Raw genomic sequence first — 50,892 nt, forward strand, 5'->3', positions numbered from 1 at the left:
TAGTAATTGTGGAAGCGCCGGAAACAATTCGTTTCGCGTGGATGGCTTCTTTGCTGGCGCGGATAATAGCTTTCATATCCAACGCCCCATGATGGTAAAAGCTGCCATCTTCGGCGGCTAAAATCGCATGGATAAACTGGGGCGAAACCTGATTTAGTGGTACTACTGATGTATGCTCTTGGTCGCGGGTGAGCAATGTTCCTAATGGTAAACCATTGCGATCGCTAAATTGCATTGCCAACTGATTTTGAGCAATATCTGCGGCCCGAATGGGCGCAAAATAAGGAAGTAAGCGTACCACCAGACAGATTAGCAGCACAGCCAGGATAACTTTACTGCTGTGCTTAAGTTTGAGTAGCGATCGTAAAATTAGTTTCATCAGGGAATCCCCTGTCCAAGAAAACCTACCTTAATTTTGACGCAGCGATTACATCTATATCAGTCAATATGTCAAATCCTTAATAATTTATTTGAAATCACTTAGCAGATGTAAATTAATATTTGCAGAAGTTAAATACTTATTAATTAGTTAAGAATTGTAGTGATTTTTTGGAACAATTACACTAGATTGGTTATCTATGTAAATAAACATAGTTAAATCCAAAGTCTGAGTAAAAAATAGTCGTCTGCATCCTTTATTAATCTTGCCATTACCAAGTAAATCAGGTAATGCAAGCTTTTGCTTGCTATAATTTGCGAATTTTTTATTTTGAATTACTAAAAAATATGATTATCAAATTTTTACTCAGTTCTTATCGTAAAATTCTCTATCTCTTTCTTAACGTCCTTAGCGGTTTGTTAAAAAAAATTAGTCATTTTTCACACCAGAAGAGAAAAATACAATTTATTCTTCTCTTCACATTCATGCTAGCGATGACAGGATGTAATTTCTTTAGTATCAATTCAAGTAAAGAACAACTACCAGCAGTATCCTCACTTACACCACCAAAATTACCAGACTGGATTGAACAAATAAGTCCCATTGGAGATGCAAAACCCCTCAACCAAATCCGCATCCGTTTTCAAGAAGCTTTAATCCCAGTTGAAAGTCTTGATAGTCCAGAACAGCAAAAAATATTACAAAAATTTACCCTTTGGCCGCCTTTACCCGGTCAATTTCGCTTTTTAACACCACGCATGGTGGGATTCCAAGCTGAAAAAGCATTACCAATAGCGACAAGGTTTCAAGTTACTCTGAAAGCAGGTTTAGCCGATTTAAAAAATCATCGCCTAGACAAAGATTTACCTTGGACTTTCAACACTGAATCAATTAAATTAACTAATTTACCCGGTGTCAATCCCATAGAGAAAGCTGATATCGAACCAATTGATTTACAACAGAAGTTACAGTTTACTTCTAATGTAGAATTGGATTTAGCTTCTGTACAAGAACATTTACAGCTAATTCCCGAAGGTAAAAGTAAAGGTACAGGTTTTAAAGTTGAATTAAACAAAGAAGAAAAACCATTAAAAAATGAAGAAGATCCTTTAGAAAAATTTGACCCTTCAGCACGTAATTGGATTTATAATCTCATCCCACAGCAAAATCTAGAAAAAGCAACCAGTTATCGCCTGGTATTTTCTCCCGGAATACGTCCTGCTTATGGCAATCTAGCGACGGAGAAAGAATTTGCTAGTAAATTAGCAACTTATTCCCCTTTGGCTTTTCAGAAAATTAACTATTACGGACAGCCGGATTCAGGCGGAACATTTGGACGATTTGTTAAAGGCAGCCCGCAGCTAGAATTTAATAACATTTTATTAGCAGATTCAGCTAAAGAAAATATTACTATTAATCCCGCACCAAAAGAAATTTCGAGAATTTTGGAAGTTAATGATGAAGATAAAATTGTCGGGATTAATCCTTATGCGCTAGAACCTGCCAAGACTTATACAATTACTATCGGCGAAAATCTCAAAGATAAGTTTGGGCAAACTTTGGGTAAACCTGTCACCCTGAAATATGATACTGGAGATTTAGCTGGGGATATTTGGGTACCATCAGATTTGAATATTTTCCCTACAAGTAAAGATTTACAGCTAAATATTAGTACGGGAAATTTGCCAGAATCTAAATATAAAGCAGCTTATCGAGTAGTCCAACCGACAGATTTAGTTTATTTTAATAATAGTAGTGATTTATTACCACAACCTGCTGAATGGCAAAGCTTTAAGGTATCGGGTAAGAAAAATCAATCAGTTGATATTGCTGTTCCTCTGCGGGAAAAAATAAATTCTACTACCGGCATGTTAGCTTATGGAGTCCAAGCCCGCACGAATAAATATCAAGAGAATGGGAAGGAACTGTGGCGCGAACCTACGACTTATGGCATGGTTGAATTGACAAATTTGGGCGTATTTACTCAATGGTTTCCTGAGTCAGGGTTAATTCGTGTCAATCATCTTACAGATGGTTCGCCAGTTCAAGCGGCTGCTGTTGAAATTTATCAATCAAAATTACAAGCAAAATCTCGTCCAGAACCAGTACCTTGTGCAACAGGTAAAACTGATGACAATGGAATTTTTAGAATTGTTCGTGAAGGATTACAAAAATGTTATTCTGGCAATGAAAGCTCTAGTAAATCACCACAGTTATTAGTAATTGCCCGTGAGAATCAAGATTGGGCATTTGCTAGAACTGAAGAATATAGCGGTGTTTATGGCTACGGGATTGATGCGGGTTGGCAAGATAAGAAGCCAGAATCACGCGGGATAATTTTCTCAGATAGACAGTTATATCAACCAGGCGAAAAGGCTTGGTTGACTGGTTTTGCAGACTATCTACAAAATGGTGTAATTCAGCAAGATAAAAATGCTGCTTACCAATTAACTTTGGTAAATCCCGATGGGCAAAAAACTAGCTTAGGTACGCAAACCACAAATGAATTTGGCAGTTTTTCTCTGGAGTTGCCAATCAAAACTACTCAGCGTTTAGGCTACTATACAATCCAGGCGAAAGGTAAAAATGGACAAGAAATTTCTGGAGAATTTCGGGTAGCTGAGTTTAAGCCACCCAACTTTAAAGTCGAACTTAACTTAGATAAAGAATTTGCATACATTGACGAGAAAGTTAATATTAATGCTACAAGCAATTATTTATTTGGCGCACCTGTAGAAGGGGGAGAAGCAAAATATTTTATTACTCGCCAGCAGGCTGATTTTGTTCCTAAAGGTTGGGAAGAATTTACTTTTGGTAGGCAATGGTTATGGCCGGAGGAAACCCCTACTATATCTACTGATGTATTGCAAACTAATGCCCAACTAGATGCTAATGGTAAAAGTAGTCAAATTGTAAATGTGGCTAATGATTTACCATATCCGATGACTTACCAAGTAGATGTGCAAGTTGCAGATGTTTCTAATCTGTCAGTAGCGAATTCCAAAACATTTACAGCTTTACCGAGTAATCGCCTTATTGGATTAAAAAGTAATTTCATCGCTGATGCTGGTAAGGCTTTCCCTATTGAAGTGATTGTTACTGACCCTACAGGAAAACCAATCGCAGGTCAACGAGTGCACCTGGAATTACAACAGATTAAATACAGCAGCGTTACGCAGTTGGTGGAAGGTAGTCAAACTCCAAAAAATCAAGTTGAATATAAAACGGTAGGACAAGGTGAAATTACATCTGCTAGCAATCCGCAATCGGTAAGTTTAACAGCACCGGAATCTGGTTCATACAGGATTAGAGTTAATTTTAGTGATGCAAAAGGTGAATTAAGTGCCACAGATTTACAAATTTGGGCAACTGGAGAAAATCCAGTATTTTGGGGTTCTAAAGAAAAAGATGTCTTAGAAATTAAATTAGATAAAAAAGAGTTTAAACCTGGTGAAACTGCTACTGCAATAATTCAATCTCCTTATCCAGATGCAGAATTGTACTTTGCTGTAATTAAAGATAAACCCCTTTATCAGCAGATTACCAAAGTTCAGGGAGGCACACCAAAAGTCAAGTTTCAAGTTACACAAGAAATGCTGCCAAATGCAGCCATTGAAGCTGTATTAGTCAGACAAGGTAAACCCATAAACCAAGTGGAAGCGGGAAGTTTAGATAACTTGGTGAAGATTGGTTTCACACCTTTTAAAGTCAATTTAGAAGATAAGTATTTAAAACTGCAAGTTAAGCCAGTGCAAGCATCATTAGAACCTGGTGCAGAAGAAACGGTACAGCTAGAACTGAAGGACAATCAAGGCAATCCCGCCAAAGGACAGTTTACAGTCATGGTGGTAAATGAAGCGGTGTTACAACTTTCTGGTTATCGTCCGCCAGATTTGGTAGATACAGTTTATGCAGAACAGGTAATACCTACCCGCTTTAACGATAATCGCGCGGATGTTATATTACAAGCACAAGATGTAACTAAACCGAAAGGTTGGGGTTATGGCGGTGGTTTCTCAACTGGTGCAGCAAATACTCGCACTCGCACCGATTTTCAAGCCTTAGCTTACTACAACGGTTCTGTGCTTACCGATGCAAATGGGAATGCACAGATAACCTTTAAACTCCCGGATGACTTAACTACATGGCGAGTGATGGCTGTGGCCACTGATGGAAATCTGCGTTTCGGGAATGGGGAGGCGACGTTTATCAGCACCAAACCACTGCTAACTAATGCCATCTTGCCACAGTTTGCCCGTCCAGGCGATCGCATTCTCGCTGGCTTATCTGTAACTAACAACACTGGGAATACAGGGAATCTCTCAATTAATGGCGAACTTAGCGGTAATGTGAAGTTTGCTGAGAAAAACCCCACAGCGACTTCTTTGCAAACCAAAGCTGAATCCGCAACTCATGCTTATCGCTTCCCCATGCTGGCAGATAGTGTGGGAACTGGTAAAGTTCGCTTTACAACTCAGCTAAATGGTACAGCCGCAGATGCTTTTGAAGTACCCTTGGAAATTAAGCCAATTGAAATTACAGAACAAGTCGTTGAATCTGGTGTTACTGAAAAACAGGTAAAGATTCCCCTGAATGTCGATAAAAATACCTTCCCTGATGCGGGAGGTTTAGATATTCAGTTGGCGAGTACTTTGATTCCAGAAATTAAAGCGCCAGCAAAGCAGGTTTTAGAAGATGATGATTTACCATTTACAGAACCGGCGGCGAGTCAATTAATAATTGCTGCTAATTTGCAAATTATTGCACAGAAATATGGTCAGACATTTACAGAATTTAATCCTAGCCAACAGGCAAGTCAAGCAATTGAAAAATTACAAAAACTCCAAATAGCTGATGGTGGTTTTGCTGCTTTCCCCGGACAAGAAAAATCCGACCCTTGGGTTTCTTCCTATACGGGTGAATCTTTGGCTAAAACAAGTCAGGTGTTCCCTAATTTAGTTGATTCTGCAATGGTGTCTCGCCTGAAAGCTTATTTACAAAAAGTTCTAGCAAACCCCGGAGAATACGACTTTTGCAAACAACTACTCTGTAAAAGGCAACTGCAACTTAATGCTTTAATCTCATTAGCAGAATTGGGAGATAAACGCAATACTTTCCTCGCAGATATTTATGAACAGCGCAATAATTTTGATGTAGCAACTCAAATTAAACTAGCGCGATACTCATCTCAATTCCCAGAATGGCAAGATGAATCTCAACAATTAGCGAACAAACTGCAACAGAATGTTTATGAAACTGGTCGCACAGCAGTTGTGAGTTTACCCAGCAGTTGGGGATGGATGAGTTCATCTACTACGACGCAAGCGCAAGCTTTACGCTTATTTATTGCCAAACAAAGTAAACCCGAAGTTATAGATAAATTATTCGAAAGTCTTCTGGCATTGCGACGGAATGGTACGTGGCAAACCAACTATAATAATGCCCAAGCTTTAACAGCTTTGGTAGATTATAGTCAACTGCAACCCACACCACCTAATTTTGTTGCCACAGTGGAATTAGCTGGTAATAAGTTAGGAGAAAATCAGTTTAATGGCTATCAAAATCCCAGCTTACAGCTAAATGTGCCGATGAATAAATTACCTCGTGGGCGTAATGATTTAACCCTGCAAAAATCAGGTAATGGCACTTTACACTATCTGGTTGCTTATAATTATCGCTTGCAAGGTAATCAACCAGGCAGGTTTAACGGACTACGCATAACACGAGAAATTAGTCAAGTAAATAAAGAGAAAGTTTTGCAAAAAACAGGTCTTTATGCTTTCGATAAACCCTTGACTTTAGCCTCTGGACAAGTGTTTGATATTGGTTTAGAAATCATCGCCGATCGTCCTGTGGATCATTTGGTGATAAAAGATCCCCTACCATCAGGTTTTGAGGCGGTGGATGCGAGTTTTCAAACTGCTACAGCTGCATTACAAGCAAAAGCCGATAGCTGGGAACTTGGTTTTAAGAATGTGTACCGCGATCGCATTATCGCCTACGCCGACCACCTGGAACCAGGAGTTTATAGTCTGCATTACTTAGTCCGTTCAGTGACACCTGGGACATTTTCTTGGCCTGGTGCAGAAGTTCACCTGCAATATGCGCCAGAAGAATTTGGGCGTACTGCTGAGTCTACATTAATACTGGAGGATGGGAAGTAATTATTTATGCCATCTTTGGCTACAACAAATCTAAAAATCTTTCCAAGTCTATACGGGCCTGCTTTAAAATCTTAGCTAGGGTGGAACGCTTAACTGGGCGGTGAGCTGGAACAGTTAATTTTAAGACTTCATCCGGTATGCTTTTTTCCAATCTAATGTGACTACCTCGCTGGCGTACAACTATCCATCCATCCCGTTCTAAAGCAGCGATAATCTGAGTGTAAGGTAAATTGGGAACTTTGCTCACAGTACCAATTCCCTGACTATTACGCCTTCTTGAGTAATCCATTCATCTTCCAATGGCTCAAGGTAAAGTTCTATTGCTTCTTGGATATTCTCTAATGCTTCTTCTAATGTTTCTCCTTCACTGATACAACCAGGAAGTGAGGGAACATGGACGGTGTATCCGCCTTCGTCACTGGGTTCTAATACAACTCTGAGTTTCATAACTTGACAATAAAGTTACTTTTTTATTTTCAATGATTTATGGCGATCGCACTACCATTACTGAGAGAAGAGTAGGCGATCGCATTATCGCCTACGCCGACCACCTGGAACCAGGAGTTTATAGTCTGCATTACTTAGTCCGTTCAGTGACACCTGGGACATTTTCTTGGCCTGGTGCAGAAGTTCACCTGCAATATGCGCCAGAAGAATTTGGGCGTACTGCTGAGTCTACATTAATATTGGAGGATGGGAAGTAATAATTGTACTTAATTACATTTCTGCAACTGCAATTAAAGTACAATAAAACAAATCACAATAAGATTCAGTCTGTTTAGCTTGGATAAACCCCAAGAGTTAGTATTAACTAAATTAGGAGAAGGACTACCCGCTATAACTCCATCTTTTGGAGCAGCTTTAGCAGAAGCTTGTGCGGTGTGTTTGGAGGATCGAGGTCATTTACAGGGTGTAGAACTTACAGTTAATGGAGACTTTACTACCACCTTCAGACTATATTGGCAAACCGTTACACAGCAAATGCTCCGCTGCTGGAATGATGAAGAGTTCACCACAGAACAAGCAGCCTATGGTATTGCCTTTATGCTCATCAGACAATTGACTCAGTTTACAGTGATTGAGCGATCGCGCAAAGGCACTGGATTTGATTATTGGTTAGGTAGCGAAGATGAAGCAGGTGAACTTCCATTTCAAAATCAAGTAAGACTGGAAGTTTCAGGTATACGTAAAGCAGATGATAACAGAATTAGAGCTAGAGTCAAACACAAAATCGAGCAAACTAATCCTTCCGATGGCGAATTTCCTGCCTACGTTATTATTGTTGAATTTAGCAGACCCCTATCTTTTATTGTGGAAAAATGAGTCAGATTCAGGAGTTGCATAAACAAGCGATGGATTTAGCCGAAGCAGCTTTTACTGCTAAACTCAGAGGAGACTTAAAGCAAGCTAGTCAAGTTTCTCGACAAGCTTTTGAAAAAGAATCTCAAGCTGCTGCACTGATTGCCAATCAACTTGATGCCGAACCGACTCGTTCAGTATTGCATCGTAGTGCTGCAACTCTTGCAATAGACTGTGGTGAATTTCAAGCAGCAGAACATTTAATTGCGATCGCATTATCAGGAAATCCACCCCAAGAAATTGCCCAAGAACTAAAAGATTTATTCATTCAAATAAATTTGCGCCCATATTTAGAACGTCATGGGCTTACTTTTGATGAAGAAAAGTTGAGGAATCTGACGGTAGATCAATAGTCAAACTTAGCCAAAGAATTATTGCGTAGTATTCATGAAGATGGTACTGAATACTTTACTATCAAAACTATATAAGCTTTTGTAAAAAGAGCGATCGCACTACCATTACTGAGAGAAGAGTAGGCGATCGCTTTTTTCTTGTGCATTTTTGCAAGATATCGCATTATCGCCTACGCTGACCACTTCAAACCTGGAGTTTATAGCTTGCATTACTTAGTTTGTTCTATGACACCTGGGACATTTTCTTGGCCTGGTGCAGAAGTTCACCTGCAATATGCGCCAAAAGAATTTGGGCGTACTGCTGAGTCTACATTAATACTTGAGAATGTAAAGTAATTATTTATACTACTTTTAGCTACAACAAGTCTAAAAATATTTCCAAGTATATACTCAAATTTTAGCTAAGGTAGAAGGCCTAACCAGCCGATTTGGTTTTTATGAGCGCAGGAAACGCTCATATAAGACCCTTTCTTAACAAGCGTACTTAAGTAAAGGCTACGTTTATTACATAGATATGTTGAAGTTAAAGTAAAAACAATAACAGTAAATTACCTGGTTACAATTTAGCGTTAGCCTCAATACGATATAACACAATACACCTAAAACCCTGATGTAGAGGTGAGATTTATCGCGTGTGTTCAAAGGCCAATTATCTACACACTCTTAACTAAACCTGCAATATCCAAATTAGACATTATTTGCTATTCAAATAGTGGGTTTTGAGCTAATGATTATCAAAAAAGTTTTGAGAATTTAACAATCAAAGTTTGAGCAGATTACCTTCCTACAACAAAATGGGTAAGTTACTTCTGCTTGAATATTAAACATTGAAAATCAGCACAATTAAAAATGCAACAAGTACTAGCATTGATTGAACAAAAAAAACAAGAATTTGCTCAAGTGCCATTGTTTAATTTTATGCAAGATAAAAGTATAAATCCCAGACAAAGGTTAGCTTGGGCACCATGTGCTGCTCATTTTATTATGAATTTTGGAGAACTGAATAAGTATTTTTTGCGAGTAGAACCAACAACCGATCCAATTCAGACATTAATTAACAAACATACTTATGAAGATGACCATCATTGGCTGTGGTTTCTGGAAGATTTGAAGAATCTAGAATTTGACAAAACCTTGCAATTTAGTGATGCATTGAAATTTCTTTGGAGTGAAGAAACTCAGAATGCTCGCTGGTTGAGCTATCAACTCTATCGATATACTTTGCAAGCTACTCCTATTCAAAAACTAATCCTCATTGAAGTTACCGAAGCAACAGGTAATATAATGTTTTCTATAGCAGCAGAGATTGGCAAAGAAATTAAAGCAATTACTCAAAAATCATGCCGATATTTTGCAGATTTCCATTTGGATGTTGAAACTGGTCACATCACAGGTTCATCTGGAATAGAGCAATTGTTACAAGATATTCAACTATCAGAAGCAGCGCAACAAGAAGCTTTTGAACTAGTTGAAAACTTATTTACAGTTTTTACCCAATTTACAAACGGTCTTTTGGTATATGCCAAAAACCATAAAATTGAGCAACTATTGAAAACTGCATAAATTAATCAGCAAATTTATTGAAATTGAAAATTAATACCTAATTCAAGCCGGAAGGAGAAATTTTACTATGTCACAGCACGTACAAAATGTTGTAATTGTCGGTGGTGGTTCAGCAGGTTGGATGACGGCAGCTTATTTGAGTAAAGCCTTGAAAAAAAATGTTCAGATTACCTTGGTAGAGTCTTCTAATATTACAAAAATTGGAGTTGGCGAAGCAACTTTTAGTAGCATCAAGTCATTTTTTGATTTTCTGGGATTACAAGAGTATGAATGGATGCCAAAATGCAATGCTACTTATAAAATGGGGATTAAATTTGTTGATTGGAATTCCGATCGCAGACACTTTTACCACCCTTTTGAAAGATTTGATTTTATTGATGGATTCAGTATCTCTGAATGGTGGTTAAAACTTAAGAGTGCCAATGAGGCATTTGATTATTCCTGCTTCATGGCACCGACGCTGTGCGATCGCCAAAGGTCTCCGAGATATCTTAATGGCAAAATCTTTGATGACAGAGTAGAACATTTATTCTCAGAGAAACATTTTTCTGAAAAAAATCTCATCACACTTGCTGATGCTGAAGGGCAATATCCTTACGCCTACCATTTTGATGCAAATCTAATTGCTAGATTCTTGAAAGATTATTCAATACAGAGGGGCGTGAAACAAATTGTTGATGATGTGGTAGATGTAAATTTAACCGAAGATGGAAGCATAGATAGTCTCAACACTAACGAGCATGGGATTATCAGTGGAGACCTTTTCATTGACTGTACTGGTTTCCGTGGTCTTTTGATTAACAAAGCTCTTGGTGAGCCATTCATTTCTTATTCAGAGTCGCTACTGTGCGATCGCGCGATCGCCATACAGATACCAAGCGATATTCAGAAAAATGGCATCAACCCTTACACAACTGCAACTGCTCTCTCATCAGGTTGGGTCTGGAATATACCTTTGTATGGCAGAGATGGTACAGGATATGTTTATTCTAGCGCCTTCATCTCTGCACAGGAAGCAGAACAAGAATTTCTTCAGCATTTAGGAAATGTCGCTGATAATTGCAAAGCCTCTCATATCCAAATGAGGATTGGACGTAACAGAAACTCATGGGTGAAAAACTGTGTAGCAATAGGGCTTTCCAGTGGATTTGTTGAACCATTAGAATCTACTGGCATATTTTTTATTCAGCATGGAATCGAAGAGTTAGTCAATCACTTTCCAGGGAAGTCGTTCAATGAAGAATTGATCCGCAACTATAATAGAGCGATCGCTAACTGTCTAGATGGTGTTCGGGACTTTTTGGTACTCCATTACCGTGCCAGCGATCGAGCAGATACAAAGTTTTGGCAAGCAACTAAGCAAGAAATTAAAGTTCCTACGGAACTGCAAGAAAAGTTAAAGTTGTGGAAAAGCAGATTACCAAATAAAAAGAATATCAATCCATATTTTCATGGCTTCGAGACATACTCTTATTCGGTAATGTTACTTGGACTCAATCATAAGCCTGAAGGTAGTTTACCTCTCTTGGAGCATCTTGACGACGAAAAGGCGCTAGCTAAATTTCAGGCAATTAAGGAAAAAGCCAATTACCTGAGTACAAATCTACCCTCTCAATATGAATACTTAACTTATGTAATTAAGTCTCAAGAACAGTCAGAATACCTCAGCGACAATCATTTACCTACTTCATCAGTGAACGAGAGCGCATATCAAATTCCTGTGCCAATTTAATATATGACTTACGCAAACAATAGTCAAAGCTTTGATTTTCTTCTTAGGACAATTCATGAATTGCCCCTACTCCGTGTACTTTTCCGTAAGTCCGATAATAATTGAGGAGAACCCAAAATGACAGCGAAACAAATATGCGTGATTGGGGCAGGCGTGAGCGGATTAGTCTCAGCCAAAACATTTCTTGAAGAAGGTTACGAGGTTACATTGTTCGAGAAACGGCAGGAACTTGGCGGTGTGTGGGAAAGGTCGAGGGCTTACCCAGGACTCTCGCTCCAAAATCCCAGAGACACCTATGCTTTCTCAGACTATCCTATGCCTGCGTCCTATCCAGAATGGCCTTCAGGAGAGCAAATATGCGCTTACCTTGAATCCTATGCCCAACACTTTGGTGTCACAGAAAAAATTCAGTTCGGTGCAAAAGTAACTAAAGTGGAGCGCAAATCAGGAAATACTCCTGGATGGATGGTTAGTGTTAGCTTTCAAAAAGATGGTAAGGAGATCGGAAAACAAAATTACAACTTCGACTTTGTGATTGTATGCAATGGCACTTATGATATTCCCTACATTCCTAACTTGCCGGGAATGGAAGAGTTCATTGCCGCCGGAGGTCAGATAATACATACTAATAACTTTAATGACGGCTCTGTAATTGAGGGCAAGCGAGTGGTTGTTGTCGGTTTTGGCAAGTCAGCCACCGATCTAGCGAATTTCGCAGCTAGCAAGGCTAAGGAATGTACCCTTGTGTTCCGTCAAGCGTTGTGGAAATTTCCCAACTTCTTTCTCGGTTTGTTCAACATCAAGTATATTTTCTTAACTCGGTTTGCAGAAACTTGGATGCCCTATCATAAACTTCAAGGATGGGAAAAATGGCTGCATAGTTTTGGCAAGCCACTAGTGTGGGCATTCTGGCGGCTAAATGAGACTATCATGCGTTTACAGTTTCCTCTTGATGCTTGTGGGATGGTGCCCAAACAACCGATGAACAAATTGATTGGTTGTAGTGTCGGCTTGGTGCCTAAAGGCTTTTTTGAGCATATACGCGCAGGCAAAATTCGTGCTGTGAAGACAAAAATCGACAAGTTTTTTGCTACTGGCGTCGAATTGGATAACGGCGAGCAAATACAGGCAGATATTGTTGTCTTTGGCACGGGCTTTCTTCAGGATATCCCCTTTTTAGAAGAGAAGTACCGCAGACACGTATTTGATGAGGAAGGCACTATCCATCTTTACCGCCATCTCATTCACCCTCATGTTCCCCAGATGGGTTTTGTTGGTTATAACTATACTTTCTGTGCCCAGTTATCAGCAGAAATTAGTGCTAGGTGGTTATCAGAGTATGTCAAAGGAAATATATCTTTACCATCCCCGCAACAGATGTTAGAGGATGTAACAGCAGAGTTGGAATGGAGGAAGAAAGATAGACCTTATTCTTTCGTCAGTGGAGCATGTGTAACTCCTTTTACATTCCATTACATTGATGAATTGCTTCAGGATATGGGTCTTAGCACCCGCCGCAAACCAGGAAACCTGCTTGCAGAGTTGATGATGCCAGCAGACCCATCTGCCTATAAGAATCTCCGACAGGAATTACAGGCAAAACAACAGCCATCTCTTAATGATTCTGCGATCGCCAAATTACAAAAGCGATGTCTGCGACAAGACGAAACGTCTACGCACTCATACATTAACCATTAAATTTTTCAGGCTTCACTACTACCCATTGCGTCACAGCCGCCATTGCTCGCCAACTTAAAAATTTACCAATAGGTTCCGCCCGTTGGATGGCAATACGAGTTAAATTGCCACCGACTCGTTCATGCCATTGAAATAAAGTCTGCTCGCCCTCAACTGTGACAACATTGGCCACTAAGCGTCCACCCGGCCGCAGTGCTTCCCAGCAAACATCAAAAAGTCCTGTTGCTGTCACCCCACCACCAATAAAAATGGCATTTGGTGCCGGCAAATCTTTCAGGGCATGGGGCGCTTTGCCTTCAATGATTTGCAGATTTGGAGTTCCGAGAGTGGCGGCATTATCGGCAATATACAGTAGTCTAGAGGAGTTTTGTTCGATCGCGATCGCTCGACATTGCGCATTACTCCGCATCCATTCAATTGAAATTGAGCCGCAACCCGCACCCACATCCCACAATAACTCTCCTGGTGTGGGTGCTAAAGCTGTTAGGGTGATTGCCCTAACTTCACGCTTCGTTAACTGTCCATCGTGGTGGTAGGCGTTATCTGGCAATCCTGGTAATCTTGGTAATGAAATAACCCCAGTATCAGCAATACAATTAACTGCGATCGCATTCAAAGCCGCAACTTCGGTTTCACTCCAGGATGCAGCCGTACCTTCTACAATTCTTTCATGAGCGCCGCCCATACGCTCCAATACAGCGATCTTACTGCCACCATAGCCGCGATTTGTCAAAATTTGAGCAACCAGCGCTGGGGTGTCTTTACCCTCACTCAAAATCAACAGTCGCGCTCCCGGATAAATGTAAGACTGGAGTAGGGAGGATGGACGACCATTCAAACTCAAGGTTTCTACCTCAGTCAAAGACCATCCCACCCTGGCACAGGCGAGGCTGAAGGCTGAAGGTGCGGGGATAATCGTCATTTCAGAGACGGGAATTCGCCGCGCTAAGGTGACACCAATGCCGTAACACATCGGATCGCCGCTTGCGAGTACGCAGATTGACTGACCCTGGCGCTGAATGATTTCCTCTACTGAAGCACTAATGGGAGATGTCCAGACTAGTTTCTCACGTCGATCGTCTGTAGGAAGCATTGCTAAATGGCGATCGCCTCCCACAATTACTTTAGCTCGATCGATTAAAGAACGAGCGATCGCGCTTAACCCCTGCAATCCATCTTCCCCAATGCCAACAATAGAAAGCCATTTTTGTATCATGCTAATTCATGATTAATTACTTCATAACGTTATTGGCAGGAACTTTTAACTGATAATTCCGAGATTGTTGTAGATTTCGATCAGATTGCCATCGGGATCGCGCAAATGAGCTGTGCGGATTCCCCAGCTTGGGCGATCTTGTGGTTGAGTCACAACGAGCGCATTTTGAGCCTTTACTTGCTCATAGACCTCATCCACGTTATCCACTGCCAAAATCAAGACTATTTTATCTCGATTGACAACGTATGAAGGTTGTTCAATTCTTGGGACTACCTCAGCCATTAATTCTTGTTTGAGCAAACCCAGCTTGAGATATCCGGTATTAAACTCAGCATATCCGCTATTTTCATCGCCCCAATCGACATCAAATTTCAGCAGATCCCGGTAGAACAGAAAAGAATCTTTGTAGTTGGAGACAAGCAGTCTCAGGTGTGTTAGCTGAAGCTTCATATCTGTTGGGTTAGTCTACTAACTGTGAATTCTAGGTTCTGGGTGCAAAGTCGCCAGCAACTCGCTTTCGACAATTGCTAATTCATCAAGTCGCTGCATAACAATTTCTTTGTCGAAATAAGTAGCAGCTAAAACCCAATATATACCGTAGTGACGCGCTTCGGATGCCATTAGCCCACGATAAAATTTTGCTAACTCTGGCTCTGGACAGTGAGCAGCTAATAGTCCCAGGCGTTCGTGAGAGCGAGCTTCAATTAAACCAGTGACTAGTAAGGAATCCAAAAATCGCTCAGGTTCTTTGGGGCGTACTTGAGCTTTTAAACCCGCGCCATAAGGAGGCGGTGGTAAGGGAGCTAGGGGAATATTCCGGCGTTCTAACCATTGGTTGACTAGCTCAAAATGTTCTAGTTCTTCGCGGGCGATCGCAGTTAACTCCCGAACCATTTTAGTATTGGAAGGGTAGCGAAACATCATGTTTAAGGCTACACCTGCTGCTTTGCGTTCGCAGTGGGAGTGGTCGAGTAAGATGATATCTAAATTAGCGATCGCTTGTTCTAACCAAGCAGAACTAGTAGGCTGTTTCAGGGCGTTGATAGTGGATAACTGAGTAAGCACAGAGTTAATCAATTTTGGATTTTGGATTTTGGTGAGGTAGCCCCCGTCTTGGCGGTTCCCGTCGATGGGGGACTACCGAACCCGAAGGGATTTTGGATTTTTCAATAGTTTAAACTATTAGTCCACCAAAGAAACTTTGCGAGATTTATCGTCAGAAAATCAAGTTCTTTTCTCCCTACCTTCCCTACTCCCCTGCTCCCCTGCTCCCCTGCCCCCTGCCCCCCGGTCACTGAGCGTAGCCGAAGTGCTGCCCCCTACCTCCTTCATTCCTGCTGCTGCCGTTTCTCTATGTCTTGAGTAGAAATCATACTGCTGACTTTCTCTACATCTACCATCATCAAAACTGCTCCTTGCATTTCAGCACCAAACAGCGGAGTAATTGCCAGGTAACATTTTATTTGCCTACCTCGACGATTGGTAGCATCGAGGATCGTTTCTTGAAACTGCTTTCTCCCGGATAGGGATTCACGAATAGGCGATCGCAACTGCTCGACGGGTAGCCCAATATCTAAGCTGAAAATAGACTTGCCGATCACTTCATCAGTTCGCAAGCCCCATAAATCTTCTACCATATAATTCCAAATAGAGATATTAAAGCTGCTGTCAATTACCACTATTCCCGTTTGCAGACTTCTGAGAATAGAAATTAGACTAATATTTGTGTGATTAAGTTCTGTGGTGCGCTGGTTCAGTTCGCTATTAATTGTCTGTAATTCTTCATTAGTAGATTGGAGTTCTTCATTCATTGTCTCCAATTCTTCATTGGTAGATTGGAGTTCTTCGTTAGTAGTTTCTAACTCTTCATTGGTAGATTGTAATTCTTCGTTGGTAGTTTCTAATTCTTCATTGGTAGATTGTAATTCTTCGTTGGTAGTTTCTAATTCTTGTTGGGAACGTTTCAACGCATCTTGAAGTTTAATATAGCGGCTGACATCGTGAAAGGAAATACTGACTCCTAATAAGCTGTTATCTGTTTCTTGTAAAGGCGTAATTTGTACATCTAAATATTGAATTTCTGTATTAGATATATAGCGCTCTACATTTGTTAGGATCACAGGGCGGCGTTCGGTATAAGCCCGTTCAATTAGCGATCGCAATTCAACAGGCCGATAGGAAAGTTCTAGATCCTGGAAGGGACGAGTTAAATCTTTGGGGAAAAGGGCGAACAAAATTCGCGCTTGCTCGTTCACCATTACCAGAGTGCCATTGGTATCAATGACTATTTGGGCGATTGGAGTTGTGTCAAAACCCATATCTCGCAATCGGACATTTTGAGCCAAACGGTTGCTAGATTCGTCATCTGCGGGATTTGCCATAACTAAAAGGCGATCGCGTAAATTCACCGTCGATACTTTAGTAAATATTCGGTTTTTCAAGTCCAGCGGCGTAAACAAGTTAGAATGCATCAATAGCATCTCTGCTTTTCCTAAAAACAAATAGCCATTCTCATTTAGTGCAAAATGAAACCGGGCTAGAATTCGCCCTTGAGTCTCAGAATTAAAATACATTAATGTATTGCGGCTGACTAATAAATCTAAGCGCGAAATGGGTGCATCTTGAAGCAAATCGTGGCGACCAAAAATCACTGAGCGGCGCAAGTCTTGGCGGAAAACATGGCGGTTCCCGACAAATTCAAAGTATTTCTGCCGCAGTTCATCTGGTATAGATTGGACATCTTTTTCTGAATACACGGCTTGCCTAGCCTGGTTGAGAGCATCTTCATCTACATCTGTGGCGTAGATTTTTACTCGTTGACGAAATTCCTCTGCTCCCAATATTTGGGCCATCAACATTGCCAGGGTATAAGCTTCTTCTCCAGAAGCACAGCCAGCGCTCCAGATACGGATTTGCTCGGATGCTTTTTTATTGTTAATCAGATTAGGCAGTATTTGCTCTGCTATTTCTTCCCAAGCTGATGAATCTCGAAAAAAAGCGGTGACGTTAATTAAAATCGTATTGAAAAGATGATTAAATTCTTCAGGATAAACTTCTAGATAGTCTTGATACTCTTCAAAATTTTCTATGTTTAATGACTGCATCCGCTTGAATACTCGACGTATCAAAGTCGAGCGCTTATAGCCTGTAAAATCAAATCCCCGGCTTTGTCTGAGATAAACCAGTAAATTTTCAAATTTAGGATCTTTTTCTGCGGAAGTCATAGTTTAAGGGGGCAGGGGGCAGGAACAAAGGAGTGGAGTTATAGATTATGCTTCCACGAGTATCAAAGACTCATTAACGGAGTTCTAAGCCTCATTAATGGAGTTCTAAGCCTCATTAATGGAGTTCAAAGCCTCATTAATGGAGTTCTGAGCTTCATTAATGGAGTTCAAAACCTCATTAATGGAGTTCTAAGCCTCATTAATGGAGTTCTAAGCCTCATTAATGGAGTTCTAAGCTTCATTAACGGAGTTCAAAGACTCATTAATGGAGTTCAAAGCCTCATTAAACTATGTTGACACTAAGTTAGTTGCACTTTAATACATATTTCCTCTACTCCCCTGTCCCTATGCCTCTGAGTTTAGTTAAATTTTCCCATGATTAAACTTACCAGGGTGGTAGAAATTTCATCAAGAGGTAGAATAAAATCTACATTGCCAGTATTAATTGCGGCGGAGGGCATCCCCGCAAATTCGGCGGTTTTTACGTTTTGGACAATGACAGTACCGCCCATTTTTTTAATTGCTTCTATTCCGATTGTGCCATCGCTACCCGTTCCACTTAGCACAAGAGCGATCGCTCTGTCTTTGTAAGTGGCTGCAACTGATTCAAATAATAAGTCAGCCGAAGGACGTAAAAAATGTACTAATTCCGACTGTGATAAAGAAAGTGTACCGTCACCATTAACCAACAAGTGACGATCGGGTGGAGCAATGTAAGCCGTTCCTGGGGTAAGGGAATCTCCTTCTTGTGCCTGTTTGACAGTAATATCTGTGCGGCGACTGAGAATTTCTGCCATAAACGACGGATGTTCGGGAGCCAAGTGTTGCACAATGGCGATCGCGGCGGGAAATTCTGCTTTTAGAGTCGATAGCACCTGAATTATAGCAGTCAATCCACCTGCGGAGGCTGCGATCGCCACTAGATCAAAGGCAGCATTAGTAAAGTGAGGTGGATGATTTTTGGCATTTTCTGCCATTTCAATCATGATTTTGCGCCTATGACTATTTGCGTAACTTCTTTAGTTACAAATAGCATTAATTAAGTTACAATTTTTTATTATTTACATATATTATACAGGATATTTGAACTACTTCAGCATTTTTTTGCCTTTAGCGATCGAATTCACAGGTTAATCTTCCTGCTCTAGAATACGTTTCGCTTCCAAAAGTTGCTGCTTATGTTCCTCACTAACTGTTGGGTATTGCAGATTTAGTTCTTCTAATTTTGTGCAGATAATATTAGCAACGGTTAGCCGTGTAAACCATTTGCGATCGGCAGGGATAATATACCACGGTGCCCATTTAGTACTAGTATTATTAAAAACTTCTTCATAAGCATTCATATAATCATCCCAAAAAGCTCGTTCTCGGACATCATTATCTGAAAACTTCCAATTTTTATTAGGAGAGTCAATCCGTGCTAAAAAGCGTTTTTTCTGCTCTGACTTAGAGACATTTAGAAAAAACTTCAAAATGATTACACCATTATCAACCAAATATTTTTCAAAGTTATTGATTTCTTCAAAACGCTGTTTCCATATCTTATTTCCATTAGGAATGTAAGGAAGTTGTTGTTTTTGAAGCATTTCTGGATGGACGCGAACCACTAGTGCTTCTTCATAGTATGAGCGGTTAAATATGCCAATTCTTCCTCTTTCTGGCAGAGCTTTCATTGAGCGCCACAAGTAGTCATGGTCTAATTCTTCCGCACTGGGGCCCTTAAAACTAAACACCTGAAATCCCTGTGGATTAACACCAGAAGTTACGTGTTTAATAGTGCTGTCTTTGCCAGCAGCATCCATTGCCTGAAAAATAATCAACAAAGCATAGGTGTTTTGAGCATAGAGAATATTTTGGTAATTAGCTAGTCGTTCAATATCTACCTTTAATTTGGTTGCAGCATCAGCTTTTTGATGAAAATCAGTTTTATAAGCTGGGTCATAGTTTTTTTTCAGAGAAATCTTTGAACCAGGTGGAACAATGAAAGCATCATGATTCATCTATAAAATCTCCTAACAGCTATTTAATACCCAAGCACATTTTTAAGCGTTAATTCCTGAAAGTTAAATAAAGCAACGTAAATAATTAAAAGTTTGTAGTGAGGACTTTAGTCCTCTTGCAAAAATCCTTGAATCACCCCTCCCCAGCCCTCCCCTTATAAAGGCTACGGTGTACACACAAGTTGAATTACCCCCCTTAATTCCCCCGATGCATTGGGTACGGTGTACACATAAGTTGAATTACCCCCCTTAATCCCCCCTTGTAAAGGGGGGAAACTGGAAAATCTAGTTCCCTCCCCTTTCCAAGGGGAGGGTTAGGGTGGGGTAAAAACCAGATTTCTTACATTACTTAATTTACTTCGATTTATTCTCATCTACTTACTTCCGTCGCTTTGGCATAGGACGCATTGCTTCACGTCCCAAGATAAACATCCCCGTGATACCTAAACAGACAAACCAAATATATTGATACCAATATTGCCGAATTTGTACAACTGTACTGGTTTTTGGATGCAATGTATTTAAGTATAGCAGCAGCATCAATATCATCAGTGCCCCAAAACCAACAAGGCTCAAGCCAATAAAAATTCGTGCAGAACGCAGTTCAAAATCATTAATAGTATTTAGGTCAATTTCTGCCAGTTCTTTAAAGGAGTCATCCGCCAAAGATGAGGCTGCTTGGAATCTATTACTCAGTTTTGATGGCAAAATCGGCGACAGTTTCGCTACAGTTGGGCGACGAAGTAAAGCCTCAGTATCTCGCAGCAGTTCCAGTGGCTTACGGGTAGTAGTTGGTTGAGCAAACTCTATGTTGTCTGTAGGAGTTGAGGCATTAGCTTTGCTTTCAAAATCCATAGTATACTTCGGAAAAACCAGGATATACATAGCCTAGCGAATCAAAAGACAAATGCGTGAAAATAATTCGTAATTCGTAATTCGTAATTCGTAATTCGTAATAACGTTCGTGGACTCGTTAGCGCAACGCTAATGTAATTCGTAATTAATTGATTTATAGGGAAAAACATATTTTTTACTCAAAGTAAGTGAATTTGGGCGTTGGATAATTACAAACTATTCGTCCATTTCTTTTAATGTAGCTAATGCCGATGGAGATAAACGACTGAGATAGCGGAATATCCAATATTTAAAGATAGTATTTAAAATCACAGGAAATGTAGCAATAAAGAAAAAGATTACATTTCTAGTGGGTGGTAGACCTAAATGTTCTGCCAATCCTGCAAGCAGGACTTCCCACCCATCTGGTGAGTGAAATCCGACAAATATATCTGTAAACAGAATAATTAAAAAAGCTTTGGCACTATCACTCAGACCAGAGACAATGGTATCCATAAAAGACTTAAGGATCGCAATTTCTCTTTTGCTCATGGCGATAACTATGCCAAAAGAAAAAAGTGATATTAAATCTGCAAAAATATTACTAATACTACTATTACTTTTTCTGCTAAATTCTTCCGAGATTTCAAGTGCTTTACTCTTAATTTTTTCTTGTGTTAACTCTGAAGAAAGTGCTGGTGCTTGATTAATAAAATATTCAAATCTCAATTCTTCTTGAAAATTATGAAATTCATGGAGAGCTTCTTTTTCCATATCAGAATTGATGAATATTGTAGTTGCATTATCTCCTCTAACCCTTTCTAGTATTGGACTTACAATATATTCTTTAGAAAAATATTGAGTTAAAAGCGGTACAAGAATGAGAACTATCAAAAATCGCAGGGCAATTATTGTTCTACCTTTAGAAAGACGATAATTCCTGATAAATTCTTCTTCTGTCTGCGGTGCAAAATCTGCTTGAATTTTATTAATCCTTCTGCCGATAGAATTCTTAGGCAATCTAGGTTTTGGAATTGGAGGGTTAATTTGAGGATCGTTTATATTAGATGAATTTAGCTGTTTTTTTATTTCGTTATCATTAATGTTTAAAGGCTGATATGTTGACACTAAAGAAGTATTGTTAATTACTTCATCTTTGATAGCATATTTCTCTACTACTTCATCAATAATCTTCAATTTTTCTAATAAAACAGAATTAGAAATATTGACAATTCCCCGACTAAGCTGAAATTCCGCAAGCCTGAACTTAATAATAGTTAGATTCTTATTAAGATATACTTGCCAATAAGACATGACATTTTCAGTATAGTTTACTGATTGTAAAGATATTTTTTTGCTATCAAAATGTTCGTTCTCAACGTTTTTAATTCTCTGAGCTGCTTGGTAAGCTTCTAAAAGTGCCCTTTCTGGCGTATCTGAAAACCAACGCTTAAGCGCTCGCAAATATTTTTGGAATGTTCTGGTAAGTGAGTTTTTCATTACATATATGACTTTTAGATAATGTGTATTATAGTTATATAATCATAAAAAATGGGTAATATAGCTAAATAGTTAGTCCAATCCAGATTCAGGTAATACTCCCTGATGCGATGTCTAGGAAGGGCTACGTCTACGCTAGCAATTTTATATTACCTGTATCAGATGCGGCATAGATTGGCACTGGTTATTTATATTGGCAGTTTATCCATTACACTGTCATTATTGACACTAGAGGTCAGTATTTATGCTCTATATAAAAGCCTTGATTGTAACATTTCACAATCAAAGCAAATTTTTCACTATGCAGAGTCTATCACTGTTAAAGGGAATAGGAAGTAAAGATGTTGCTTTCTCATCTCCCTTATCCTTCTATTCACTACTCCCCACTCCCAAGTTTTAAATTATGAGTTTGAGTCTATGCATGATTGTGAAAAACGAAGCAGCAACACTGCCTAAATGCCTGAGCAGTGTGAGAAAAGTAGTGGATGAAATGATAGTCTTGGATACAGGCTCAATCGATCGCACTCCCAATATTGCCCAACAACTCGGTGCAAAAGTTCATCATTTTAAATGGTGTAATGACTTCAGTGCTGCCCGGAATGCAGCTCTCAAATATGTCACTGGTGATTGGATTTTGGTATTAGATGCTGATGAAACTCTAACTCCAACAATTGTACCGCAGTTACGAGAGGCGATCGCAAGAGATGAATATTTGCTCCTCAACCTCGTCCGCCAAGAAGTTGGTGCAGAACAATCTCCCTATTCTCTGGTTTCCAGGCTATTCCGCAATCATCCAGATATTCGTTTTGACCGTCCTTACCATGCCTTGGTAGATGATAGTGTGTCAGAAATTTTAACCAAAGAACCCCATTGGCAAATAGGTTATTTACCTGGGGTTGCCCTTGTACACACAGGATATCAAAAAAGTGCGATCGCTCAAAATAACAAATATGCCAAAGCCGCTACAGCGATGGAAGGGTTTCTCGCAACTCATCCCAACGATCCTTATGTTTGCAGTAAATTAGGAGCGTTGTATGTGCAAACTGGGAAAATTTCTCAAGGTATGGATTTGCTAAGACATGGAATCACCGTTGCTGAAGACAACTACGATATCTTATATGAACTCCACTATCATTTAGGCATTGCCTACAGTCGCTTGCAAAAATCCCCACAGGCGATTTATCACTATCAAGCTGCCATCAAATTGCCAATTTATCCCATGCTCAAACTAGGAGCATACAACAACTTGGGTAACTTACTCAAAGCAGCAGGAGATTTCAACGGTGCGAAAACTGCTTATATCACAGCTTTGAAAATCGATCCCACTTTTGTTTTTGGACATTATAATTTGGCGATGACATTTAAGGCTTTGGGTTTATTTGCAGATGCGATCGTATATTATCAACATGCAATTACCTTAAATCCCAACTATGCCGAAGCATATCAAAATTTGGGGGTAGTGTTGCTCAAAGTTGGCAATCATCAAGATAGTTTAGCAGCTTTTAGAAAAGCGATCGTCCTTCACGAAAGGTATAATCCCGAAGAAGCGAAGAGACTACGCCAGGGATTGCAGGAGATGCAGTTGATGTAGGGCATTGGGCATGGGGGCATTGGGCATGGGGCATGGGGCGAATGGCACGCTTGTTAAGCACAAACCCCTGATCTAACCGGATGAGAGGGTGTGGGGGGTAGGGTGTAGGGTGTAGGGAATCAAGAAAATGTTGAACTCCTTGACGCAACTAAAGGTTAATTGTCTTAAACACTACACCCAACACCCTACCCCCAACACCCTGCCAAACACGAGGTTTCACGTTTTCTTAGTGACATTCGGGCATTGGGCATAGGGCATGGAGGAGAATAACAGATAACAAATACTTCGACTTCGCTCAGTACAAGTGACAAATGACAAATACTTCGACTTCGCTCAGTACAAGTGACAAATGACAAATTCAGAGGTTTCGATGAGCCAAACCATTGATGAACGGATACGTTGGACAAGTGCAGACTTAGAGTTATTGCCAGATAACGGTAATCGCTACGAAATTATCGATGGGGAATTATTTGTGACTAGGGCACCGCATTGGGGACATCAAAAAGCTACTGGTAATATTTATGCAGAATTAAGAACTTGGTCACTCTCAACAGGTCTTGGTGAGGCTGTCCCAACACCAGGAATTATTTTTACTGATGCAGATAATGTTATTCCCGATGTGGTTTGGGTAAGTAAAGAACGCCTTGCCATTTTACTTGACCAAGAAGGACATTTAACGGGAGCGCCAGAACTAGTTGTAGAAGTACTTTCCCCTGGAGTCCAAAACGAGCGGCGCGATCGCGAAGTCAAGCTAAAATTATATGCTTCTAGAGGAGTTCAAGAATATTGGATTTTAAACTGGCAATTACAACAGGTTGAAGTGTATCGCCGAGAAAAAGCAGTTCTGAAATTAGTAGCAACATTATTCGCAACAGATGACCTCTCTTCACCTCTGTTACCAAATTTTGTTTGCACTGTAGCGCGGTTGTTTGTGTGAATATGCGGAACGTCAAAAACTTTAAGCTGGAAACACAAAACATCAGAATGAAGTATAGTTCGATACAGTTAAGTTAACTGTATTGACTTATAGTCTCAAGACTTGCCTCCCCTAGTTCTCCCCGATTGTTACCTAATCTAAAAATACCAACCCAAAAGTTAAAATCAAAACTTTTGGCAGTATCAAACTTTCCATTATTTTATGAATAAAGAAATAAAGTTATTTCGTATATTTTGTTCATATTCGGTGATGTTGGCAGCATAATTGCCTTCACGGACATAATTTTTTAAATAATACAACAACGTAGATGCAATAAGTATCTGAGGAAGTAATACCTATGCTTGAAACCTATCTTATCCACACCGAAGCTGATTATCGTGCTGCACTTGATGAAATTGAAAGATTGTTTGATGCAGAACTAAATACACCAGAGTTTGACCGCTTGGAAGTTTTAACTACGCTTGTGAAAGCATACGAACAAAGGTATTATCCAATCGAAGCACGAGATCCTATTGAAGCAATCTTATATTATCTTGAATCCCGTGAGTTGTTTTTAAATGACATAGAGCCAATGAAGCAAGCGATGTTTTACTAAAAATCCCTGGAACTTGAGCTTCGGAACACGAAACTTGAGCTTCGGAACACGAAACTTGAGATTTCAAAATGAACTCCACCAGTTCTGAGTCGAAAAGGTGGAGTTAAAAAGTCGAAGAGTAGAGAAATGCTCCTCACAAATGACAAATACTTCGACTTCGCTCAGTACAAGTGACAACTGACAAATGACAACCAACTAAATACGCGACTTGACAAATTTCTCTAATCTATCCATTCCCTTTTCAATCGTCGCCATATCTGTGGCGTAGGAAAGGCGAATGTTGTCATCAGCGCCAAAAGCAATTCCGGGAATGACTGCAACTTGATGTTCTTCCAACAAAGCGTCACAAAATTCTAAAGATTTTAGACCGGTTTTGCTGATATCAGGAAACAGATAAAAAGCGCCATCTGGTTTTGCAGTACTCAATCCGGGAATGGCGTTGAGTCTGTCTAGCATTACCTGTCGCCGCTTGGCGAAGGCTTGACGCATTTCTTCGACACAATCTTGAGAACTTTGTAGCGCCGCGATCGCACCATATTGGGCAAAGGTACACACGTTAGATGTACTATGCCCTTGGATGGTACTGGCTGCTTTAATGATTTCCACAGGCCCCGCTAAATAGCCCAGACGCCACCCAGTCATGGAATAAGCTTTCGCAAACCCATTACTAATCAAAGTACGATCAAAAATTTCCTTCCCCAGAGAACCGATGCTGATGTGTTCTGCACCGTCGTAGAGAATCTTTTCGTAAATCTCATCAGAGACAACAAAGATATCTGCATCAACTATTACCTGCGCCAGTGCTTTGATTTCATCTGGCGTGTACACCATCCCAGTGGGATTAGATGGAGAGTTGAGGATAAATAACTTCGTCTTCGGCGCGATCGCTTTACGGAGTTGTTCGGGAGTAATTTTATAACCCGTCGTCGCATCTGTAGGCACAATCACCGGGACTCCACCGACCAAAGTCACCATTTCGGGATAACTTAGCCAGTAGGGTGCAGGGATAATTACCTCATCACCTGGATCGATCAATGCCACGATTAAGTTGTACAGAGAATGCTTACCGCCATTGGTGACGATGACATTCTCAGACTTGTAATCAAGACCGTTGTCGGTTTTAAGCTTGTGGGCGATCGCTTCCCTTAACTTTGGTTCTCCGGCTGCTGCACCATATTTGGTTTTGCCTTCATCCAAAGCTTTGACTGCTGCGGCTTTAATATGCGCCGGGGTATCAAAATCTGGTTCTCCAGCGCTAAAACTACAAACATCTATTCCTTCCGCCTTCAGTGCCTTAGCCTTGGCTGCGATCGCTAAGGTTAATGAAGGTGTTACCTGACTTACTCTTGCTGCCAGCTTCATTCTTACTATTTTTTGGCAAATCTTTCACTTATCTAAGGATATCCCAGAATCCCTACCAAGATTTGCTTTTTCTAAATTCGTTGAGGATTGGCGAGATGAGGGAGCAGGGAGCAGGGGGAGACAAGGGGACAAGGGGACAAGGGGACAAGGAGATAAACAAAACTCTTAACTCTTAACTCAGCACTCCTAACGCCCAATGACAAATGACAAATGACAAATGACAAATGACCAATGACAAATGACTCCGCAAAGCAGTTTGATTATTGACTCTTAAGGATGTATCGTATATAACTTGATTTTTAGTGAAAACTAATTGTTTATATGCAGATTAAGAAACTTTTAATTGCATCTTCTCTGCTAATTACTGGTCTTTTTATACCTAATGCTGCCATTGCTCAAAATCGCGGTACTCCGGGGAAATTTGATTTTTATGTACTAACACTCTCTTGGTCGCCGGATTATTGTGCGGCAAATGGTAGCCGTGACAAGCAGCAGTGTAGTTCTGGAAGGAAACTTGGTTTTGTACTACATGGTTTGTGGCCGCAGTACCAAACTGGTTATCCTGCTAATTGTTCCACGCAAAAATTACCGTCGGAAGTAAAGCGGCAATTTCCCAATTTGTATCCTAGTAATAAACTTTACGATCATGAATGGGAAAAACATGGTACTTGTTCGGGTAAAACTCCTGTGGAGTACTTGGGGTTGAGTAAAAAATTAAAAGATGCGATCGCTATTCCCGCAGCTTATAATCGCCCTAATAAACCCGTGCGTACCACAATTACAAATTTTAAAAATTCATTTGTGAGTGCGAATAATCAAATTACTGCTGATGGTATAGCACCTTTTTGTTCTGGTTCGGGAAGATTTTTGCAAGAAGTCTTCTTTTGTTATTCCAAAAACGGCGAACCTGGTATTTGTAGCGCCGAAATTTTGAAGCGATCGCAAAAAAGTTGTGGCCAGCCAGATTTCTTATTGAGAAATGTTAGATAAAAATGGGGAATAGGGAATAGGGCATTGGGCATTGGGCATTGGGCGTTAGGAGTGCTGAGTTAAGAGTTAAGAGTTTTGTTTATCTCCTTGTCCCCTTGTCCCCTTGTCTCCCCCTGCTCCCTGCTCCCTGCTCCCTGCTCCCTGCTCCCTAAGCGATCGTCACATCTGGCGACAAATAAACATCTTGAATGTTGTGAAACAGTTTTACACCTTCCTCAAAGGGACGTTGGAAGGTTTTTCGCCCAGAAATTAATCCCGAACCACCAGCGCGTTTGTTGATTACGGCGGTGCGTATTGCTTCGGCGAAGTCATTTTTACCAGTCGCGCCACCAGAATTAATCAACCCGACACGCCCAGAGTAGCAATTTAGTACTTGGTAACGAGCTAAATCAATTGGGTGATCGGTTGTCAACTCTGTGTAAACCCGCTCATCGGTTTTGCCGTAACTCTTACCAGTGGCTTTGGCAATTGCACCGTAACCATTGTTATTTTCGGGTAACTTTTGTTTGATAATGTCAGCTTCAATGGTTACACCCAAATGATTCGCTTGTCCAGTGAGGTCAGCCGCAAGGTGGTAATCTTTATCTTGTTTAAAAGCGTTATTCCGCAGATAGCACCAGAGAATAGTCGCCAAACCCAGTTCATGGGCGCGTTTAAAAGCTTTGCTGATTTCCTGAATTTGTCTGGTAGAATTCTCGGAACCAAAGTAAATTGTCGCACCTACGGCAGCCGCCCCTAAATTCCAAGCTTGTTCTACATCCGCAAACAATACCTGGTCAAATTGATTGGGGAAAGTCAGCAATTCGTTGTGGTTGATTTTGGCAATAAAGGGGATTTTGTGGGCATATTTCCGTGATACAATGCCTAATGTTCCCAAAGTGGTAGCAACCGCATTGCAACCTGCGGCGATCGCTAGCTTGAGAATATTTTCTGGGTCGAAGTAAATCGGATTGGGCGCAAAAGACGCACCAGCTGAGTGTTCAATCCCTTGGTCTACTGGTAAAATCGAGAGATAACCTGTGTTTGCCAGACGACCAGTAGAGTAAAGTAAATGGATATTACGCAATACTTGAGGATTGCGATCGCTATTGAGCCAGATGCGATCTACAAAGTCTGGGCCCGGTAAATGTATTAAATCACGAGAAACTTTTGCTTTGTAAGTAAGCAGGTCTTCAGCCTCTTTACCTAGCAATGATTCAATAAAATTAGGCTCTTTGAGCGTTGTAGTCATAGTATTATCCTCAAAAACTGAGCAAATGACCTTGTTTTTAAGATAGCATTTCTAATATTGCTAACTTGGTTGTACGGTCATTAGTTATGTGTATTCTTTTTGAATATATAGCAATCTTCTTTTATAAATGAAAACCAAAAGGCTGAGATTTCCCACTTGTTTCAATAAGCCGAGAATCTTGTGATGAATGAATAAGTAAGGCTATACTACCGGAAGTATTAAATCAACTTTCGGAATTGATATTTTCAACTTCAGTTACCAACATCAAACAGTACAATTATACTATCTTGCGATCGTAACTGAAAATTGAAAACCCATCTTTACCGGATTGGGGTGATAATTTTGAACAAAATAAATACAATTGTATGAGTAAGTTTCAAATCGATATCGACTTTAGCAATATAGATTTAGCTTCTCTTGAGACAGAAGAAGATTTTCAAAGAGAAGCAAAAATGTTACTCCCAAAGGCACTGGTCAAACTAGGTGAAAGTGTGGGTGAAAAAACTTGGGAAGAATTACAGCAAAAGCTGCAAGGAACTGGAGGTAAACTCAAATCTTCTCCCAGCGAGAAACGTAGGTTTATTCAAGAAACTGGAAGAACTTATCAACGAAATGCTAGTAACAGAGAAAAACAAGAACTAGAAGATTATATAGTAGAGCAATTACGCCAGCACAAGTAATATTTGTCAGAAGTTAACTTATCAGACATGATTCAAATAAACCAGCGACGAATAAACTCCACTTGAAAGCGATAGCCGTCGTCAACTTCCTCAATTAACTTCCGTTGCAACAGCAAGTTGAAAGTAATATCAGCATCGGGGAACTGTTGCAATAGAGTTTGGCAGCTGACTATAGCCCGTTCCCCTTGAGCGGCGATAAAATGTAAAATAGCTTGTCCAGTAGCATCTACTTGGTTGTTTTGAATGTCAGCAAAGAAAAATCCGCCACTTTGCAAAGCTTCTGAATGCGCTCGTGCATTAGTGCAATAATTAGCTTGGAAGATTGATGTGTGTAATAAGTTTAAATTTATTCTAGTCTACTAGCAGAATTAACATCTAAAAACAACGTCGCTTGTGGTTGTTGACGAAGAATAGAAGCTGGACAGTCTGTACCGATATAGCTTTGCAGCATATCTTTTACCACATTCGCTTTACGTTTTTCTGGAGCAAGACAGATAATTTTTTTAGCCGAACAAATTGTTGGGATGGTGACAGTAAAAGCATACTGCGGAACATTTTCTAAATTCGGAAAGTGACCTGTACTTACTTGTTGCTGACGGTTCACAGTATCCAATTTTACCAGTTTCACGCTGTAAGGATCTTGAAAATTTGCTACAGCCGGGTCGTTAAAAGCTAAATGTCCATTTTCGCCAACACCAAGACAGCATAAGTCAATCGGTTGTGCTTGCAATAATTTGGTGTAGCGATCGCACTCTGCTACTGGTTGTAATGTATCACCTTCTATATAGTGAAATTGCTTAGGATTAATCCGATTCTCTACACGTTCTCGCATATAACGCCGAAAACTAGCAGAATGATCGGCAGTAATTCCCAAATATTCATCTAGATGGAACAGAATAATCCGCGACCAATCTACACCACCCAATGCAATCAAAGCATCAAGAAATTTGAGTTGGGAGTTACCTGTAGCTAACAATACAGCAGCTGTATCCTGAAGATTAAGAACTTGCTGTAAATACTTTTGCACGATTTCGGCAACATCCTCAGCCATTTCGACTTCAGAGTTGTAAATCTGCACTAATAAATCGTCAACGCGAAAAAAGTTTGTGGCGGCTACCATTTGCTTACGAAGAAGGTTATCAATTATACGGCAGTTTGCCCAGAGGTTTTACCTGTCTACCTTTATATGCCCTATCCAGTATAGATTTTAGGATTTAGCAAAGTAATTTGTGACTCTTGAAATTTTCTTCTCCAGTCCCCAAATCCCGTATTAACAAAGGAACAATCACTAAAGGCAAAAAACAATGTAAACTATTTAAATTAAGTTAACAATTATTTACATTTTACCCAAAAATCATGCTGGCTGCAATTCTCTTTGACCTAGACGGCACTATTGTCAACACTGACCCCATACACTACCGAGCTTGGCGGGAAATGCTGTTAAATTACAACATAGAAATAGATGAAACATTTTATAAATCCCGAATTAGTGGAAGGCTAAATCCAGAAATTGTTAAAGACATTCTGCCACAATTATCAGCAGCAGAAGGGCAACAATTTGCAGACGAAAAAGAAGCGTTCTTCCGCAAACTCGCCCCACATCTCAAACCGCTAAATGGATTTTCTGAACTACTAGCATGGACAGAAACACATCAATTAAAACGAGCATTAGTAACTAATGCTCCTAGATTAAATGCAGAATTTATGCTAGAGGTTTTGGGGATAAAAGAAGCTTTCCATACAGTTGTTTTAGCGGATGATTGTATTGCAGGTAAACCCGATCCTGTGCCCTACCAAGTTGCCCTGAATAAATTGGGGATTACAGCAGAAGAAGCGATCGCTTTAGAAGACTCTCCCTCTGGTATTCGTTCCGCAGTGGGCGCAGATATCCGCACCATTGGCATCGCCTCCACCCACGATCCGCAAATTTTGCAGTCAGTCGGTGCATTTATGGCAATTCCAGACTTTACTGATTTGCAGTTGTGGACATTGCTAAACTCACTCATCGAGCCAGATTTAAATGCGATCGCTTCTAATTGAGGACATGGGGCAGAGGAGGCAGGGAGGCAGAAGGCAGAAATTCTTTAATTTTGAATTTTGAATTTTGAATTTTTAATTGATTTCTCCCCATCCCCAAAAACTCCACTTTTTAACCGAGCCATATCACGCAACGGTGATGCGCCGAACAAGCGACTGTATTCACGGCTGAACTGTGAGGGGCTTTCATAACCGACATAATGACTAGCTGTTGCCGCATCCATACCTTGCCCCAGCATCAGACGACGGGCTTGTTGAAGCCGAAGTTGTTTTTGATATTGCAAAGGACTCATGGTGGTGACAGACTTGAAGTGATGATGAAGTGACGAGGGACTCATGCGCGCTTCACGAGCGATCGTATCGATCCGAAATGGTTTTTCGTAGTTCCATTTCAGCCAGTTGATCGCTCTGCTAATTGCTTGGAATTGTTTATCGACTAAAGCAATCTGTCGCAATCTAGCACTGTGTTCGCCAGATAACAAACGGTAGAGAATTTCTCGGACAATCAAAGGTGCAAGGATGGCAATATCTTGAGGCGTTTCCAACAATCGTACAAGTCGAATTGCGGCATCAAGCAGTTGCGGGCTAACAGGATTAATAGACAAGCCTAGTTCCGGTGGTTCATTCGCTGGAGCGTCTAGTTTTGCCTCCATCATCAGTGTGCTGAGTTCTCCCATATCTAAATCGAGTCGAAGACACAGATACGGAACGCTTGGCGTTGCTTCAATCACTTGACCGACAACAGGCAGATCGATGGACACCACCAAATATTGGTCTTGACCATAAACATACAGATTGTCTGCCAACATTACCTGTTTCTTGCCCTGAGCGACGATGCACAGGGCAGGCTCATGCAGGGCATGAAGAGGCGCAGTAGGTTGTAAGGAACGGATCAGGAATAACCGCTCGATCGCTGTGGGATGGACACCATCTCCATTACTGTTTTGTGCAATCAGAGCAGCTAGCTCTGACTGCTGCTTTCTAACAGTCTGTTCCATAATTTCGTTTGAAATCCTTTATGAAACTAACATTCAGGGAGCCACAATCTATTTAGCCGCTTAGATTAGCTTATCTTTTTACGATCGACAATGAAGAAAAATGCAGGATTAGGCAAGAATTTCGTAGGTTCAGATTACCGCATCAAGCTTTGACTCTCTTAAATTAAGAGTGTGCTATAAAATACAACAACTTGGAGATCCAGTTTTATGACTACCAATCAACAGAAAGTCGTACTGATTACGGGCGCAAGTAGCGGTATCGGTGAGGCGACAGCACGTCTACTCGCTCGTAAGGGCATCCACGTCATCCTGGGCGCACGACGCACGGAGCGGCTAGAAACCCTCGTGGCTACAATCCGCTCTGAGGGAGGCTCGGCGGAGTATCAGACCCTTGATGTTACTCATCGCGCCGACTTCCAAGCCTTTGTAGAATTTGCTCAAAGCAAATTTGGCCGCATTGATGTCATCGTCAACAATGCAGGTGTTATGCCGCTCTCGAAGCTAGAAGCGCTGAAAGTTGATGAATGGGACTTGATGATTGACGTGAACATCCGTGGCGTACTCAATGGCATTGCTGCTGGGCTACCGTTGATGAAACGCCAAGGATTTGGCCAGTTCGTCAACCTGTCCTCCATCGGCGGACACGCTGTCTGGCCAACCTGCGCCGTTTACTCAGCCACTAAGTTCGCGGTGTTGGCAATTTCGGAGGGGCTGCGTCAGGAAAATACTGACATTCGCGTTACAGTTATTTCGCCAGGCGTAACGGAGTCAGAACTTGCCGATAGCATTACTGACGCCGAAGCTGTCAAAGGTATGCAGGAATTCCGCAAGATTGCGCTTCCGGCTGAAGCGATCACCAGAGCGATCGCCTTTGCAATCGAACAACCGGATGACGTTGATGTGAATGAGATTATCGTGCGTCCTACAGCCAGCGTATAGTTACGCAAAGGTGCAGAGAATTTTCAACCTAAGCTAGCAGTAAAACAACTGAGAACCGCTATGTGACTACCCAAAATAAAATTCAACCTCTCCCACATCTGCGATCGCAGGCACTCGTTATGATGAATCAAATGCAGATGTTGGACAGCGAACGCTAATGCGATCGACAGCGTGAGCAAAGTACTAGAGGGTTTGTAGTAAGCAATTTGCTGCTTAGAAAATAAGGACTAAGGTCTTACTACGAGCCTCTACTTATTTTTCAGCCAGAATCGCGTAAATTTCCCGTTTAACTTGCTCTAAAAGCTCCCGTACCCGATTTATCCGCTCCATATTACCACTACGAGCAACCTGCACCACCGCAGCAGCTAACTCTGTGGCGGCATTCCGCAACTCAATAAACTCTTGGGGCTTACCTGTAACAAAACTTTTGAAGGTATCCCAAGGAGTGTCTGAAGGTTCTTGTTGGGAACGTTCTGCCAATAATTGTTTACCCTCATCCGTAATCGTATAAATCCGCTTGCCCCCTTCCTGTGCGCTCTTGAGATAACCTCCTTCTTCCAACAATTGGAGTGTTGGATACACTGAGCCAGGACTGAGGCGACGGAAACCACCGTAACGAGTTTCCATCTCTTTAATCAGGTCGTAACCATGACTAGGATGCTCGGATAAGAGTTCCAGCAGAATGAACTTGATGTCACCCCGACGAGTCCGGTATTCATCTCCCCAACCACGACCAAACATTTCATTATCAAAGCGTTTGTCATGATGTCTACCATGATGCTTGTCATGATGGTTGCCATGTCCAAACCAAGACCTGACAAGCAATGAATCCTCTTCGTTAACTCCTGCCCATGCAGGTGCGCCAAAACGTGACCGAAAATGTCTAAACATAAGTAAATCTCAAATCAACTTTCTCTAATATACGATATATCAGAATATATCGCGATATATCGGAATAGAATTTTGATGAAGATTTGTAACGAAAGCAGCTTCGACTAGCCAAGAGTCTGCACTTGGGGTCATGACGAAATACTTATAAAATGGAACCTGACTGCCAATTCATTCTGGAACATCGGGCAAGGGCGGAATGGCACGCTTGTTAAGGGCAAAGCCATGATCTAGCTGCATGAGAGGGTGTGGGGAATTAAGAAGATGTTGAACTCCTTGAGGCAAGTAAAATTTAATTGTCTTAAAACTACACCCTACACCCTACACCCTACACCCTACACCCTACACCCTGCCAGCAAGGAGGTTTCAGCTTTTCTTAGTGCCATTCGGGCAAGGGCGCTATCCCCCGATCGCCCAGTATTGCGCAAAACTGCCCAAAATCCCGACGTTTATTTCCAAGCAAGGGAAACAGTAAATCCCTACTACGCTGCTTGTCCCAATATCATGCAATCTTATATGGATAAGTTTGCCGCACAGACAACCAGACACTATCACTTGCTTGATTATCATGGCGCAATTGATGCAGAACGAGTCATCATTTTGATGGGTTTAGGTTGTGAGGTAGTGCATGAAGTGGTATCGATGATGTTATGGTTGTCGCCGCAGAAAATCAGTTGCAAGAGGTAGCGTAATGATTGAAATTGTTGATAGCGATCGCTGTATCGGCTGTGATATCTGCGTAAAAGTTTGTCCGCGCGATGTCTTTGATTCTGGAGACAATGGAATAGCCGTAATTGCTCGTAAATCAGATTGTCAGACTTGTTTTTTGTGCGAGTTGTATTGCCCTGTTGATGCGCTTTATGTGTCGCCTTATGCCGAACTGGATGATGAGGTTGATACAGAACAGTTAATTACCCAAAACTTGCTGGGTAGTTACACCCGTAACATGGGTTGGCATCATGGCAAAATGGGAGGGACTGACAAAGATCCAACTCAACAACTTAGAATTTTGAATAGGGCAAGACAGGATAATGCAAAATTGAATGAAACATAAGCAGCAATAGGGTTTTAAACTATTGTGGCATAACTGGAGAAACAGGATAATCAAAATGAGAGGGAAGAAGGTGAGCAACGCTTGCCTCCTTCCCCCTCCCCACCGCATGATTATCATTCTTATATCTAAAATTTTGAGTACTTTAGCTAATTAACAAAACACACTTTTATTTAACCCTTCACGAGTGGCTTATGTTGGTCTTCTTTTTTTTGTTTTTAATTTTTACTTTTTTAATTTGAGTTCCATAAATATTTCGGCTATTTCATTGTCATTATATTTATTAATTTCTTGAAATCCATATTTTTCAAAAATTTTCCTAGCTGCAATAGATTTTCTCATTGTATCTAATCTTAATATATGTAATTCGTTTTTGTTGGCATTCAATAATAAATGTTCCATTAATAATATACCTATTCCTTTACTCTGATATGAAGGTAAAACAAAGTACCTTTTAATCTCTCCTATTTTATCTATTTTGTTTAATATCTTTAATCCAATACTTCCAATTACTGAGGCATTTTCACTCATAATCCAGAAATTTCCCCCTTGACTTTGGTATATATTTTCAATATTCCTTATATCTGACTGTAAGCCAGTTGGATCAAATTTATATCCTCTGTACGAATACATTATTTCCAAAAAATCTTCCAAACTAGCCTGGAATTCGGAACTGTATGAGATTAATTCCATTTGTTCAAAAGGAGTTCTACACTTTACGTTTAATCGAAATCAAAGTTGCTAAAACTAGCTATTCTTATATCACTTCTGTCCTAGCGATCGCCCAGCCCCTAATAGTCCGCCACACAAAGTTTACGTGGTGGCGAACTTTAGGCAAAAAGAGGTAAAATCAAGGCTTTTAACCCGTGTAGGCGGGTTTTACCTGTGTAGCCGTGACTTCCAGTCGCCTGGTGCAAGATTACTCTACGGGCGATTTCCAGATGGGTGCTGATGCCCTAGTATAGGATGGGGTGTGTAAGGTTCTTCTAAGAATTTGCGCTCTTCATCTGAAAGCTCTAAATCCACCGCCTCCACAGCCTCTTTAAGATGTTCTATCTTACTAGCGCCAATTATGGGAGATGTCACACCTGGTTGATGTAATAGCCAAGCTAGGGCAATTTGTGTGGGTTTCACACCCCGTTTTCCGGCTAATTCAACTACGCGATCGACTACTTTAAAATCTGAATCTTGATAGTAGAGATTGTGAGCAAATTCGTCAGTTTTTGCCCGCAATGTTTGGCCATGGTCTGACTTACTGCGATTTCCTGCTAAAAAGCCCCGCGCCAAGGGACTCCAAGGAATAATACCAATCCCTTGATCTAGAGCTAAGGGTATCACTTCTCGTTCTTCTTCCCGATAAACTAAGTTGTAGTGATTTTGAATTGATACAAAACGAGTCCAGCCGTGAATGTCTGCTGTATAAAGAGCTTTAGCAAACTGCCATGCGTAAACACTAGAAATTCCTAAGTAACGGACTTTACCTGCTTTGACAATATCATGCAGTGCTTCTAGGGTTTCTTCAATGGGTGTTTCATAATCCCAACGGTGAATTTGGTACAAGTCTACATAATCAGTCTGTAGCCGCCGCAAAGAAGCATTAATGCTGTCAAAAATATGTTTGCGAGATAGTCCTCGATCGTTAGGGCCATCGCCGACTTTACCATGTACTTTGGTAGCAATCACAACTTGATCTCGTTTAGCAAAGTCTTTTAGCGCTCGTCCGACAATTTCTTCACTAGCACCCAAGGAATAGACATCAGCGGTATCAAAGAAATTAATCCCCAATTCCAAAGCCAGTTTGATAAATGGACGACTTTCTTCTTCTTCTAATACCCATTCGCGCAATTTACGCGAGCCATAAGTCATTGTGCCTAGTGTAATCCGGGATACTTTGAGTCCAGTTTTGCCAAGATTTACATATTTCGTCATACGGTTTACTCTACTTTTTGTTGGGATGCTTAATAAGGTTGTGATATTTATATAGCGTTTTGACATTGATTTGCCTAGAGTATTGCAGAGCTATGAGCATTGCCTTGCAAAAGCCAGGATACAAAATACTATATATCAATCGACTTACCGGAGTTGTTAGCTATCATATTAAGAATTGCATATAAATGATAAATATGGAACAAGAAATCAGGAAATGTTTGCGAGAGGGGGCTGTTGGTAAAATCTCTCGGATCTGCAAAGCGATCGCCACCGTCAAACCAACCAGGGCTGCGGCTAAAGCTCATAGTTCAAATAGTGTATACTTTTCAAATTCCAAGAAAAATTTTTAATATAGTTCTGTTTATCGATAGATTTAGAGCATTTTAAAATAGTTAAGGCTACAATTTCCTATATAAATCGTTATTTTAGTTAAATAAAATACCTTAAGTAGTATTAGTAAAAAATAAATTTCTTGGTTGGATGATAAAAAACAACATAAGGTACATAGAAAACATGTGTGTAAATTATCCTGTTTAATTATCTAATAATTTATATTCTAAAAATCTCAAAACAATACTTGATTTCAGATATTATTAGCTATACTAATATTTAGATAAGCTAACACTAGCCAAAGAATTATAGTGTTTATCGTCTGAGTGAGTTACATCTCGTTGCGGTGAGGGGCTACAGGCGAAGATGTAACTTATGCGAGGGCTGCCATAACAAGCCTTTCTAAAAATACAGGATGCATCAGAGGAGTTGCTTGTTTTATCTGAAATGCTAGTGCATCAATTGCTGTTTTTTGTAATTTCTCAGAAATCAGTCTCAATCAACTTTGTCTACCAGCATCTATAAAGACGAGTGGAGACTAGGCAGCAAAATTGGTAAGTAAAAAAAATAGGAGATAGAGAAAAAATAATACTCTTAACTCCTCATTATTGGCTATTTTGTACTTATTTTTAGTACGAGGAAAAGCATGAAAAACACTCAAGTAAAAGTTAACGAACCTCTTAGCGAAACACCTTGCAAATCTAACCATAAACAGCTTAATGGTCAGAAAAAACTCACTTGCACAAAACCACCACAACCAGGTGCAACCCAAGGAAATTGCCCTTTTGATGGAGCGATGGTTTCTGTCGGAGCTATTACTGATGCTGTTCATTTAGTACATGGTGCTGTTTCTTGTACTCACAATCCTTGGGCAACTCATGGTAGCCTCTCTTCAGGCTCACAATTATACCAAACTGCTTTTACTACTGATTTTAGTGAGGGTAATATCGTTTTTGGTGGAGAAAAGAAACTGTACAAAGCGATTGTGGATGTTGCTCAACGCTATCATCCTGCCGCCATTTTTGTTTATGCTACTTGTCTGTCTGCTTTGATTGGTGATGATATTGATAGTGTTTGCCAACTTGCTACACAACAAGTTAATATCCCAGTTATCTATGTAAATGCGCCTGGATTTCTTGGTAGTAAAAATTTAGGTAATCGCATTGGTAACGAAACTTTATTGAATGCTGTCATTGGTACAGCCGAACCGGAATTTACCACACCATTCGATATTAATATTGTTGGTGACTATAATGTTGCAGGTGAAACGTGGAATATCTTACCATTATTCCAAAAAATGGGAATTCGCGTTCTTTCTAAAATTACAGGTGATGCTCGTTATCAAGAAGTTTGCTATGCTCATCGCGCCAAATTAAATGTAGTGCTTTGCTCAAATGTAGCTATACAAATGGCGCAAACTATGGCGGAACGCTATGGAATTCCTTATATTGAAGAATCGTTCTATGGTGCGACCAACTTAAACGATTGCTTGCGGAATGTTGCGACCAAATTAAGTATATCCTTGGGAGATAGTGTTATTGCCTGGGAACTGCAAGAACGTACAGAAAAGTTAATTGTCGAAGAAAATGCTGCTCTAGATATCGCTTTAGCTCCTTACCTTGCTGATTTAAAAGGTAAACGGATTATTCTTTCTACTGGTGGTGTGAAAAGTTGGTCACTTATTTTAGCAGCCCAAGATTTGGGAATGGAAGTTATTGCAGCTACGGATGGCAAAACAACAGAAGAGGAGAAAGCTAAAATTAAACAATATCTTGGTGCAGATGCAATGCTTTTGTCTGACACAACTCCCCAGGCATTATTAAAGGTATTACACCAAACAAAAGCTGATGTGTTGATTACTGGGGCTGGCAATAAATATACAGCACTCAAAACGGGAATTCCTTTTTTAGACATTAACCATGAACGTCACCATGCTTATGCAGGTTATGCAGGTTTGGTGGTACTAGCACGCGAACTACATGAAGCCTTGTATAGTCCTATATGGAAGCAAATTAGCAAACCTGCTCCTTGGGATGAAAAAATCAGCTATCAGCTATAGGCGCAACTTTCTTCTGCCAAGCTGATATAGTTGATCGTCTTCCACTACACTTTTAAGGTGTGGCGGAAGATGCTTGTTTTCCAAATATTTGCTTTGTTGTACAAAGAGAAGCGACTTGTTCACCGAGCAATCCAACGGCTTACTGCTGGCAATTGTGCAGAGAACCAGAGCGCACCTAAAATAATCAGACTACCACAGACAATCAAGGCATTAGTCGCACCAAAATTATCTGCCAAAGTCCCCGCTAACAAATTTCCAAAGGGCATTGTACCCACCATTGCTAGGGCATAAAAACTCATTACCCGTCCGCGCTTATCCTCGGTAACTAGGGTTTGAATAATCATATTACTACTGGTAATGTTGAGGATAGAAAAGCAGCCTACAAATACCAGAATGATTATAGATAGCCAAACTTGACGCGAGAGTGAAAAAAATATCAAACTCATCCCAATGAAAACTTGAGCGACTACAATCAAACGCTCTAAGCCTACAATCCCTCGTCTGACACTTAGATACAAACAAGCAAACAACGAGCCAATCGGTGCTGAAGTGCTGAGGTGAGCCATCGTTGTTGCGTTTCCATTGAGAATCTTTGCTGCAAAAACAGGCATCAGCGCGACATGAGACATCCCGACGAAACCATGTAACGCTAGCATTAATAAAATTACTCTAATCGGCTGGAATTTCGAGACATATTCAAAGCCTTCTCGCAATTTTTCCAAAGTATCGCTAATGCCCGTAAGGGGTTGCATCTGTCTAGCTGGCAGCCGCATCGCTAGCAAGGTAAATATCGCAGGAATATAGCTGAGGGTATCGTAAAGAAAACAATATTTTACCCCTAGTGTCGCAATCAAAATCCCGCCCATAGCAGGCCCCACGACGAGAGAGGAACTTAACATTACTGAATTCAAGGCGATCGCATTACTCCAATCGGCGCGATCGTCTACGGTTTCGGTGACGATTGTATGGCGCACGGGCATATCTAATCCCTTGAGCAAACCATTGAAAGCACTCAGTACCAAGAGGATAGGAAAGGTAATCCAATTGGTAAAGGTGAGAATCGTTAAAGCCAAGGATACGCTAATTCCCAATATCTGCACCACCATTAACAAGTCACGACGACTCCAGCGATCGGACAATATGCCCGAAAAGGGAATCAGTAATAACGTAGGTAAAAATTGTACAAACCCTGCAACTCCCAACAACCAAGGCGATTGAGTCAAATCGTATACCAGCCAAGGAATAGTTAACTGCTGGGTCATAAATGTTCCAGACATTGATAGTAACTGTCCCCCGAAAAACAGGCGAAAATTACGCCAGCGCAAAGCGGGTAAATAGTGGTAAGTGATATTACTGATACTTTCCCCTAGTTGTCTATGCCAAATTTTCATGAGTAAAATTTTATTATGGTTTACTAATAATTAGATTAACTAAGAACTGTCAAATAATCGCGTAGTTTGCTGCCCAGGCATCGCTAATCTGTCTGAGCTAAGGCTTTTGCACATTGACATTGGATCGCTATAGAAGGGGATTGATCTACAAAAACGTAGGAAATTACTATTTAGTAACTGTATACTACTTTAATTCTATCGGAATAGTGTATGATAATTTCAGTTATGCTCCCAGCATGGGAATGTTGCTAGCAGATATTGGGTATCGGCAAAATTCCCAAGGAAATAGGCGAGTGTGAACACCTCCCGACAGATAAAACTCTGGAGAATCCTAATGGGCTACAAACATATAGAAGTTAAACAGGTAGCTGGTTTCATCGGTGCAGAAATCGGCGGCGTAGACCTTTCCCGCTCTCTTTCTGAGGATCAAGTCCAAGAAATTCGCAAAGCGCTATTGAAGTGGAAAGTTGTGTTTTTTCGTGGCCAGAACATCGATCATGCTGCCCAGGTCGAGTTCACATCTCGTTTTGGCGAAGTGACTTTCGCCCATCCCTTGGGAGAGCCGGAACCAGTTCCGGGATTTCCCCAGATCAAACCCGTAGACCGTAAGCTTTATGAGCAGCAGTATGGTTTTCGCACTGGCGGCCCTTGGCACACAGATGTAACGGCAGCGATCAACCCACCAGCAGCGTCAATTTTACGCGCAGTTAATGTTCCTAGTTTCGGTGGTGACACCCACTGGAGTAATCTTGTGGCCGCTTATGAGGGACTCTCAGCACCCCTGCGATCGCTAGCAGATACATTAAAAGCAGAACATCGCTTTAATGGGGGCGGTTATCAACCCCGCAACAACAAATTTGACGAGCGTATTGCTGTCAATCCCCTAGTTTCTATTCACCCAGTCGTCAGAGTTCATCCTGAGACTGGTGAACGTGCCTTGTTCGTCAACCCTGGCTTCGTCTCCCGCATTGTTGATGTGTCACCAGAAGAGAGCAGACTGTTGCTAGAGTTGTTCTTTAACCAAGTCACCAAACCTGCCTATACCACCCGCTTCCGTTGGAACAACGGTGATATCGCCTTCTGGGACAACCGCGCCACCGTGCATTTGGCTCCTCAAGATTTGGATCATTTAGATGTCGAACGTCTCCTCTATCGCACTACTATCACAGGCGATGTTCCAGTAGGAGTTGATGGTTCCCGTTCAGAAGTGGTTCAAGGTGAAGCTTTCAGCGCTAAAGTACCAAGCGTCTTCAAGCAGAAAGCTGAGTCTAAGGAAGCACAACCAGTCCTTTCGTAAAACTGAATTATAAGTTATGAGTACTGAGTAAAATAAAAAATACTCAGTACTTATGAACGCAGACATTACACCTTGTTGCTCTACAAAGGTAACTTTTGCATGACCGATCGCAGCAAAGCCAAGAGATTAATTATCTATTTTGAGCGATGATTTTTAGCCATCACCCCGGTTCGATTGTCGGTAGCGATCGCTTCGCTGTCTGGCTCCGACAGCCCCCTCTCCCAAGCGTTGAAACAGCCTGTATTGCTGGGTTTATGCCCATCCAAGCAGGCGGATGGAGTACCTCCACACTACCACGCACTATAGACTGGAGCTTTGAATACAATAAGGCTCTTGTGCGAATGGCACTAAGAAAAGCTGAAACCTCCTTGCTGGCAGGGTGTAGGGGGTAGGGTGTAGGGTGTAGTTTTAAGACAATTAAATTTTACTTGCCTCAAGGAGTTCAACATCTTCTTAATTCCCCACACCCCAATACCTGCAACCCCACACCCTCTCATGCAGCTAGATCATGGCTTTGCCCTTAACAAGCGTGCCATTCGGCTCTTGTGCATCATCATTGTGACGAGTCTATTATTGATGGTGATAGTTCTCATTGCTGGGCCAAAGTTTATAGAAATAGACCAAGCAACAGATACAGAGATCAAACAGGTAGAGGTGTAAACTTGACCGAATAATTCGTAATTCGTAATTCGTAATTCAAAATTCATTAATTACGAATTAATAATTAATTCTTTGAGAGTACAAGCCCCTTAATTTATTAATTAAAGAAAATAAATTTATTCATTATTCAAGCCCCACGATTAAATTTCAGGTAATAATTACAAATTAGCAATTACGAATTATTTTGATATTTTTCCTAGAAAGCTATCAAGAAAAATTGAGTAACCTAAAATACTGATTTATTAGCAATAAAATTACTAGAAAAATCCGATTTTATTTTTGAAAAAGATTAGGAGAAAATGCTTGTTTTTTCAAAACTTAACGTTTAGTGTTTGCTAGCTGTTGAACTTTTTTATCTTCCCCATTAATTAGACCTGCTTCATCACCCATAACGCGCTCTAAGATTTCTTCTGCTAAAGTAAGGAATTCTGCATCTTTGCGTTTGCGAGGACGTGGTAGTGAGATACGCCGATCCATTGAAACTCGGCCATCTTCAATTAGTATGATGCGATCGGCTAGCGTTACTGCTTCATCTACATCATGAGTAATCAAGAACGCCGAAAATTTTTGTTCGTGCCAGATTTTTTCAATTAGTCTCTGCATCTCAATACGAGTCATGGCATCCAAAGCACCAAGCGGTTCATCTAACATTAGTAAGCGCGGCTCTCTGACTAAAGCCCTAGCAAGTGCTACTCGTTGTTTTTGTCCTCCAGAAAGCACAGAAGGCCAATCTTTTGCTCGTTGTATTAAACCTACTTGCTCAAGCGCCTTCTCTGCCTTTTGCCGCCAGTCTTTTTTGTTCAATCCTAATCCCACATTTCCTAAAACATTCTCCCACGGTAAGAGGCGGGCATTCTGGAACATTGTTCGCGCACTGCGATTACGCCCACGCAGTGGTTCCCCGTCAATTAAAACTCCGCCGTCACTGGGATGTTCAAACCCAGCTATCATCCGCAGGAGTGTACTTTTACCGCCACCACTGCGCCCAACAACTGCAATAAATTCTCCTGATGCTATCTCTAAATCGAGATTCTGCAACACTTGATTACTACCATAGGTCTTTGTCAACGTTAATCAGCAAGCGGCCATTGGATATACGGTCAAGTGTAGCCGCCATCCGCGCTGCCATCCCAGGAGATAACAACCCTGGACGAATTGCTACTAAAAAACGCATCTGTTGAGTTGCTGCAACTAAGGATGAAGCTATAATCCAAGCGTCTTCACATGAACGTCCTGTAGGAAGTAAAGCACCTCTGTAGCCTAGATCGTCTACAGCTTGAGCAATTTGACGCAAGTATGGATAGGTAGCAGCACGTCCTCCTGTTGCTGTTCCCAGATAGCGTCCGTCACTGTAGGTGGGAATAAACCAAAATAGTTCCATCGATAATAGACTCCTTAAGTGTTTCAGATGTAGCTGTCAAGAATGCGATCGCCAGAAGGTGGGGCGTAGTCCATCGCTGATGTAGCTTACAGACAGTTTTAATTAAGCTGTTTGCGATCGGACACCATCGCTACTTGATTGACATCAATTTTTTTAGGAACCAATTTTAGACGATATTTCAAATTAGCTTTTGCCAATGCTTGTACAACTAAATGATGGACATTTGAGCCTTTATTTAAGGCAATTTTTTTGCCTTTTAAGTCAGCAAGATTGCGAATTTGAGAATCTTTTGGGACTAAAATTGCTTCACCTTTGGGATTAGGAGGTGAACTGGCAACATAAAGCAGAGGTGCGCCAGCTGCTTGAGCAGATATAGGAGGGGTTTCTCCTGCATGTCCAAAGTCTAGGCGACCAGCATTCAAAGCTTCTAATAGTTGCGGCCCAGCTGGAAATTGATTCCATCGCACTGATAAACCCATTGAGTTAAACTTTTTCTCCAAATCTCCCTTTGCTCTTAAAAGGCTAAGAGAGCCAAACTTCTGATGACCAATATGAACTACCTTTTCTGGATCTTGACCTATACTAAACGACGGCATAGATGCAGAAATTACCGAAGTATTTAGAGAACAACCAGAAATTATCAAACTTAAGCAGAAACTAACAGCAAATAAGAAGGTAAATTTTTTGCTTGAATATTCTTTGAATACCTTTACAGCTTTGTGACATTTTAATATAAATGCAGAAAAATTATCCCGATTGATAAGCATTGCGCCCTCAGTTTCAAGTATAAAAATTTTCTCCTAAAAAAATATTAAAAGCTTAACAAACTTTCATTAAAATCTTTGGAGGATTTTAAACTACAGTAAAGCTAGCAAGTTAATGTAGTATCTAGCTAAAGAATGATATAAAACTCTTATTTGATTTTTGAATAAGACTAGGAGACAATACGCAAATCGTAAACAAGTACGAATAAGGCTTTCATTTTGGTAACAGTAAGCCTCTTTCAGTACATAATCTACAACTTGTTTAAATTTAGGTTAATAAAAGGTTATGTAATTTCAGCAACTACCTTATATACCTTTAAACTACAGTAGATTGCGCAAAATCCCGTATTTATACTTAATAAAAATTTTAAGTATCAAACAACACATAGATACATAACGAAACCAGCTCACTATGTTTACTTTTAAAAATCCCTTGAAAGCTGTACAGGAACTTAACGTACTTTTAAATGATTGCCGTCTAGTAGTCTGTTCGATCAATCCTGACGAATTTAGTTGACAAAGCTATCCTCTGTATTTGAATCAATTACCAATGACGCGTAATATAGCAATCTGATTTGATTTCTGAATTAATCGTAGGGACTAGGGACTGGGGACTGGGAAGAAGGAATAAAGCTGTACTGAGTTTTTTTCAAAAATCAAATATGAGTCCTATATCATGTCCGGTGAAAGACTTATCATTAAGAACGCAGGGGCAGGGGGAAAGAGGGTTTTCCGGTTTCTACATAGATGACGGAAATTATAACTAATTAACCGGACATGATATAACGCTTGACTTCCACATCTGCGTTAACAACTACAATGGCATGGTTAGCAATTTTGAGTATTTTGATGTTATTAATTTGATCCCCAAAGACCGCAATCTTACTCAACCCCTGGCACCAGTTACATAAGCAACTGTTAAAGGATGTTGAGGATGATTAAAAACTTGCTCTACAGTACCTGATTCAATCAGTTGCCCAATGCCGTCTTGTACCCAAAATAGAGCGACTCGATCTGCAATTCTCTTGGCTTGAGCCAGATTGTGAGTAACAATTAACAGAGTATAGCGCTGGCGCAAACTAATAATTAAATCTTCAACAACGTTACTGGAAATAGGGTCGAGGGCACTACAAGGTTCATCCAGTAGTAAGACTTCTGGCTGCAAAGCCAAAGCTCTAGCTATGCACAAACGTTGCTGCTGTCCACCAGAAAGAGCCAAAGCTGAAGATTGCAGTCGGTCTTTTACTTCTTGCCATAGCCCTACATCCTCGAGGCTGGTTTCGATAATTGTATCAATTTGGTGGCGATCGCGGATGCCATGCTCTCGCAAAGGCAATTCCAGATTCTGCCATATTGAGAAAGGAAAGGGATTGGGTTTTTGAAAAATCATGCCGACTTGACGCCGTAAGGCGATGACATTAATTTTGGGATTTAGCACCTCTAAACTACCAATGCGGATTCTTCCCTGAACTCGACACTTGGGAATCATATCGCTGAGGCGGTTGAGACAACCCAGGAAACTAGTTTTTCCACAACCAGAAGGCCCAACCAAAGCCAAAATTTCTCCCGCATTGACAGCTAAGTTGACATTAGCAAGTGCAGTTTTTTGTGCGTATTGCAGAGTTAAGTTCTCAATTTGAATCAACGGTTCAGTAACTGCCAAGATGTTCTCCTCTATATCCACCAATCCTCATCCCGAAATAACTCTGCTGTGTAACCAACGTCGTGCAATCCACGCTGCTGTGCCATTAATCAACAACAGTAGTAATAGCAAAACCGATGCACTAGCATAAGCACTCTTATCTCCTCCTGAAATGTTCATTGAGAGATCAAAAATATGAACCGAAAGAGTACGCCCAGAATCAAGGAGTGATTGTGGCATTCGGTCTACGTAACCGCTAGTAAAAATTAAAGCCGCAGTTTCGGCGATAGCCCGACCAACACCAAGCACAAATCCCACTATTAAACCAGGAACAGCAGCAGGTAATAATATTTGAAATATTGTCGTTGTGCGTGAAAAGCCAAGGGCGGCGGCTCCTAATCTGTATTCATTGGGAACGGCTAAAAATCCTTCCTCTGTAGAACGAATCAAAATTGGTAGCACCATACACGCCAGTGTGAGTCCGCCTGAAAGAATGGAAAACCCCAATCCTAAAACTTTGCAAAACAAGACGTTACCAAACAACCCGAAGACAATCGAAGGTACACCAGCAAGTACATCTAAACTACGGCGCACTAATCTAGCAAACCAACTATCACTAGGAGTAAATTCTGCTAGTAAAACTGCTGTACCAACACCAACGGGCAGGCAAACCGTCATACATACACCAATAATTAAAACGGTGGAAACGAGAATACTGGCAATTCCACCTTCTCTACCCGCATTTTCTGGTTCACTAATCAGAAATTCCCAAGATAAATATCCCATACCGTGCCAGAGGATATCGCTGACTATCCATAAAAAGATGGCGGTAACGAGGGCGGCTGTTGCCCAAACTAAGCTTGTTGCTAGCCACTCTCTAAGAGCGAGACGATTGTCTTTGCTTTGTTGTATCTCTACCATTTGCCCTGACTGATAACTTCAGCGATCGCCACTAACACCACAATCATTCCCATCAATATCAAACCACTGACAAACAGCGCACTACGGTGATCCCCTGTGGCATACGCCATTTCTAAAGCAATATTGGCCGTGAGTGTGCGGATGGGGTCAAATAAGCTTTTTGGGGTCTGTACTACATTGCCGCATACCATCAAAATTGCCATTGTTTCACCAATGGCACGACCTGTCTCTAAAATTAAGCCTGTAAATAACCCTGATTTGGCTGATGAAAAAACTACTGTGCAGATTGTTGTCCAACGTGATAACCCCAGTGCAGCAGCACCTTGAATGTAAGCGGTGGGAACTTTTTCTAGGCTAGCATCGGCTATAAGGGCGACTGTTGGCAGAATCATCACCGCCAGAATTGCTATTCCTGCTAATAGGCTTGGCCCTGGTGGATGAATTTTTCCAATTAGAGGAACCAGCACGACTAATCCCCAAAAGCCATACACTACAGAAGGAATCCCTGCTAATAATTCAATCAGGCGGCGATAGAGTCGGGCTACCATTGGCGGGGCATAGAATTGACAAAAGACAGCAGATAAAATGCCTATGGGAGTTGCAATTAGCACTGCACCGACCATTGCCAAGAGGGAACCCAGCAACATGGGTGAGAGATTATATAAACCTGCTGTGGGGTTCCAAGAAGAGTCGGTAAAAAAGCGGGATATCTCTATATGACTGAAGATTGGTAAGGATTCGGAAAGTAGAAAAACAACAATTAAAAGTGCGATCGCTCCGGCGATTGTTGCTGCTCCTCGTAGTATCCAAATTAACCAAAAATCATTTGGCGATGGAGACAAAGTTTTGCTTTTTAACAATGTCACTTACCTGCTGCGATTGTGCAAAGTCAATAAATTCTTTAGCCAGTCCTTGGGGTTCGGTTTTTGTAACCAAGTTAAGCGGTCGAGAAATAGGAAAGCTCCCGTTTTGTACATTAACTGTTGTTGCTGCTACACCGTTTACAGCTAGCAATTTGATTGGTACTTTATTGGCGGCGCTATTTTCTGCCGAGCCAATGGAAACATAGCCAATAGCATTCGGGTTTCCGGCTACAGTCTTAATTCCTTGCTCATTATCACCAATCACTACTTGTGCTTTGATGTCAGTATTTTTTAGCTTGAAGTAGTGGGTAAACAATTCCAGGGTAGAACGTCCTTCGGCTTTATTAACAACTGTAATTGCCCCATCTTTACCCCCTACCTGTTTCCAGTTATTCACCTTGCCTGTGTAAATATCTACAATTTGCTTGTCAGTTAGGGATTGCAGGGGATTTTCCTGATGGAGAATCACCGTTACTCCATCACGAGCGATGGAAAAGGCTTTTAAATCTTTTTCGTCAGGCTTTAAGGCACGGGAAACCATGCCAACATTAGCTACACCTTGACGAGCATCTGTAATCCCGCGAGAAGAACCGCCTGATTGCACATCAACTCGCACACCGGAATGTTGCGATTCAAATTTTTTGCCAATTTCTGCTGCTAATGGTGCAACTGTACTTGAACCAGTAAGTACCAATTTTCCTTGTAGCTTATTTGGATCGTTTGTGACTGCTTGCGGAGGTTGAGAACAACCTTGCAACCAAATGCTTGTCACTAATCCTATTGCGATCGCCGAAATTTGGGAATGTTTCATCTTCTACCTTTAGATATTCCAGGTTTTAGTTGAACGAGAGAACACAACAACCAAAGTTTAAAGCCTTGCCTGTAGCTACTTCGACTTGAGGGGCAAGACGATAGAGAAATGCTTTGCCATCTCGCTCCCGCACAACTAATTTGGCTCGACGCAAAACCTGCAAATGATGAGAGAGGAGACTTTGCTCCAAATGCAAAATCGCATTCATCTCTCCGACTCGCTTCGGACTGTCAATCAATAGTTGTAAAACTCCTAAACGGGTTTCATCTGCCAGTACCTTAAGCTTGTCTACACAATCGATGCTTAAATTTGTATTATTTTGCATTGCCCTAAAAACGATAAGTTTTCCTGATTTTGGTATAAATAGCAACAATTACAGAGTTGACAATTAAAATTTATTTGCACTTTTTAATAAACGAGTGTTCATATGAAATTGTATTCATGCTTAGTGTCTCATATTTGGTAACTCTCCGGTTCAACAGTTCTATACTTGCTTTTTACTCTTGTTCTGCACAGATCCGTAAGCGTGTAGGTTTAATCTTTCAAGACTTTCATCTGTTCCCTGATACCGTCTATGACAACATTGCATTGGGTAACTCGACCATCACGCCAGAAGATGCCCGACATGCCGCCGAACTGATACAGACCCTAGATTTCATCGAGAGCTTGCCACTAGGCTTTGATACGGTACTGGAAGACCGCGGCCAAAATCTATCGCAAGGTCAACGCCAGTTGTTAGCGTTTATGCGTGTCATTGCCTTGAACCCCGAAATCTTGATTTTGGATGAAGCCACTGCCAGTATTGACCCAGAAACTGAAGCTGCCATCCAAGCACTTCACCTTCAGTTTAGACAATCCACAGAGGGACTGATACTAACGGGATTAGTGTTGTTAGATGCGATCGCCTCCGGTCGGTCAGAGATCATCGCCTCCACCGAGGCGTAGCCCACCGCTACACTTGATGTTTGACAAGAGCATTCTCAGAAAAAAGGGTGTGGGGGGTAGGGTGTCGGGTGTAGGGAAGACGGCATTGCCAAGCTCTTGAATAATCTGGTTTTTAGCATCTGTGTTATTCCAGGCTTGTTCTAAGTTTTACAGCCTTTTCAGCGCAAAGGTGGGGATTTGCCAATACCAGAAGATTACTCAATCTTTATGGCAGTTGCAGATAAAATTGGTTTTGATAGTCGAGGTCGTCGTCTCTTTCGTTCAAGTACAAATGGGCAACAAACCCAAGAAATTGATAGTGATTTACCTCTGATTCTAGAAAAGTTCAAAAAGTTTCTTAAAGAGGTATGGCAAAATAATGTTGAGAAATAGCACTTGCTGTCTATTAGCGCCGTCAAAGTTACCTATGCAAGTTGTATATGGGGAAAATCAGGACGTATCTCATGAATTTGCAGACTTACTTTAACTACTATAGGATTCCTATTTAATTTTTGAAAAACTGAGAAAATCGAAGCCTTGCATAATAGAGTTTAAAGCCTCAGTATACTTAGTAAGATTTAAGTCGGATTCCTATAGCT

49 protein-coding genes and 4 pseudogenes are annotated in these 50,892 nt (G+C 40.9%); 23 read left to right on the forward strand and 30 right to left on the reverse strand.

Going from position 1 to position 50,892, the window contains the following annotated elements; genetic code table 11:
• A partial coding sequence (locus RMX89_RS27185; RefSeq protein WP_322691109.1) for a transglycosylase domain-containing protein occupies positions 1-379 on the reverse strand: 379 nt, incomplete at its 3' end.
• 485 nt (positions 380-864) lie between these two features.
• Here RMX89_RS27185 and RMX89_RS27190 point away from each other — a divergent pair.
• Positions 865-6,543: an alpha-2-macroglobulin family protein gene (locus RMX89_RS27190; RefSeq protein ID WP_416212009.1), complete on the forward strand. Its 5,679-nt coding sequence runs from the start codon at positions 865-867 to the stop codon at positions 6,541-6,543.
• Between the two features lie 19 nt (positions 6,544-6,562).
• Here the strand turns inward: RMX89_RS27190 and RMX89_RS27195 are convergent, their stop codons facing one another.
• Entirely contained in the window at positions 6,563-6,790 is a 228-nt protein-coding gene (locus tag RMX89_RS27195) for a type II toxin-antitoxin system HicA family toxin (RefSeq protein ID WP_109007162.1), read from the reverse strand.
• Positions 6,787-6,990, reverse strand: coding sequence for a type II toxin-antitoxin system HicB family antitoxin (locus tag RMX89_RS27200; RefSeq protein ID WP_322672322.1), 204 nt, complete (start codon positions 6,988-6,990; stop codon positions 6,787-6,789). The genes RMX89_RS27195 and RMX89_RS27200 overlap by 4 nt, the downstream gene beginning before the upstream one ends.
• 77 nt (positions 6,991-7,067) lie before the next feature.
• On the opposite strand from RMX89_RS27200, the pseudogene RMX89_RS27205 reads away from it, so the two are divergent.
• From RMX89_RS27205 to RMX89_RS27235, 7 genes and pseudogenes are all read left to right on the forward strand, one after another.
• Positions 7,068-7,247: pseudogene (locus RMX89_RS27205) on the forward strand (hypothetical protein); the annotation flags it as partial.
• Between the two features lie 79 nt (positions 7,248-7,326).
• On the forward strand, positions 7,327-7,866 hold the full coding sequence (locus tag RMX89_RS27210; RefSeq protein ID WP_322691111.1) for a hypothetical protein: 540 nt from the start codon (positions 7,327-7,329) through the stop codon (positions 7,864-7,866).
• Positions 7,863-8,255, forward strand: coding sequence for a hypothetical protein (locus RMX89_RS27215; protein WP_322691112.1), 393 nt, complete (start codon positions 7,863-7,865; stop codon positions 8,253-8,255). The genes RMX89_RS27210 and RMX89_RS27215 overlap by 4 nt, the downstream gene beginning before the upstream one ends.
• 153 nt (positions 8,256-8,408) lie before the next feature.
• Positions 8,409-8,591: pseudogene (locus RMX89_RS27220) on the forward strand (hypothetical protein); the annotation flags it as partial.
• A gap of 513 nt (positions 8,592-9,104) precedes the next feature.
• Positions 9,105-9,818 (forward strand): hypothetical protein, encoded by a 714-nt coding sequence (locus RMX89_RS27225; protein ID WP_322691114.1) that lies wholly within the window; start codon positions 9,105-9,107, stop codon positions 9,816-9,818.
• A gap of 67 nt (positions 9,819-9,885) precedes the next feature.
• The gene (locus RMX89_RS27230; protein ID WP_322691115.1) at positions 9,886-11,550 is read left to right on the forward strand and encodes a tryptophan halogenase family protein; all 1,665 of its coding nucleotides are present in this window, start codon (positions 9,886-9,888) and stop codon (positions 11,548-11,550) included.
• Between the two features lie 117 nt (positions 11,551-11,667).
• Complete coding sequence (locus RMX89_RS27235; RefSeq protein ID WP_322691116.1) at positions 11,668-13,248, forward strand: NAD(P)/FAD-dependent oxidoreductase; 1,581 nt, start codon at positions 11,668-11,670, stop codon at positions 13,246-13,248.
• Here the strand turns inward: RMX89_RS27235 and cbiE are convergent.
• The 8 genes from cbiE to RMX89_RS27275 all read right to left on the reverse strand — a co-directional run bounded on the left by cbiE (position 13,238) and on the right by RMX89_RS27275 (position 22,022).
• Entirely contained in the window at positions 13,238-14,464 is a 1,227-nt protein-coding gene (gene cbiE, locus RMX89_RS27240; protein ID WP_322691117.1) for a precorrin-6y C5,15-methyltransferase (decarboxylating) subunit CbiE, read from the reverse strand. The two genes, RMX89_RS27235 and cbiE, sit on opposite strands and share 11 nt — an antisense overlap.
• Before the next feature lie 45 nt (positions 14,465-14,509).
• Complete coding sequence (locus tag RMX89_RS27245; protein ID WP_322672331.1) at positions 14,510-14,914, reverse strand: VOC family protein; 405 nt, start codon at positions 14,912-14,914, stop codon at positions 14,510-14,512.
• Between the two features lie 18 nt (positions 14,915-14,932).
• Positions 14,933-15,529, reverse strand: coding sequence for a tRNA-(ms[2]io[6]A)-hydroxylase (locus RMX89_RS27250; protein WP_322668290.1), 597 nt, complete (start codon positions 15,527-15,529; stop codon positions 14,933-14,935).
• 263 nt (positions 15,530-15,792) lie between these two features.
• Positions 15,793-17,688 (reverse strand): CheR family methyltransferase, encoded by a 1,896-nt coding sequence (locus RMX89_RS27255; protein ID WP_322691118.1) that lies wholly within the window; start codon positions 17,686-17,688, stop codon positions 15,793-15,795.
• Positions 17,689-18,047: 359 nt separating this feature from the next.
• Positions 18,048-18,674: a chemotaxis protein CheB gene (locus RMX89_RS27260; protein ID WP_322691119.1), complete on the reverse strand. Its 627-nt coding sequence runs from the start codon at positions 18,672-18,674 to the stop codon at positions 18,048-18,050.
• 144 nt (positions 18,675-18,818) lie between these two features.
• Positions 18,819-19,688 carry a polyphosphate kinase 2 family protein gene (locus tag RMX89_RS27265; protein WP_322691120.1) on the reverse strand — a complete coding sequence of 290 codons (870 nt, stop codon included), beginning with the start codon at positions 19,686-19,688 and terminating at the stop codon, positions 18,819-18,821.
• 378 nt (positions 19,689-20,066) lie between these two features.
• Positions 20,067-20,543, reverse strand: coding sequence for a hypothetical protein (locus tag RMX89_RS27270; protein ID WP_322684132.1), 477 nt, complete (start codon positions 20,541-20,543; stop codon positions 20,067-20,069).
• Between the two features lie 216 nt (positions 20,544-20,759).
• Positions 20,760-22,022, reverse strand: a complete 1,263-nt coding sequence (locus RMX89_RS27275) for a proton extrusion protein PcxA (protein ID WP_322691121.1) — start codon at positions 22,020-22,022, stop codon at positions 20,760-20,762.
• A gap of 403 nt (positions 22,023-22,425) precedes the next feature.
• On the opposite strand from RMX89_RS27275, the gene RMX89_RS27280 reads away from it, so the two are divergent.
• The 3 genes from RMX89_RS27280 (at position 22,426) to RMX89_RS27290 (ending at position 25,145) form a co-directional block, all read left to right on the forward strand.
• Positions 22,426-23,613, forward strand: coding sequence for a tetratricopeptide repeat protein (locus RMX89_RS27280; protein WP_322691122.1), 1,188 nt, complete (start codon positions 22,426-22,428; stop codon positions 23,611-23,613).
• A 370-nt stretch (positions 23,614-23,983) separates the two neighbouring features.
• Complete coding sequence (locus RMX89_RS27285; protein ID WP_322691145.1) at positions 23,984-24,550, forward strand: Uma2 family endonuclease; 567 nt, start codon at positions 23,984-23,986, stop codon at positions 24,548-24,550.
• Between the two features lie 337 nt (positions 24,551-24,887).
• Positions 24,888-25,145, forward strand: a complete 258-nt coding sequence (locus RMX89_RS27290; protein ID WP_322672338.1) for a transcriptional regulator — start codon at positions 24,888-24,890, stop codon at positions 25,143-25,145.
• Positions 25,146-25,340: 195 nt separating this feature from the next.
• Here the strand turns inward: RMX89_RS27290 and RMX89_RS27295 are convergent, their stop codons facing one another.
• Entirely contained in the window at positions 25,341-26,507 is a 1,167-nt protein-coding gene (locus RMX89_RS27295; protein WP_322691123.1) for a pyridoxal phosphate-dependent aminotransferase, read from the reverse strand.
• A gap of 321 nt (positions 26,508-26,828) precedes the next feature.
• Between RMX89_RS27295 and RMX89_RS27300 the strand changes: the two genes are divergently transcribed.
• The gene (locus RMX89_RS27300; protein ID WP_322691124.1) at positions 26,829-27,497 is read left to right on the forward strand and encodes a ribonuclease T2 family protein; all 669 of its coding nucleotides are present in this window, start codon (positions 26,829-26,831) and stop codon (positions 27,495-27,497) included.
• A gap of 148 nt (positions 27,498-27,645) precedes the next feature.
• Here RMX89_RS27300 and RMX89_RS27305 read toward each other — a convergent pair whose 3' ends face one another.
• Positions 27,646-28,728, reverse strand: a complete 1,083-nt coding sequence (locus RMX89_RS27305) for a class I fructose-bisphosphate aldolase (protein ID WP_322672341.1) — start codon at positions 28,726-28,728, stop codon at positions 27,646-27,648.
• 365 nt (positions 28,729-29,093) lie between these two features.
• On the opposite strand from RMX89_RS27305, the gene RMX89_RS27310 reads away from it, so the two are divergent.
• Positions 29,094-29,408 carry a hypothetical protein gene (locus RMX89_RS27310; protein ID WP_322691125.1) on the forward strand — a complete coding sequence of 105 codons (315 nt, stop codon included), beginning with the start codon at positions 29,094-29,096 and terminating at the stop codon, positions 29,406-29,408.
• Between the two features lie 32 nt (positions 29,409-29,440).
• Here the strand turns inward: RMX89_RS27310 and RMX89_RS27315 are convergent, their stop codons facing one another.
• Positions 29,441-29,683, reverse strand: a complete 243-nt coding sequence (locus RMX89_RS27315) for a hypothetical protein (protein ID WP_322691126.1) — start codon at positions 29,681-29,683, stop codon at positions 29,441-29,443.
• Positions 29,684-29,754: 71 nt separating this feature from the next.
• The gene (locus RMX89_RS27320) at positions 29,755-30,528 is read right to left on the reverse strand and encodes a glucosamine-6-phosphate deaminase (protein ID WP_322691127.1); all 774 of its coding nucleotides are present in this window, start codon (positions 30,526-30,528) and stop codon (positions 29,755-29,757) included.
• Between the two features lie 236 nt (positions 30,529-30,764).
• On the opposite strand from RMX89_RS27320, the gene RMX89_RS27325 reads away from it, so the two are divergent.
• On the forward strand, positions 30,765-31,448 hold the full coding sequence (locus tag RMX89_RS27325; protein ID WP_322691128.1) for an HAD-IA family hydrolase: 684 nt from the start codon (positions 30,765-30,767) through the stop codon (positions 31,446-31,448).
• Positions 31,449-31,492: 44 nt separating this feature from the next.
• Here RMX89_RS27325 and RMX89_RS27330 read toward each other — a convergent pair whose 3' ends face one another.
• Positions 31,493-32,443, reverse strand: a complete 951-nt coding sequence (locus RMX89_RS27330; protein ID WP_322691129.1) for an AraC family transcriptional regulator — start codon at positions 32,441-32,443, stop codon at positions 31,493-31,495.
• Between the two features lie 207 nt (positions 32,444-32,650).
• Here RMX89_RS27330 and RMX89_RS27335 point away from each other — a divergent pair, with 207 nt between their 5' ends.
• Positions 32,651-33,382, forward strand: coding sequence for an SDR family oxidoreductase (locus RMX89_RS27335; RefSeq protein ID WP_322691130.1), 732 nt, complete (start codon positions 32,651-32,653; stop codon positions 33,380-33,382).
• Between the two features lie 252 nt (positions 33,383-33,634).
• On the opposite strand, the gene RMX89_RS27340 is transcribed toward RMX89_RS27335, so the two are convergent.
• Positions 33,635-34,273 carry a PadR family transcriptional regulator gene (locus tag RMX89_RS27340; protein WP_322684142.1) on the reverse strand — a complete coding sequence of 213 codons (639 nt, stop codon included), beginning with the start codon at positions 34,271-34,273 and terminating at the stop codon, positions 33,635-33,637.
• 378 nt (positions 34,274-34,651) lie between these two features.
• On the opposite strand from RMX89_RS27340, the pseudogene RMX89_RS27345 reads away from it, so the two are divergent.
• Positions 34,652-34,918, forward strand: a pseudogene (locus RMX89_RS27345) (hypothetical protein); the annotation flags it as partial.
• A gap of 43 nt (positions 34,919-34,961) precedes the next feature.
• Positions 34,962-35,324, forward strand: coding sequence for a ferredoxin family protein (locus RMX89_RS27350; RefSeq protein WP_322684143.1), 363 nt, complete (start codon positions 34,962-34,964; stop codon positions 35,322-35,324).
• A gap of 222 nt (positions 35,325-35,546) precedes the next feature.
• Here RMX89_RS27350 and RMX89_RS27355 read toward each other — a convergent pair whose 3' ends face one another.
• From RMX89_RS27355 to RMX89_RS27365, 3 genes are all read right to left on the reverse strand, one after another.
• Entirely contained in the window at positions 35,547-36,014 is a 468-nt protein-coding gene (locus RMX89_RS27355) for a GNAT family N-acetyltransferase (protein ID WP_322691131.1), read from the reverse strand.
• A 231-nt stretch (positions 36,015-36,245) separates the two neighbouring features.
• A complete protein-coding gene (locus RMX89_RS27360; RefSeq protein ID WP_322691132.1) occupies positions 36,246-37,250 on the reverse strand; it encodes an aldo/keto reductase in 1,005 nt (334 codons plus the stop codon).
• A 128-nt stretch (positions 37,251-37,378) separates the two neighbouring features.
• Positions 37,379-37,555, reverse strand: a complete 177-nt coding sequence (locus RMX89_RS27365) for a hypothetical protein (RefSeq protein WP_322691133.1) — start codon at positions 37,553-37,555, stop codon at positions 37,379-37,381.
• Between the two features lie 671 nt (positions 37,556-38,226).
• Between RMX89_RS27365 and nifE the strand changes: the two genes are divergently transcribed.
• Complete coding sequence (gene nifE, locus RMX89_RS27370) at positions 38,227-39,639, forward strand: nitrogenase iron-molybdenum cofactor biosynthesis protein NifE (protein WP_322691134.1); 1,413 nt, start codon at positions 38,227-38,229, stop codon at positions 39,637-39,639.
• A 119-nt stretch (positions 39,640-39,758) separates the two neighbouring features.
• Here the strand turns inward: nifE and RMX89_RS27375 are convergent, their stop codons facing one another.
• Entirely contained in the window at positions 39,759-41,030 is a 1,272-nt protein-coding gene (locus RMX89_RS27375) for an MFS transporter (protein WP_322672355.1), read from the reverse strand.
• 334 nt (positions 41,031-41,364) lie between these two features.
• On the opposite strand from RMX89_RS27375, the gene RMX89_RS27380 reads away from it, so the two are divergent.
• The 3 genes from RMX89_RS27380 to RMX89_RS27390 all read left to right on the forward strand — a co-directional run bounded on the left by RMX89_RS27380 (position 41,365) and on the right by RMX89_RS27390 (position 42,987).
• Positions 41,365-42,327 carry a TauD/TfdA dioxygenase family protein gene (locus RMX89_RS27380; RefSeq protein ID WP_322684147.1) on the forward strand — a complete coding sequence of 321 codons (963 nt, stop codon included), beginning with the start codon at positions 41,365-41,367 and terminating at the stop codon, positions 42,325-42,327.
• 146 nt (positions 42,328-42,473) lie between these two features.
• The gene (locus RMX89_RS27385; protein ID WP_322691135.1) at positions 42,474-42,719 is read left to right on the forward strand and encodes a hypothetical protein; all 246 of its coding nucleotides are present in this window, start codon (positions 42,474-42,476) and stop codon (positions 42,717-42,719) included.
• A 103-nt stretch (positions 42,720-42,822) separates the two neighbouring features.
• Entirely contained in the window at positions 42,823-42,987 is a 165-nt protein-coding gene (locus tag RMX89_RS27390; protein WP_322691136.1) for a hypothetical protein, read from the forward strand.
• Positions 42,988-43,305: 318 nt separating this feature from the next.
• Here RMX89_RS27390 and RMX89_RS27395 read toward each other — a convergent pair whose 3' ends face one another.
• The 9 genes and pseudogenes from RMX89_RS27395 to RMX89_RS27430 all read right to left on the reverse strand — a co-directional run bounded on the left by RMX89_RS27395 (position 43,306) and on the right by RMX89_RS27430 (position 49,694).
• Complete coding sequence (locus tag RMX89_RS27395) at positions 43,306-44,028, reverse strand: ATP-binding cassette domain-containing protein (RefSeq protein ID WP_322691137.1); 723 nt, start codon at positions 44,026-44,028, stop codon at positions 43,306-43,308.
• Positions 44,029-44,053: 25 nt separating this feature from the next.
• Positions 44,054-44,368: pseudogene (locus tag RMX89_RS27400) on the reverse strand (LLM class flavin-dependent oxidoreductase); the annotation flags it as partial.
• Between the two features lie 98 nt (positions 44,369-44,466).
• Positions 44,467-45,135: an ABC transporter substrate-binding protein gene (locus RMX89_RS27405; RefSeq protein WP_322691138.1), complete on the reverse strand. Its 669-nt coding sequence runs from the start codon at positions 45,133-45,135 to the stop codon at positions 44,467-44,469.
• A 764-nt stretch (positions 45,136-45,899) separates the two neighbouring features.
• The gene (locus tag RMX89_RS34610; RefSeq protein ID WP_416212010.1) at positions 45,900-46,022 is read right to left on the reverse strand and encodes an HAD hydrolase family protein; all 123 of its coding nucleotides are present in this window, start codon (positions 46,020-46,022) and stop codon (positions 45,900-45,902) included.
• Positions 46,019-46,795 (reverse strand): phosphate ABC transporter ATP-binding protein, encoded by a 777-nt coding sequence (locus tag RMX89_RS27410; protein WP_322691139.1) that lies wholly within the window; start codon positions 46,793-46,795, stop codon positions 46,019-46,021. Before RMX89_RS27410 ends, RMX89_RS34610 begins: the two co-directional genes overlap by 4 nt.
• A gap of 27 nt (positions 46,796-46,822) precedes the next feature.
• Positions 46,823-47,695, reverse strand: a complete 873-nt coding sequence (pstA, locus tag RMX89_RS27415) for a phosphate ABC transporter permease PstA (RefSeq protein ID WP_322691140.1) — start codon at positions 47,693-47,695, stop codon at positions 46,823-46,825.
• Positions 47,689-48,561: a phosphate ABC transporter permease subunit PstC gene (gene pstC / locus RMX89_RS27420; RefSeq protein WP_322691141.1), complete on the reverse strand. Its 873-nt coding sequence runs from the start codon at positions 48,559-48,561 to the stop codon at positions 47,689-47,691. The genes pstA and pstC overlap by 7 nt, the downstream gene beginning before the upstream one ends.
• Positions 48,518-49,369, reverse strand: coding sequence for a phosphate ABC transporter substrate-binding protein (locus RMX89_RS27425; protein ID WP_322691142.1), 852 nt, complete (start codon positions 49,367-49,369; stop codon positions 48,518-48,520). Before RMX89_RS27425 ends, pstC begins: the two co-directional genes overlap by 44 nt.
• A gap of 25 nt (positions 49,370-49,394) precedes the next feature.
• The gene (locus RMX89_RS27430; RefSeq protein WP_322672366.1) at positions 49,395-49,694 is read right to left on the reverse strand and encodes a metalloregulator ArsR/SmtB family transcription factor; all 300 of its coding nucleotides are present in this window, start codon (positions 49,692-49,694) and stop codon (positions 49,395-49,397) included.
• A 116-nt stretch (positions 49,695-49,810) separates the two neighbouring features.
• Here RMX89_RS27430 and RMX89_RS27435 point away from each other — a divergent pair, with 116 nt between their 5' ends.
• Together RMX89_RS27435 and RMX89_RS27440 are read left to right on the forward strand one after the other, a co-directional pair.
• Positions 49,811-50,314 (forward strand): ATP-binding cassette domain-containing protein, encoded by a 504-nt coding sequence (locus RMX89_RS27435; protein WP_322691143.1) that lies wholly within the window; start codon positions 49,811-49,813, stop codon positions 50,312-50,314.
• Positions 50,315-50,521: 207 nt separating this feature from the next.
• Positions 50,522-50,686 (forward strand): hypothetical protein, encoded by a 165-nt coding sequence (locus tag RMX89_RS27440; RefSeq protein ID WP_322691144.1) that lies wholly within the window; start codon positions 50,522-50,524, stop codon positions 50,684-50,686.
• The last annotated feature ends 206 nt before the right edge of the window (positions 50,687-50,892 follow it).

The organism is Nostoc sp. DedSLP04 (assembly GCF_034530775.1).
Taxonomy (GTDB): Bacteria; Cyanobacteriota; Cyanobacteriia; order Cyanobacteriales; family Nostocaceae; genus Nostoc.

Bases quoted from the DNA above. Each gene is read 5' to 3' on its own strand.
- pstA (WP_322691140.1), bottom strand. From the start codon at position 47,695: ATGGTAGAGATACAACAAAGCAAAGACAATCGTCTCGCTCTTAGAGAG.
- RMX89_RS27310 (WP_322691125.1), top strand. From the start codon at position 29,094: ATGAGTAAGTTTCAAATCGATATCGACTTTAGCAATATAGATTTAGCT.
- RMX89_RS27200 (WP_322672322.1), bottom strand. From the start codon at position 6,990: ATGAAACTCAGAGTTGTATTAGAACCCAGTGACGAAGGCGGATACACC.
- RMX89_RS27430 (WP_322672366.1), bottom strand. From the start codon at position 49,694: ATGCAAAATAATACAAATTTAAGCATCGATTGTGTAGACAAGCTTAAG.
- RMX89_RS27295 (WP_322691123.1), bottom strand. From the start codon at position 26,507: ATGAAGCTGGCAGCAAGAGTAAGTCAGGTAACACCTTCATTAACCTTA.
- RMX89_RS27275 (WP_322691121.1), bottom strand. From the start codon at position 22,022: ATGAAAAACTCACTTACCAGAACATTCCAAAAATATTTGCGAGCGCTT.
- RMX89_RS27285 (WP_322691145.1), top strand. From the start codon at position 23,984: ATGAGCCAAACCATTGATGAACGGATACGTTGGACAAGTGCAGACTTA.
- RMX89_RS27440 (WP_322691144.1), top strand. From the start codon at position 50,522: ATGGCAGTTGCAGATAAAATTGGTTTTGATAGTCGAGGTCGTCGTCTC.
- RMX89_RS27375 (WP_322672355.1), bottom strand. From the start codon at position 41,030: ATGAAAATTTGGCATAGACAACTAGGGGAAAGTATCAGTAATATCACT.
- RMX89_RS27270 (WP_322684132.1), bottom strand. From the start codon at position 20,543: ATGGATTTTGAAAGCAAAGCTAATGCCTCAACTCCTACAGACAACATA.
- RMX89_RS27245 (WP_322672331.1), bottom strand. From the start codon at position 14,914: ATGAAGCTTCAGCTAACACACCTGAGACTGCTTGTCTCCAACTACAAA.
- RMX89_RS27425 (WP_322691142.1), bottom strand. From the start codon at position 49,369: ATGAAACATTCCCAAATTTCGGCGATCGCAATAGGATTAGTGACAAGC.
- RMX89_RS27335 (WP_322691130.1), top strand. From the start codon at position 32,651: ATGACTACCAATCAACAGAAAGTCGTACTGATTACGGGCGCAAGTAGC.
- RMX89_RS27290 (WP_322672338.1), top strand. From the start codon at position 24,888: ATGCTTGAAACCTATCTTATCCACACCGAAGCTGATTATCGTGCTGCA.
- RMX89_RS27265 (WP_322691120.1), bottom strand. From the start codon at position 19,688: ATGAATCATGATGCTTTCATTGTTCCACCTGGTTCAAAGATTTCTCTG.
- RMX89_RS27190 (WP_416212009.1), top strand. From the start codon at position 865: ATGCTAGCGATGACAGGATGTAATTTCTTTAGTATCAATTCAAGTAAA.
- RMX89_RS27365 (WP_322691133.1), bottom strand. From the start codon at position 37,555: ATGAGCTTTAGCCGCAGCCCTGGTTGGTTTGACGGTGGCGATCGCTTT.
- RMX89_RS27235 (WP_322691116.1), top strand. From the start codon at position 11,668: ATGACAGCGAAACAAATATGCGTGATTGGGGCAGGCGTGAGCGGATTA.
- RMX89_RS27215 (WP_322691112.1), top strand. From the start codon at position 7,863: ATGAGTCAGATTCAGGAGTTGCATAAACAAGCGATGGATTTAGCCGAA.
- RMX89_RS27225 (WP_322691114.1), top strand. From the start codon at position 9,105: ATGCAACAAGTACTAGCATTGATTGAACAAAAAAAACAAGAATTTGCT.
- cbiE (WP_322691117.1), bottom strand. From the start codon at position 14,464: ATGATACAAAAATGGCTTTCTATTGTTGGCATTGGGGAAGATGGATTG.
- RMX89_RS27390 (WP_322691136.1), top strand. From the start codon at position 42,823: ATGCAGCTAGATCATGGCTTTGCCCTTAACAAGCGTGCCATTCGGCTC.
- RMX89_RS27330 (WP_322691129.1), bottom strand. From the start codon at position 32,443: ATGGAACAGACTGTTAGAAAGCAGCAGTCAGAGCTAGCTGCTCTGATT.
- RMX89_RS27260 (WP_322691119.1), bottom strand. From the start codon at position 18,674: ATGATTGAAATGGCAGAAAATGCCAAAAATCATCCACCTCACTTTACT.
- RMX89_RS27230 (WP_322691115.1), top strand. From the start codon at position 9,886: ATGTCACAGCACGTACAAAATGTTGTAATTGTCGGTGGTGGTTCAGCA.
- RMX89_RS27435 (WP_322691143.1), top strand. From the start codon at position 49,811: ATGCTTAGTGTCTCATATTTGGTAACTCTCCGGTTCAACAGTTCTATA.
- RMX89_RS27405 (WP_322691138.1), bottom strand. From the start codon at position 45,135: ATGCTTATCAATCGGGATAATTTTTCTGCATTTATATTAAAATGTCAC.
- RMX89_RS27255 (WP_322691118.1), bottom strand. From the start codon at position 17,688: ATGACTTCCGCAGAAAAAGATCCTAAATTTGAAAATTTACTGGTTTAT.
- RMX89_RS27300 (WP_322691124.1), top strand. From the start codon at position 26,829: ATGCAGATTAAGAAACTTTTAATTGCATCTTCTCTGCTAATTACTGGT.
- RMX89_RS27360 (WP_322691132.1), bottom strand. From the start codon at position 37,250: ATGACGAAATATGTAAATCTTGGCAAAACTGGACTCAAAGTATCCCGG.
- RMX89_RS27350 (WP_322684143.1), top strand. From the start codon at position 34,962: ATGATTGAAATTGTTGATAGCGATCGCTGTATCGGCTGTGATATCTGC.
- nifE (WP_322691134.1), top strand. From the start codon at position 38,227: ATGAAAAACACTCAAGTAAAAGTTAACGAACCTCTTAGCGAAACACCT.
- RMX89_RS27355 (WP_322691131.1), bottom strand. From the start codon at position 36,014: ATGGAATTAATCTCATACAGTTCCGAATTCCAGGCTAGTTTGGAAGAT.
- RMX89_RS27340 (WP_322684142.1), bottom strand. From the start codon at position 34,273: ATGTTTAGACATTTTCGGTCACGTTTTGGCGCACCTGCATGGGCAGGA.
- RMX89_RS27280 (WP_322691122.1), top strand. From the start codon at position 22,426: ATGAGTTTGAGTCTATGCATGATTGTGAAAAACGAAGCAGCAACACTG.
- RMX89_RS27385 (WP_322691135.1), top strand. From the start codon at position 42,474: ATGATTTTTAGCCATCACCCCGGTTCGATTGTCGGTAGCGATCGCTTC.
- RMX89_RS27325 (WP_322691128.1), top strand. From the start codon at position 30,765: ATGCTGGCTGCAATTCTCTTTGACCTAGACGGCACTATTGTCAACACT.
- RMX89_RS27320 (WP_322691127.1), bottom strand. From the start codon at position 30,528: ATGGTAGCCGCCACAAACTTTTTTCGCGTTGACGATTTATTAGTGCAG.
- RMX89_RS27380 (WP_322684147.1), top strand. From the start codon at position 41,365: ATGGGCTACAAACATATAGAAGTTAAACAGGTAGCTGGTTTCATCGGT.
- RMX89_RS27305 (WP_322672341.1), bottom strand. From the start codon at position 28,728: ATGACTACAACGCTCAAAGAGCCTAATTTTATTGAATCATTGCTAGGT.